We start from the raw sequence: 57,671 nt of genomic DNA, 5'->3' as shown, positions 1-57,671 counted from the left end.
CCGAACTAGGGGGCCATAGAGTAAATTGAGAAGGATCATTGCGGAAAGGATGGTGTAAAAACGTTTGAGTGTCATACGTCTATCTGTTTCCTCCAGGTTTTGTGATCTGGATTTGGGGAAAATAAAATTAATCTTGCATCTTTTAAAAATTGTTGGATAAAAAGAGCAGTTTTTCGTATAGACTATATCAGGTAAGATTATGCAAAACAAAGACCTTTACAACAAGGGTGGCTATTGGACTTTCCTTGTCACACTCGTACTCAACATTCTATTCTTCGTGTACATTTCCTTCATTCATCCGGGAACGCCAGAGAACCCAGGAATGTCGAACCCTAGCTCTCAATCCAAATAGGGGTAACAACCAAATTACGTGAACATCCGTCTTCTCATTTGTTTCTGTATTCTCGTTTCCTTTGGGTCAGTGTCTGCTTATGACCCTCACTCAAATTTAACAAGGGAAAACAAACTCCCTAAAGAATTAGAAAACATTGGATTTTCGGATGTCACGGGCAAAACTCTCAAGCTAGACATTCCCTTTCGTGATGAACAAGGAAAAGAAGTTCTTTTTTCCGATTTTCTTTCACAAGGGAAACCTATCCTTCTCTCTCCTGTTTACTTCAAATGCCCAACTTTGTGTAACTTCCACCTCAACGGAGTTTTCAAAAGTTTAAAGGAACTCGATTGGACTTTGGGAAAAGAATACCAATACATCGCAGTTTCCATTGATCCGAAAGAAAACGAGGCGGTATCGTTTCCCAAAAAAGGTGCTTATTTGAAGGATTACGACAGGGTAGGAGCAGAAACAGGTCTCCACTTACTCACGGGCACACAGGAATCCATTGATACACTCACAAAACAATTGGATTTCCGATACGCGTGGGATGCAGAAGCAAAACAATACATCCATGCCAGTGGTGTCTATGTTTTGACTCCTAATGGGAGAGTGTCTCGTATCTTCCAAGGCATCCAACTTGAACCTAGGGATTTAAAATTTGCCTTTGTTGAGGCATCTTCAGGTAAGATTGGGAGTTTTGTAGATAAGTTTGCTTTATTTTGCTTTCAATTTGATCCTAGAAAAAATAAATATACGATATACGCATACAGGATGATGCAATTCGGGGGGGCGGTCACCTTACTCCTTCTCGGTGCGTTTTTATACATAAACTGGCGAAAAATAACAAATAACAACCGTCAAGGAGTCACATAGATGTCTTGGAGCAGTCTCATTCCAGCGACCTCGTTCATGCCTATCCAGGCCACTGAAATCGCAAAAGAAGTCGATCTTCTCTATGCGTTTCTGATCATTGCAAGCCTTGTTTCGTTTGTCATCTTGATTGGTGGAATGACATGGTTCCTCATCAAGTTCAAACGTACAAGCTTAGACCAGAAATCCGCATATATTACTCACAATAATTTTGCAGAGTTTCTTTGGTCTTTTATCCCTCTCGTCATCATGATGGGAATTTTCTACTGGGGGATGGTGATTTTCGAAAAATTGAGAACCCCACCAGAAGACATTGCGGCCGAGATTCATGTGACTGCAGAGCAGTGGGCATGGACTTACCGTTATGCAAATGGAAAAGAGTTCTACAGCTCTGGAAACGATCCAATGATTGTGCCAGCTGGCAAAGCAACCAAACTCATCCTCACTTCAAAAGATGTGATCCATAGTTTTTATGTTCCAGCATTCCGAACCAAACAAGATGCGGTTCCAGGAAAACTCACACAACTATGGTTTGAACCAAAACAACCAGGGGAATACATCGTGTTCTGTACAGAATACTGTGGAACCAAACACTCCGGTATGATGATCAAAATCAAAGCAATTCCATCTGAAGAATATGCGGCATGGTACCACGCTGAGAAAAAAGGCGCTGACACTCCTGCTGATCTCGGTAAGGTTTTGTTTGCACAAAAAGCTTGTGCTTCTTGCCATTCCCTTGACGGATCAAGAATTGTCGGACCGACAATGAAAGGTCTTTTTGGATCCAACAGAAAGTTTGCTGATGGAAGCCAAACAAAGGCTGATGAAAATTACCTTCGTGAATCCATCCTTGTATCATCTGCAAAGATTGTAGAAGGGTATCCACCAGCGATGCCGGTATTCCAAGGCCAATTGTCTGATGCAGACGTTGCCAACTTAATTGAATATATCAAATCCATTAAATAAGGAAGAGAGATGAGTTCAGCACATACAAAAACCGAACATGGTCACACTGACCATAATTATCTGAACCACGGATCTGGAATCTGGTCTTGGATGACCACTCTAGACCACAAACGCATTGGACTGATGTACTTTGCAACGGTTGCTACCCTTTTCTTAATTGGTGGTTTCTTTGCATTGGGAATTCGTCTGCACTTAGCAAAGTTTGGTGCAGAACCACTTTTGTCTCCAGATACTTATAACAAGTTTATGACCTTCCATGGTGCCATTATGGTATTTATGGTGATCATTCCTGGAATTCCTGCTTTCCTTGGAAACTTTGTCCTTCCAATCCAATTGGGTGCAAAAGACGTTGCTTTTCCTAGGCTGAACCTTGCATCCTACTACATCTTCATCGCAGGAGCGGCACTTGCAGCTTCTTCCATGATCTTCAACCAAGTAGATACAGGATGGACATTTTACACTCCTTACTCGACTGCAAAAACATCAAATGGTGTGATTTTGTTAGTGATGGGAGCGTTTACTATGGGATTTTCTTCCATCTTAACGGGATTAAACTTCATCGTAACCACTCATAAACTCCGAGCACCTGGAATGACTATGGACCGCATCCCACTCATGATTTGGGCTCTGTATTCCACTTCCATCATCCAAATCTTGGCAACTCCAATCCTTGCGATCACTCTTCTCCTCATTGGAGCTGAGAAAACGCTAGGTGTGGGAATTTTTGATCCAGATCTCGGTGGAGACCCTGTTCTTTTCCAACACTTCTTCTGGTTCTACTCCCATCCTGCGGTGTACATCATGATTCTTCCTGCGATGGGTGTGATTTCTGAACTCATCACTGCGTTCTCCAAAAAAACAATTTTTGGTTACCGAGCGATTGCTTATTCATCAGTAGCGATTGCAGCAGTATCCTTCCTTGTTTGGGGACACCATATGTTTGTGTCTGGTCAGTCAACACTTGCTGGTATCATTTTCTCCATCATCACAATGTTTGTTGGGGTTCCAACTGCCATCAAACTCTTCAACTGGATTTCTACAATGTATCGCGGAACGGTTACCTTTGAAGCACCAATGCTTTTTGCTTTAGGGTTTATGTTCCTCTTTACCATCGGTGGATTAACAGGGGTATTCCTTGCATCAACTGGTATGGATGTTCACTTCCATGACACATACTTTGTTGTGGCTCACTTCCACTATGTAATGGTAGGGGGAACTCTTATGGCTCTTATGGGCGGTATCTACTACTGGTTCCCAAAAATGTTTGGTAGGATGACTTCTGATCTTGGTGGAAGGATCTCTTGGGTGCTTATCTTCACTGGCTTTAACGTAACCTTCTTCCCACAATTTGTACTAGGTGCTATGGGAATGCCAAGACGTTATTTTGACTACCTCCCTGAATACACAAACCTCAATCAAATCTCTACCGTGGGATCTTGGCTGATAGGTCTTGGATTTTTGGTAGGACTCATCACCATCATTCATGGAATTTTCAAAGGGGAAAAAGCGTCTGATAACCCTTGGGGTGCAAAAACACTCGAATGGCAAACGTCTTCTCCACCTCCACACGAAAACTTTACTACAACTCCAACTGTAACTGCAGGGCCATATGACTTCCGTTAGTTCTTCAAGTGAATTTCATCACCAACACCATTTTAAGAGTGCAGAACACCAGTATGCCTCTTCCAAACAAGGAATTTGGTTATTCCTTTGCACAGAGATTCTTATGTTCGGTGGCCTATTCGTAGGTTACCTGATCTACCATTCTTTGTATCCTACCGTCTTTAAAAACGGTTCCGAAACATTAGATTGGAAAATGGGTGCAGTTAACACAGTTGTATTACTTGTGAGTTCGTTCACAATGGCTGCTGCTATTAACTATGTGCAACGTGGTCTTCATAAAATTGCTGCGATAATGCTTGCGTTAACAATTGCATGTGCAGCGGCATTTATGGTCATCAAATACTTCGAATATAGCCACAAGTTCCATGTTGGAACTGTTCCCGGCAAATTTTCGTTAGTTGACCCTTCTTGTGCAGCGGGTGGAAAACGAGCAACTTGTGAATCAAAAATTGCCGCTCTCCTCAAAAACCCAGCTGAACTTGAAAAAAACCATGTAAGTGCGGAAGAAGTCTCTCGCTTAAAAGCTGTGATCTCCCAACCAAAATGGGAAATGTTCTACGGTTTTTACTTTGTGATGACTGGTCTTCACGGGATCCACGTGGTTGCTGGTGCACTTATGATCTTCTGGATTTTCATCAAAACTCTCCGAAGAAAAGTTGGACCTGAATATTACACTCCTGTTGAAGGTGTAGGTCTATTTTGGCACGTAGTGGACTTGGTATGGATCTACCTCTTTCCACTTCTTTACTTGGTAGGATAAAAGGGATTATAAAATGGAATACGTAATCAATTACGGACTATACTTCATTGCACTTGCGGCTGTTTTTACACCTGTTTTAGGGTTTGGAATTTTTGCTCCAGGGATTGCAACTGCAACGATTCTTGGATTTATTGTAAACTGGTTTGGTCAATTTTTCCAAACTGATCGTTTTGCAAAATTCACATCCGAAAACAAAGACAACAAACTGTTGAAGTTTGTTATGGGTGATGAAGATCATAAAGAAGATCACGCTTCTGCATCTATGTGGGTAGAGGATGGTGAAGAGGAAGAAGAACATGACCACCATGTGATTTCCATCAAAACATATGTGTTTGTGCTACTTGCTCTTTTCTTTGGAACCTTTATCACTGTTTGGGTTGCTCAATACGACTTAGGAAAATGGAATATGATTGTGGCAATGGCTGTTGCAACATGTAAAGCATTCTTCGTATTGGCTTACTTCATGCATTTAAAGTATGACAATATGCTTAACCGAGTGATTTTCCTTTCAGCGTTTGCTTTCCTTGCGTTGTTATTCGCTTTCTCTTTTGGAGATATCATCTCGAGAATTGCACCAACAACTGAAACCCCAGTAAAAACTTTTTTCTAAAAAAAAATAGAAAGTAGATTTTGGAGAAACCCGCCTTCGAGCGGGTTTTTTCGTCTAATTAGGCATCGTGTTTCAACATTTCCAGACGATCGTTTCTAGATTTTTTGATTTAATCCCCGAAAGGAAAATTTATAATTTAGAATATTGTAAAGAGTTAGATCGCCAAACAAGAATCATCCAATTCCCTGGAAGTTTAATTGGAAGCATTGCATTACTTGGTTTTGCCTTTGATACTGATGCAAAACTCCACCCAGAATTTCCGGAGATGTTTTACTTTCGGATTGGGTTTACCATCCTCTGTGTTTTTTATATATTCCTAAACTTATTCAATCAATCACGGAACATTCAATCTAGATTAGAGGGATTAACTTGGGGTTATGTTGTATATGGTTATGTGCTGTTTACAACATCGTTTTTTACGGGAAGAATTGCCGACGATGCTCCTTATGTATCCGGCTTACAAATGGTTGTCATCATTCTTTCCTTTTTGCCACTTCCCAGAAAAACACTTTTTATTTATTATCCCATTTCAATTTTTCTGTTTTTAACAACCGTTATTATATATAAACCAAATTTGAATACACCTGCCACTGATTATTCCATGCAAAACTTAATCTTAAGTTATATCTTGGGTGTTTTTAGTGGACTTATCATTGAGAGGTACAGATTCCATTCATTTTTAAACCACTTTCGTATCACAAAGAAAAATGAAGAAGTAACAAAAGCGGCAGAAGCTTTGCAGGCATTAAAGTCACAACAAGATGGAGATTATTTTCTAACCACATTATTATTTGAACCTCTAATCGGTAAAGAGTTGGATGGCAATGCTGTAACCATTGATACATTCTTAAATCAATATAAAAAATTTTACTTTCGTAACAAGGAATACCAGTTAGGTGGTGATTATCTTTCCGTATATAATTTGATCTTGCAGGGCAAACGATACAAAGCATTTTTGAATGGCGACGCAATGGGAAAATCCATACAAGGCGCCGGTGGTGCCATTGTGCTAGGAGCGGTTTACAATTCTATCATCATTCGTTCCAAAATGGATCCAACTTCCTCAAACCGCTCTCCAGAAAGATGGTTACATGATTGTTACCTAGACCTTCAAAAAATATTCGAAACATTTGATGGAGCAATGCTCGTGTCAGCCGTAATCGGATTATTGGAAGAATCAACCGGCACACTTTATTTCATAAACTTGGAACATCCTTGGGTGATTTTATATCGAGATGGAAAAGCATCATTCATTGAAGAAGAAATTCATTACTATAAATTGGGTGTAATGGAAGTTCCATCCAATCGATTTATTTCTGTTTTTCAAATGAAAAAGGGAGATAAAATTTTCTGCGGTTCTGATGGGAAAGATGATTTGGTCATCTCTAATTCTGGAAAATACCGCGATATTAACGAAGACCAAAACTTAATTTTAGACTGTATTGAAAATTCAAATGGTGAACTCCACAACTTGGTATCTGTTCTCGAAACAAAGGGAAAGTATTCAGACGATCTGAGTCTAATTTCATTGGAATATAACTTAGAATCATTAAGTAAACCTGGGAAGTTTTGGAAAGAAGCTAAAAAATTAATTAAAGAAAGGCAATATTCCCAAGCATTGGATTTACTATTGTCTTATCCTTCCGCTTTAGATACATCCATTTTGGAACTAAAATTCATAACAAAATTGTATGAAAAAGAGGGTGATCTTTTGAAAGCAATGGAATATGCAAGTTTAGCTTTAGAAAACTTTCCATCGGATACAAGTTGGATGTTCCATACATCGGTTTTGTATAAAAGACTTTATTCCATTTATAAATCCCAATCATTTTTGTTTGAATCACAAGAGTTAAGTGAGAGAGTGCGCCTTCGACAACCAAATAACATACGGAACTTAATTCATTTAGCAGATGTTTGTAGGTTGTTGGAAGATAAAGACCGCACAAGTTTCCTGGTTCAGATACTAAAGAAACTATCGCCTGAGAATAAAAAACTAGTAGAATTGATTCGTTTGTTATAATTAAAGTTATTTTTGTAACATAATGATTCTGTTCTCGATTTCCATTCGTTTGAATCCATAAAATTCCTTGATCCATTCAAATGCCTCATTTGTGTAAAAGAAGGTATGTGTTTGGTCATTTTTATAATACCAACGATCAAATGAAATGGAGTCTTCATACGGGTGTGTTAGGATATATAACATTCCATTTTTTTTGAGTAGTGACCAAAGTTTCTGAAATTCTAAATTTGGATGATGGAAATGTTCCACAACTTCTGTTAAAATGATATAATCGTATGGTTGCGTTAGATTTTCTGGATAAGGGTGGAAAAAAGGATCAAATAAATTGATCTGATATCCTTTTTCTTTGAGTAAATATTCAACAACTGGTCCTGGGCCAGCACCATAATCCAAACCAAAATCCTCTGACTTTTGATGTGTAAGGACTTTTTCTACAATTGGCTTTAAAAAATTTTGGTACTGAATATCGTGGATATCATTGTTATGCTCTAGATATCTTTTTTTTTCGTCATCAACTGTAGGTAAAAAAATTTTATCCATAAAGATAGACAAACAATTTATGCATCGATGGTATGCCCTGAATTTGTTTTGATAAAAGGGAGTCGATGGAGAGTTACAAAGAGGACAATTCATAAGAAACTAATTCCAGTTTCTTATGAATCATGTATCTTTCAATGAATATTCCCATTGAAAAATAGTGATCTTTAAAGATAGGTAAATTGAAGATCGTATCCGAATGAATTACACGTCGAATTGTTTCATGAATTCTGATCTCGGGCAATACCGTGTCATATCGAAAGCTTTTAAAACAGAATCAGCTGCCAAAAATGGATTTGGTTTACCAGAAGAAATGATTGTATGAGTCGTAGTATTTTTTGTTTTATCAAAATCTGAACACACAGCAGTAACACCTGCTGATTGTAGAGTCAGTTTGCTTTTAACAACCGTTTTTGCAGTATATGTATGTTGATAACTTCCTTTTTTAAATGAAGTATAAAATCTTGATTGTACTTCAAAATTGCCAGGCGAAAACAAAAATGGTTCTGACTTAATTTCATATTGGTTACCATCTCCATCCTTAACCAAAACATTGATTGCAAATTCATTAAACAGAATGATGCCTTTGTTGTTTTTTAACTTTGCTCTCTCTGTCTCAAATTGTTTATAAGTTATTGTATCTGTTTTTTCTCTATAATTCTGATTTGTTTCTAATTTGATTGTTTCGTCAGGTGAATGGTAAACAAAAAGTGCATCATTGGAATGATCGATTAAAAACAAAATTGGAGAAAATAGAAATGTTAGAAGGTTTAGATAAGCGTATTTGTTAAATTTTTTCTCAATTACAATGGACTTTGGTTCAAATCCATTTTTTTCAATTCGGTAGTTGAATTTTTTATCCGATTTTTCTGGATAATCAATTTGGTGGAATGTTTCACTAACTTTCTCATCATCTAAATAAATGCTCGATTCGATTTGTTCTGTATAAACTGTGATCGGCACGTGAGTTGTCGGTTTAAACATGGTTGCACAACCTATGGTGAGTAAGGTTGTAGTGAATAATGCTAGTTTGGTGAAGGTTTTTAAGGATTTTTTCATTTCAACCGATTTCATTAGCGAATAGTAATATTGTAACTCTTTTTTTAGTTTTACTTCGATAGAAATCCAGATCTTACGCAAACTGGCAGGTCCGATTTTGTTTTTCTCCAATGAATGGAATCCCAAAAAACCAGTCTATTTTTTGGGTTCTCCTTCCGATAATTGTGGTAATAGAGAAATCGGAACGCCCATGCAAAATATAGATTATTCCAGAAAGCTTCGGTCCGGCCGACCCTACGAAGGGGAGAATGCAAACCATTCTCCTTTCCCAACTCCTTCTTATTCTCAAGTCAGTGCCAAACCAAAATCTGCGTTCATCCTCCTCATTGGTGGCATTTTACTTTTTACCTCAGGAATGGTGGTTGGCATCCAATTGGGCCAAAAAGAAAGTAAATTTAAGGAAAACGCTGAAACTTCATTTTCGAATGTAGGCACAAAATCACAGGTTTCCTCTATTCCATCTCCTAACAAAAGGGAAATGGAAGAAACAAACGAAACAGAAAAATCACCTTCCGAACAGAATGGATCTTCTCCTTTTCCTGCTACATTAAAATTCCCACCAAAAAATGACCAAATCAATTATATGGTGCAAATTGGAGATTTTAGCCCAGAAGAGGCCGTATCAATCGGCAAACAGCTGATAGAATCACAGCCAAATTTAAGAGGTAGGATTTTTCGCACTTCAACTGGGAAATTATTTGCTGGTTATTTTTACCGACTGGAAGATGCAAAGGAAACTTTGGACATCGTAAAAGGTAAATTGCCCCAATTGACTGGTGCAGAAGTAAAAACCATTCGATTCTGAACTATTTTTGCCAACTTCCTTGACATTGGCCATTTTTCAGGTATACTCTAGTTAAGAGTATTTACGGAAGTTATTATACTTACTTGGCTACAAAAAAACTAAACGAAAAAACTAAAGAGCCTAAATTCAAGGTTGGGGATTACGTTGTATACCCTATCCATGGAGTAGGTGAAGTCACAGAAGTTGCTAAAAAGCTGATTCTGGGAAAGAAAAAAGACTGTTACAGTTTGGAAATTCAAGGTTCCAAAATGAAGGTCTCTATCCCTGTGGATCGCGCAATGGATGTGGGTATCCGGTCGATCATTGATAAAAAAGAGATCAAAAAAGTTCTCACTCTCCTAAAAAAGGATGAGGTCGACACGGAAGAGGACTGGAAAGTCCGTTACCAGAACAATATGAACAAGATCAAATCTGGTTCTATTTTCGAAGTGGCTGATGTGTGCCGTAATCTTTACAGACGTGCCTATGGCAAAGAACTCTCTATTATGGAGAGAAAGCTCTATGAGAGCGCCTATAATTTAGTAAAGATGGAAATTGCATTGAGTAAGGGTGTACCCCAAGAAGAAGCAGGAAACATTGTTTCCGACGTGCTGGCAGCTTCAGTGCAAGGTATGGCTCCACCACCACCTCCAAAAGAATTGGATGATGATCTAGACTTAGAATAAACTTCCGTTTTTGCTCAAACTCTTTTACAAGGATTGAGTTATGAAACATTTACTTTCAACCATTGGGACACTAATTGTCACTTCGGTATCGTTTTTCTTTATACATTCAGAATCGCAAAACATCGTTTTGGCGGGGGTTCTTGCTAGCGTTGTTCTGGTTTATTCTTTGGTTTTAATTCTCGGTGAGAGAAAATTATTCCCAGAAATTAAAGCAGATGTGGTTCTCTGTGCGAGTGTTGGTGCACTACTTGGACTCTCTATAGCTGCGTTTCCTGTCAGTTTGCTTAATGATTATGGATACAAATCGGTTTCCATTTTTGTCGCTGTGCTTTTTTTCCTTACAGGGATAAAAGCAGGTGTCTCGTTTTCCAAAAAACCTGGCCTTTCCATTTTTGGTGGTGGCAGTGGTGCTCCTGGTTCGAGTTTTTCCATTCCAGGCCTGGAAGGTGGAACATCACAAATCAAAGACAAAATTCTAGATACTTCCGTTGTGATCGATGGAAGAATTTTGGACATTGCTGACACACACTTCCTAGATGGTCCGCTCATCCTTCCTAACTTTGTGTTACGTGAAATCCAATTGATATCCGATTCTTCTGATCCGATCAAACGTGCTCGCGGTCGTCGTGGTCTTGAGATGTTAAACAAACTACAAAGAAAAGGATCGATCGAAGTTAAAATCACTTATACTGATTATTCTGATACTCGAGAAGTCGATGCGAAGTTAGTCAAACTTGCTCGTGATACTGGCGGTGCAGTAGTAACCAACGACTTTAACCTAAACAAAGTTGCTGAATTACAAGGGGTTCGAGTATTAAATCTTAACAATCTTGCAAATGCATTAAAACCCGTTGTGTTACCCGGTGAAGAGTTTCAAATTTCCGTCATCAAAGAAGGAAAAGATGAAAACCAAGGGATTGGTTACTTGGAAGATGGAACCATGGTTGTGATAGAAAATGGTGGCCATTTAGTTGGGAAAGATGTACGTGTAGTCGTTACAAGTATCATCCAAACTGCTGCTGGTAAAATGATTTTCACAAAAGTACAAAACGGTAATAATAACTACAACAAATCGTAATCTATTTTTTGTAGTCTAACGGATATGAAACTAGCTCGTTTTTTAATGTCACACGAAGGGTTCATATCCGTTCTTTGTTATACGGTAACAGCCGTATTTTCTTTCCTCTCATTTGCTCCTCTTAATTTGCCTATCTTTGTTTGGTTTGCTCCTTTTGGACTTTTTCTAATAGAAAAAAGAAACAGAGGTGAATGGAAAAAACTCATCTACCATGGATTTGGTTTTGCCATATTGTTTTATTTGGTGTCCTTCCATTGGGTCTACCATATGACAACTGTTTTTGGGGGATTTGATTGGTATTTGGCAGTTCCTATTTTTATTGGATCTGCTATTTTATTAAATTTTAAATTCCCAGTATATTTACTCCTTTTCTCTTTTTTAGCAAAAAAAGTGGGAAAATTTTTTCCATTGATAGCATCGTTTTCGATTTTGTTCGCTGAATTTTTTACTCCTCAAGTTTTCCCTTGGTATTTCGGTAACGTTGTAGCAGAAAATCAAATTTTAGCACAAAACGCTGAGTATACGAGTGCTTATGGATTATCTGGCTTTTTGTTTTTTGTTTCTTATTATTTATTTTACCTTAAAAATCCCAAAAAAGTCCTCCATTTTCTGTTTTTGATTCCTTCTCTGAGAACAAAACACGAAAAAATTTCCAAACAGCTGTTAGTTGGCTTAATCTCTCTTTTGATAGTTTTAGGATTGTTTTTCGGGAATGGTTTTTATTTGTTCCATAAATGGGAAAATGTCCAACCAATCGCTGAACGCGAGGTTCTCATTGTCCAACCGAATGCTCCTTTGGAGTTTCGAGACGGGAGAAACCCAGCAGAAGAAATTCGAAATTTAATGACTCGCATTGACCGAATGGTGGAAACTGAATTAAAAGAGAAACCAGTGGATTTGGTAGTTTTACCAGAATCTGGAGTTCCATTCTTTACCACCCATGATTCAGAAGTAACTAGATCGATTCGGATCTATTGGCACCAATTTGAGTCTTTAATGGCCATCATCAGTTTGCGACATGGAGCCAATTTGTTTTTTAATGAATTGGATGCAGACATTCCAGGAAACCCAGAGTCTGCACGGATCATTCGTAATAACATTCGCATGTACAATTCGTCCGTACTCATGAATCCAAATGGGGATAGGAAAAACAGTTACCAAAAAGTATTTTTACTCATTTTTGGGGAATATATGCCATTTGAATGGATGTATGCCTTGTCTGGTCAAACAGGACAATTTGCACCAGGAACAAAAATGGATCTTATCCCTTATTATGAACGTCGCAAAACTCCTTCCAATGTAACGAAGGATTTACATTGGGAAGATACATTCGGGTTAAGTCCGGATTCCGTAAGAGAACATTATCGTCCTAACCAAATTGAAGAAAAAAAAATTGGGTCCTTCTTACCTTTGATTTGTTATGAAGTGATTATCTCTGAATTTGTTCGTCAATTTCAGGGAGATCCAGATTTTATCGTGAATGTAACAAACGATAAATGGTATGGAAATTCAGTTGAATCCTACCAACACCATACCTTGGGTCGTTTGCGTGCGATTGAATTTCGAAAGTGGATCGTTCGTTCTACAAATTCCGGAACGTCAGTTTTTACGGATCATTTAGGCCGTAATATTGATAACGAATTCACGCCAATTGAAACTACGGCAACCATCCGTAAAAAGGTATCGGTTATTCCAGGCAAAATGACATTTTATCGACTTTATGGAAACTTACTTTCTTATTTGTTTATGGGAATTGTAGGACTTGTGTTTTTTGTTTATGCTAAAAGGAATTCGTAATGTTCTATTTGAGAATCGTTTCTACATAGCATTCTATGTTTCCGTTGTCTCTCACATAACATTCATTATATATTCATTTAATCATTCAGACTCCATTTACCAAAAAACTCTTTGTGGTCCCGCTTGGATTTATGCAACCGAAGATGAGAAAGAACTCTCTTTCGAAATGAGTTTTGGTAAAAATATGGGTGAATCAGGTAATTCTGAATCAAATGAAGACCCTGGTGAGGGCCAAGAGGAAGGGGAGGGTGAAGGCAAAGAAGGTTTTTCGAAAGGAAAATATAAGGGAAGCCAATGGGAAGATTTAGTTCAAAATTTAGAGGGAACCTCAAACTTAAGAAAACAGTTCCGAAATGATTATGATCAAATCAATGAAAATTCAGGTGTTGCTGATTCTTATATCAAAAGACATCGAGATTTTGAAGACATTATTGTTAAAGATGTTCTTCCCACTTTAAAAAATATCAGAGATCCCTTTAAAATAGATATCGATTCCGCTGAAGACAATTTATACTTACACAAAGAAAGAAACCGTATCATAGAAGAATTCCGTAAAGGTGAGGAATCAACTTCACCAATTACAATGAAATTATCTAAAGATGGGGAACTTCCACCTAAATCTCCTTTGTCGATGCCAAAAGAGGATCGAACCAAATACTTGGATCGGACATTAAAACAAAAAAAAGAAAAACAGTTGGATGAATTTATTTCAAGGTTTATGGGATATGACCCCAATAAAGGAGATTTGAATTTATTTGTAAGAGATCTGTATTATGAAAACTTACAAAGGTTAGCATACCCTTTTAGTAACGATATGAGTTATTTTGCTATCGATTACTTCCAAGAAAATCTAAATAAAGAAGATTTTTTGAGACAAATGATGGCGGCTTTGTCAGCCCAATTAGGAACAAATACTGGAACAGAAATTTTATTTACGATTGAAAATATCTATTACATCCAAGGAAAAGCTCTCGAACAATACTTCCGAGTGAAAGATTATTTAAAAAACTCTTCACCCGAACAAAAACAAACTCTTAGGTATGAAACTCTCCGGCAGGTGGAAGCTAAGTATAAAAATCTTTTGAAAGAAAAAAAGATTCTGAATGTGATGGATGCCGAAGAAGCTTATGTGAAAAAAAGAATCGATATTCTCGATACTCTTCTCACTCACACTCCAAATTTTTACCGAACAAAGGATGGAATGTTTGAAAAAGCTAAAGTCCTATGGGAACATGGGCAGTGGAAACAAGATTCCAAACTCCAATCGGATGCTCTGAAAATTTGGTACCAAATCCCAAAAATTCCAAAGAATGGAGATTTTTTAAACCAGGAAACTTTTGATACCATTCAACTGTTGTTACGTGACGTTGGAGATCCAGCTGATGCAAATGTGTTATCGCAACAAACAAAAAGCCAAATCGAATATGCTTTGCGAACAAGACTTGATGATGCGATGTCTAAGAAAAAATTGAGAGAAGATCGACTTCTTTGGCCAAAAACCAAATAGATCCGATTGTAATGACTCGTTTTTAAGTTTTAATATTTTCTAATCCATTTTCATGGAATTCGGTTGCCCATTGGTCATGGAAAGGAGTTTCTTTTTCGATTCGTTCTTCAATGGCCATTTGGGAAATCGCAGTTTCACCATAGTGGCGGAGGAAATCACGGTGGGCCAAACGTTCTATGAGAGCTTGCCAAAATACTTCGTCTTCATAGTCTTCCAAAATATCAACAAGACCACTTTCTTCTTCAAACTCACGAGTCAGGTATGGTTCTCCATTGTTTTGGTCAATTTGGACAATATTACCTAATCCCGCATGTTCCGCTTGTGAGAAAACATGGCGAACAACGTCTGCAAATCGAGAGTCAGAATCTGGTTCATCCTCCGATCTGTCTTTGGCTTGTAATGTGGAAATGACCCAATCTCCCATATAAACTAATTTGAGTAGGGTTTCGTATTGTTCTAAGGAGAGTTCCATTTCCATTTAGGATCAGGATTGGTTACTAGGTTGGGAAGAAAAGAGTTTTTTTCAGAGACTTCCGAGGAGAAAACCTGGAAAAAGCCATAAAAACTCAATCCTCTAATAGGATTTCTTTGTTTCGGAGAGGTCTATATTTATCTCGCACAATAGCAGTTATATCATCAATCGCGATTAGCACTTCCTGGTTAGGGTCGTTGTTTTCATACGGTAAATAAAAGAATCCTAAAATACGAATGGAACTTTTTTGTAGAAATACTCGATCGTTTTGGTCAAAATTTTTTGAAATGGAAACAGTGATGGTTTTCCAACCACGGTAGTTTAGTGAGGTTAAGTTTAATTGTCTCACTTCTGCGTCTTGTGTTTCTATGATCAGTGTTAGGTTCCCACTCGATAAAGAAGAGTAAATCGGGATGGAGATCTCTTTAATGAAAGCATTCACCTCAATGGGTTTGGGAAAGTACAATGAAAACGGTAAATTGGCATCTTTTGGAATCCGAAGTACAAGCGCTTGTTTGGATCCAGGAATGGGCGCTGTAAAATTGTTTGATAGGCTGATTTCGGGAAGTTTTGTTCCTTTTTCTAATTTTGTGCGCAGATGGCTCGCATTGAAATTTGAAAGTTCAAAATTTTCGAGAAGGATTTCTCTCCAAATGCCACTCTCGCCAATGATTTCGGAATGGAATGGAGAAATGAGAAAAAGTGTTAGGATTATGGTGTTTCTTAAAGCAATCATGTTGACAATATTTCCTTACAAAGAGGATATATATGTTTTATCTGTAAAAAGGAGACATATACTAATGCAGGCGCACAAATACCTTTTGGCCATTTTGACAATTTTTTTCGCAGGCCATATCTCAGCACAGGTTGCTGACCCAAAAGCCACTACTTCCACCAAAGACAAGGCAATTCAAAAAACTGAAACCACATCTACACAAGCCAAAGATGGTGTGAACAAAGTTGAGACAACTGTAAAAGACATTTTGGGAGACAAAAAAGAAGCTGGAGCTTCTACAAGTGATGCACCCGCTCTTTTTATCACTAGTAAAACATCGTTTTCTTTAGACGCAAAAGATGATTCTTCTATGATTGATTTCATCGAATGGAAACCAAAAAATGGTGAGTATAGAAGATTTACGCAACCAATCCGTATTTCGGAAGAAGGACTAACTGAGATTTACTACCGTTCCGTTGATAAAGTTGGGAACGCAGAAACTCCAAAAATCCTTGTTGTGAATGTAGACAATACTGCTCCACGTGTGAGCCTTGTTCCACAAGAACAACTGTTTGTTTTAGACGGAGTTCCTTTTGCTTCTAAAAACAACACATACACAATTGTAGCGGAAGACCGCCAAACAGGAGTAGAAAAAGTTCAATTCAGTATCAACCAAGAAGCTTCTAAAGTTTATGCCGATCCAATCAAATTGGAAGTTGGTGGTGCAAATACAATTAAGTATTCTGCAACTGATAAGTCTGGAAACTCTTCTCCAGAATCTTCTATGATCATCACTGTTGACGATGTCAAACCTACAATTGAAATCGTTCCTTCTTTCCCATTAGTGGACATCAATGGAAAAAATTTCCAAAGAAAAGGAAACGTATTCTATGTAAACGCAACTGACAAAGAATCTGGCGTGAAAAAAATCTTAGTTAAAATTGACGAAGAAGAATTCAAACCTTATGTGGAAGCAATTGCAATTGAAACACAAGGGGATCACGTGATCAAAGCTATGGCTGTTGATAATGTTGGAAACCAATCGGATGTAGTCGAAGTAAAACTTACTGTTGACTTAACTCCTCCAACTTCAACAATCCAAAAAGCAAGTGAAGAGCCAAAAGTAGAAGCGGCACCTGCTCCGCAATCTACAACTCCTGCTAAATAATTTTTTAAAAAAGTAAGACCAAACTCTTACTAAAAAACCCCTTTCATTATGAGAGGGGTTTTTTTTTCACTACTGTCATTTATATTTCCAAAGTACTGTATCCGCTGTGGGCAACACGATCTATTCTCAGACATTTTCGGTTTGTGTAAAGTTTGCACCAAAAATTGTGCCCTATCTCAAGACAGATGGAAATCACCTTATACCATTCCGAAACCAGTGGATCGCTTTGTATTTTATGAGGAAGCTTACTCTTTGCAAAAGAGAGATCTGATCGCCAAAGAACTTTTCCTTTCCTTAAAATTCCAAAATGAAAAACAAATCTCCAACTACTTCTGTATAGGTTGGAGGCAGTTGGCAAAATTTTGGAAAATCGACCCTCCCGATTGTTTTGTCATGGTTCCTTCCAAACCCAAACCTGGACCAAAACCTTACCATGTTGCCTGTTCTTTACGAAATCGGCTGATACGAGGCCTAAAAATAAGGGAAGATACGAGTCTTCGTAAGGTTTCAAAGGACAAACAGTCGGAGAAACGATTTGAAGAGAGATTTTTTCATGCAAAAAAGGCATTCGAATTCACAAAAAGTGATAGAATCATAGAAGGACTTCATGTTCTACTCATAGATGATATATTTACGACAGGTGCCTCACTCAATGAAATCGCTCGGTTGTACAAACTGAGAGGGGTAAGAAAGGTAACTTGCGTAGTTTTCTTGTTAAGCGGGGTGTTTGAATCGAATGGATGTTCAAGTCAAGGATGACATAAGGATTATCAAATTTTCTGGAGCCATATTGAAAGTGGATTCTGATGAAATTGAAAAAGAATTGTCAAAACTCACCCAAGGTTCTGTTAAAAAAATCATTTTAGATTTAACGAAAGTTCATCATATATGTTCAACTGCTTTAGGAATTTTTGTCGCCACAAAACGTAAGTTAAAGCCTATGAATGGTGATATTAAAGTAATTGTGGTTGATGAAGATTTAATCCAGTTATTCGAAATCACAATGTTAGATAAAGTTTTTGAAATTTTTCCTGACTTACCTTCTGCAATGGAAGGTTTCCAGTTAGACGAGGAAGATTCCCACTGACAAAAAAAGCGTTAGCATTTGCATCTGGAAGTGATCACAAACGAAAAGAAATGCAAATGTTACTCTCACCTTTGGGTTATGAGGTAGTCACACCAAAAACTTTAGGAATCAACTTCGAACCAGTAGAATCAGAATCCACTTTTGTTGGTAATTCATTTATCAAATCAAAGGAACTCTTTCGCCTAACGGGCCTTCCGTCATTCGCTGATGATTCTGGAATTTGTGTGGATGCTCTTTTTGGGGAACCAGGAGTGTATTCCGCAAGATTTGGTGGTCCTGGACTCACCGATAAGGAACGTGCTCTCTATTTACTCAAAAAATTAGGAGAGAATCCGAATCGAAAGGCACATTACAGCTGTGTTGTGAGTTACGTAGATACAATTCACCAAGTTTCCTTTGAAGGAAAGGTTGAAGGGGTCATCACCCCCGATTATGATGAAATTGGAACATATGGATTTGGGTATGATCCTATTTTTTATTATCCAAATTTCGGAAAACGGTTTTCAGAAGTCCCAGAAGAAGAAAAAAACAAAGTTTCACACCGAAAAAAAGCGATGGAACTATTTTTGGATTGGTTTCAAAATATCCTGTAACGGAAGTTAATTTAAATTTACTTACTATTTTTTAACGAATGGATTCCGTGTTATCCTCATGAAACCAATTTCCCTTTTTGATTTAGAATGTTGAAGTATGAAACTCTCAATGATTCGCACCACCCTCCAATTTTTTGCAGTATTATTGTTCTTTCTCATTTTATTTGGAAAAAGTTTTCAATTAGAAGCACAAGTCATTTGCGGAGGGGCAGAATGTTCAAACATTCCTTCCGAATACCAACTCCTCGGAAATTTTGCGGGCCCCGCTTTAGATCGAATTTATACGAATGGTTTTCTTCGATCCATGGGAGAAAACGCAGTATTACAAAATCTGAATGCAAACCAATCAGGTGGCCAGAATGTTCCCTCTTACCGTTTGGGTTTAGGTTACACGATTGCAAAAGGACAAGCTAAAGCACGTGATTTGTATTATGAAAACTCTGAACTTAGAAATTTGCCAAAAGAAGGTGTCGCTGCGTCTCCTTCCTTCAGTTTTACAGCCAATCTGAGTCAATTGTTTCAAACTCCTTATGCCAGTCGTTGGAATGTCACAACTCATTTTTTCCCTTATGAATTTACGGAAGCAAATATTCCATTCGTAAAAATTCGTAATACGGACGTTAGGGGGAAGATCCAGAATTATGGAATTATGTTTCGTTATTTCCCAGAATCTTCTGGTTTTTCTTTTGGATTTGGATTTTTTCAAACAAACCAAGACTTATATTTAAGTTCGTATGATCGTAGAACCACTCAGTTCCGAATCGATGGCGAAAAACGAAGGTGGTTGGGAATCAATGATTTGTATTACCAATCTAGGATCTCTTCCTTTTCTTTTGATGTAAAATACAATTGGACAATTGGAATTTTATCTATCACACCTGGTTTGGGATGTGTATACAATGAAGGATATACTTCGATACAAGTGAGTCGGTATGCAGTGATTTCCACTCGATCCAATCCAGATGATTTTTCGACCTATCCGAGTGTGATTGGAATCCGACTCGCAACACGTTATGATCATGTTTCCAGTTTTGGATATGGAAGTTTAGGCTTACGATTTGGACAGGGAAGTTTTAGTGTGACTACGGAAGTGATGGCAGGGAGAGAAATGCAATCAGCAAATCTCTCCTTAAATTACCAATTTTAAGGGGTAAGGATTGCTCCCCCAGTAAGTCGTTTGTAAAAATCGTTTCCTTCTCTTTCCAAAAATTCTTCGTAATTTCCTTTGAAGTCTTTGATTCCTTCTGGAGTTACTTCAATAATTCTAGTACAAAGTGAGGAAATAAACTCCCTATCATGCGAAACCAATATCACTGTTCCATCAAACAAAGATAAGGCGTAGTTGAGTGCTTCGATCGTTTCTAAGTCTAAGTGGTTAGTTGGTTCGTCAAGAGCGATTACGTTGTCACCAGCAAGGATCATTTTTCCAATGATCATACGAGATTTTTCACCACCCGATAACACAGTTGTGGATTTGTTGGCCATATCACCTGAAAAAAGCATCCTACCTAAAATTGCACGAATCTCTTGTACTTCTGTGCCTTGAGGTGAATTGCGAAGTAACCATTCAACCAGAGTATCTGCATCTGGTTCCATTGCTTCTCTATGGTCCTGCGGGAAAAAAGATGTTTCTACCGAATCACCCCATTTCACTTGGCCAGAATCTGGTTCCAATTTTTTTAATAACATTTTAAGAAGTGTGGTTTTACCTACACCGTTTGTTCCAACAATCCCCACTTTCTCACCTTTCGTAATGGAAATGCTAAAGTCTTTGATGACTGGTTTTCCATCATATGACTTTGTGATATTGATTGCTTCGAAGACATCTTTTCCTAACACACGTTTTGCTTTGAAACGAATGTAAGGAGCTACCCTTGAAGAAGGTTTCACTTCTACCATATCAGATTTGATTTTTTCGATCATCTTTTGACGAGACGTAGCTTGTTTTGATTTACTAGCGTTAGCTGAGAATCTTGAAACAAACTCCTGTAAGTCGGCAATTTTTTCTTTTGCTCTTTTGCTGTCATTCATGAGTTGTTCGCGGGATTGTTCAGCAGCAATCATAAAGTCGTCGTAGTTCCCTGGGAAAACTCGAATGGTGTTATAGTCAAGGTCAGCGATATGAGTGGCAACTGAGTTGATAAAGTGACGGTCGTGGGAAATCACGATGACCACACCTTCATAATTGATGAGAAGTTCTTCTAACCAGTGGATGGTTTTGATATCTAAGTGGTTCGTTGGTTCGTCTAGGAGAAGGACATCTGGTTTTAAAAATAACACTTGGGCAAGTAGAACTCGTAATTTGAACCCACCTGTTAAAAAGTTAAGCGGACGGTTGTGAGCAGTGGTAGGAATTCCAAGACCTTCTAAAAGTTCCCCCGCAACCGATTCGGCTTCGTATCCGCCCATATCGGCAAATAATTCTTCAATTTCGGAAATCCGGATCCCTTCTTCGTCCGTCATGTCCTCTTTGGCATAAATAGCGTCACGTTCTGCCATTAGGTTCCAAAGTTCAGGATTCCCTCGTAAAACAGTGCCTAGGACGGTCTCATTTTCGTATTCATAGTGGTCCTGCTTCAAATACCCAACTTTTACGTCCTTGTCGAGGACCACAGAGCCTGCAGAGGGCTGTAGAATGCCCGCCAGGACCTTCATGAAGGTCGATTTTCCCGAACCATTGGCTCCGATTAGACCATAACGGCACTCCGGTTTGAATTTAATGGAAACGTTTTCAAAAAGGGGTTTTTTCCCGAAGGAGACTGTAATGCCGCTAGCTTGGATCATAGGTCAATTTTCTAAGGGAATCAGAGGTTTCAACCGACATTTCGTATGGTATGGCACGGATTCTACTCATCATTCTCTTCCTTTTTGGGAGCGGACTCACCAGTTCGCAAAGTATAAAAAATGGAATCCAGGTTTTGGAGGGAGACCTCATCAATACAGGCCATCTCTTGCGAACTGAAAAACAAGTATTCCGAATCACGAGTACAACCTTACAAGAAGAACTCGCTTATCTAAGTGGGAAGAAAGTACGGATGTTATGCGATGTGCAAGGGGATGGATGTTCGCCCATTCGATATGAAATTGAACCATTTGAAACGGGAAAAACTCCTGATTGGACCTTAAAAAAAATCCCAAGGTATGTAACACAAGGGTTATTCTCCTTTAATCCACAATGTACTCCTGATGGGAAAATACTATTTTGGACTGCCCTTGTGAGAGAAGGGGGCAGGTCCACTCAGAAAATTTGGGCATCAAAACGAGACCAATTTGGGTTTTGGATGGCAGGTGAACAATTGCCATCTCCATTAAACAACCGTTATCCTTCGGCCGTGATTTCTGCTTTGCCAGGTGGGAATGAACTTTTTGTATTTGGAAACTTTGGTGAAGATGAGTTACTCGATCAACTCAAACGTGAGATGACACAAAAATCACAACTGGCTACAAGAGAAGCAGCCAATGCCAAAGAATTCCATATTGTTCTCACTAAATTAGAAAACGAATACAAAGAAAGATCAGAAAAAATCCAAAATAGAGCACCTTTGTATAAAACACGGAAAACCGAAACAGGTTGGTCGTTACCAAGTCCAATCCCTTTTCCAAGTTTTTATAATTGGTATAAAAAGGCAGATAATCCCAACCAACAAGTGTTTGGTGGATCTGCCTTGTCTTCTAGTGGTAGAACTCTGATTTATTCAGCACAACAAAAGAAAAATTTTGGAAAACTCGATTTATATGTAAGTTTACAAAATGAAGCGGGAATTTTTGAAGATGGAATTAACCTAGGAAATACCTTAAACACAGGAGAAGAGGAAATGGCTCCTTTTCTTGCACCTGATGATCGTACCTTGTATTTCTCTTCCTCTGGAAGAAAAGAAGGAATTTCCATTTTTATTGCAAGGAGAAATGGTGATTCTTGGACATCCTGGTCGGAACCACAAGAATTATCACCTAACCTAAGAGGTGTTAACTTTTTTAGTATCCCAGCTGTTGGGAACTGGGCCTATGTATCAAGAGAGGGTGAGTTGTTTATGGCAGCAATCCCACAACATTTCCAACCAGATCCTGTAATGGTGATCAAAGGAAAAGTGGTTGATGAAGAAGGAAAACCACTATCTGCATTTGTCCAATACGAGTCCCTCTTAAAGAAAAAAACCATTGGATCTACTATTAGTGATCCAACCACTGGTGAATTTAGTCTGATTTTACCTTATGATGAAAATTATGGATTTTACGGTGAAAAAGAAGGTTATTTACCTGTCTCACAAAACCTTAATTTGCTGGGAAAAGAAAAGGAAGATAAAGAGAAAACCGTATTACTTGTTTTACCTAAAGTAAGGAAAGGAAATCAAATTGTGATGAACAATTTGTTTTTTGCCTTTCGGTCTGCTGACTTTGCCAAAGAGTCTGAACCGGAACTTGACAGATTGGCAGGAATTTTGAAAAAAACCTCTAATTTAAAGGTACTCATCGAGGGCCATACGGATAATGTTGGTACAAAAGTCGCTAACCAAAAGTTATCCTTGGGACGTGCAAATTCAGTTGCAGTTTATTTAAAGTCTAAACATAAAATAGAAGAGGCGAGGATTTCTGTGGTTGGTCTCGGGCCAAGTACCCCCATTGCAGACAATGCGACGGAAGAAGGCCGAGCGGTGAACCGACGGGTAGTTTTTAAAATTTTGGAAGAGTGAATCTGTGGACATTAAGAATATCAATATACCCAAAGTCAATGTAGACACACAAAAAATGATGGGGGCTGTCGATGGTCTCGTGGATAAAATCCCCCCGCAAGTCCAAGATTTACTCAAAAAAATCGCCATCGCTCTTTTTGTTTTTTTTCTGATTATGGCGATTTACATTGGATGGTCCCACGGATGGGAAAATGCCAAACCACAAGGGCAACAGTTAGCACAAGATACACGCAGTTTATTCATCATGGAAATTGAAAGGGATTACAATCGTAAACGGAAAGATGTTCGAATGTCTGACCCTGAAGATTTAAAATATGAATCCAATCGCCGGATGCAATTTGATTTCCTCAGTGAAAGAGAATCAAATGGATACACACACGATACAATCCCCGAAGAACAAGAGTTTTTGGGAAAAGAATATGATTTTAGAAATCGAAAATCAGAAGATACATCTGTACCTCCCATTTACACTCCGTCAGGTGATGGTTTAATCCCTTCTCCTATTGATGTACAACCTGTATCTCCAAAAGATAATTTGGAACCTTCGCAAGCATCTGATGATGAACTTAGGATGCAAAAAATGTTAACTCGTGTATCTGAATTGGAAAAAAAAGTGAAGGAAAAAAACGAAGAGAAAAATTTAGAAACTTTAAAACTGCCTAAACCTACTGAATCAAAAGAGGGTTTTGGAAAACCAAGAAGTTTAGAACGGATTCCAAAAGACCTCCGATGAATTGTCTAACCAAATGTTTGTACTGGTTTGAAAAACAATGGTTAGTTTTAACCATTACCTTCTTCCTTTTTCCTTTTTGTATTTTTCATCCGATTACTGCTGAACCTACTGAGATTTTTTTACCTTTCCCTGAAACTTGGAAAGAAGCAAATCCAAATGTTGATGAATTCAAAACCCCACCTTCTACTGCTAACATCCAAACAAAACCAAAGGAATCTTCGACTGTTTCCAATCAAACTGGAAACAATACACAAACACCCACAAACTCGAGAGAAGTTCTTTCCAATCCTAAAGACCAAATTTCCATTAACACTTCTTTACCAACTTCGGGACCATCTCAAGAACCAAAGGTTCAAGACAAAAAGAAAAAAAAGAAGGAAGTGATCGATCCTTCCAAAGCTTCCTTTCAAAAAGGGAAGGCATATCTTTCCAGAGACCAAAAAAAATCAGCTGAACAAGAATTCGCTGATTCTTATAATAAAGAAGGTGATTCTGCAAAATACTCTCGCACTGAGAACACCAACTTATTTGGGTTAGATGGAAAGGATAAAGAATCTTCAGGTTTAGTTGAAAAACAAGAAGATCCTGATCTTAAGATTAAAACTCAATTTGAGTTAGCAAGATCTTTGGATCGGATTGGGAATCCAGAATCGGAAGAAAAAGCTTACAAAGAATATCTGAAGTTGGTCACTGAATTTCCAAAACACCCAGAACTCACACCTAGGGCACATTATGCGATGGCGATTTTATTAATTCGCAAAAAAGAATTCCGATCGGCGGCCCACCAATTGGTGAATGTGATCAAAAACTTCAAAGAGTCTGAAGAATTTTTACCAGCCCATTATTATTTAGGTAAAATTTACGAGAGCAGTTGGGATGAAAGAGATTTGGAACGTTCCTTAAAGTACTACCAATTGTATTTAAATGGGATTGATGGAAAAAATCCGAAACCTGGTTATGACTTTCGAAAGGAAACCCGAGAGAGATTACGGGTCCTAGGTTCATCTATTTAATTTGAGTTTTATTTAAGAAAGAAGGTTAAAAACAAATTGCCATCATGCGATGGCAACATTCACTTCGATCCTTCCAAACTTGGAGTATAAGTTGATGGAAAGAGTTGGTTTTTTATTGAATCGGACAGAAGTACTTTGTGATTCTTGGATATTTGGTGTTGTGATTTCCACCGATTGACCAGCTGAAGTAAAGATATTCATCGCATTCCCTGTTGTCATGTTGGCAATCTCACCGAGGATGTCTTTGTATTCATTTTTAACATCTTCATCCGATAAACCTGGCACAAGTTTGCGAGAAATTTTATAAGCCGCATCGTAATTCATACTATAAACGACTTCACCACTGAAGGATCCAACAACTCCAATCACAATGGCGATTTCGTGGCTAGGAGCAGGGGAATCTTTGATCCCAATTTTTCCTCGGATTAGGTCCTGTTGTAAAACATCGCGGAATACGATGGTCGCAGCTTCCAGGAATGGGTTGATGAAGTCGGCTTTGATTTGCATTATTCTAAAGAGAGAAGGCCTTTTTTCTCTACGTTGTATTCTGCTGCTAAGGACTGGTTTATTTCAAGAAAAAAGCTTAGAAGTTGTCTTTGTTTCAAAAAATCTGCTGCCTGGTCTTTGGCGGGAGACGCTGTGGGTTGTCCGTAGGTTAAGGCACTAAATTCCACATACACTTGTTTGTCATTGTCAGAAAAAGGTCCAACGACTGTCTTTTTGCTGAATGGATCGTTTGCTAGAGATTCCCAAAATTTACTTGAGTTTGCCAATCGGTAACTGTTCCCACGGTTTGATGTGACCAGTTTTAAATCAGACAATGAGACGGCCGTCACTGTTTCGATGGGTTGCCCTGATTCACTCGCAATTGCATCAAGTGCATTTGGTTCAGAAATTTTTTGACTGATACGGGTTTTCCAGACTTCTGCTTCTTTTCGTTTGCGGTCAAATTTGAGTTTGGAAAGGAGGAGGGGTTTTCTCACTTCGAAGCTAACAAAATTCCCAGAAGGGTCTTTGGAAAGAGTTCCTTCTTTTTTTTCCTTCTCATATTCTTTTTGTAATTCCGCATCAGTGATATTGATTTTAGATTCAACTGCATTGAGCAAATTGACTTCAGAAATCGCCACCAAACGGAACGAAATTTTGGCACGTTTGGCTTCACTTTCAATCTCAGTTTCGTTTTCGGAAGGAGTGAGAGGTTGGTCCAAAAAGTTAGGAAACAAAGCAAAACCGGTTGCCGAATCAATTCGGTAATTCATCGGTGCGGAGCGGTAAATTTGTTGGTAAATTTCAGTGAGGGAGCGAGAATCCTCTTCTCCGTAACCAGCTTGGCTTACCGATTCCTTATGGATTTCTCGGGCTTGTTTGGACATTTCCCGTTTGATGCTAATTTCTGAAACTTGGAACCCAACGGCAGATGCAATGTCATTGGCTATGTAAATTTCACGAACAGTGGAATAAGCACAGGAATTGAGAAGTTCTGGATTTTGGGCAGTTTCCCTTCCGTATTGTTGGTAACGGTAATAACAATCACGTTTTGCCGCATTGAAGTAATCCACAGGGATACTGCGTCCGGCAATTGAGCCAGCTTTTGTGGAATTTTGACCTGTTATGGCTCCGATGAGGCTTTGTTCTGCATCACCTGGTAAAAAAGTGATGATAAGAGTTCCTACCAATACGAATAAAAAGAGAGCAATGATGGTACGATAAATTTTTTCTTTGAGAGTAGAGGGTTCATCTTCGAACATAAAGGAAAGGTTTCCGTTTCTAAAACCCTTGTAAAGAAAAAATGTAATCAAGGGATTTGTACTTTGGCAAGATAATATAGGTAGTATGTTGTTTGCCGCATTCGCAATGATTCTCGTGGGAGTTCTGTGCTTTATTTACGTAGCCCTTTCTCCTGGGAAAACGAAACAAACAACCTACCAACCTCGAAAACCGCAAAACCAAGGGCAATTTCGGATGCCCGAGAGGCCACAGGTCCCCCCTCAACTTGACGAACGAATCCGAAGGGAACGTATGATTTCGGAAGACAGACATCTTTCTTATGCACAAACGGAAGAACAAACTCCATCCGTCGTACAAAAATCAGAGGTTCTTCGGCCAAACGATTTAGGAAACCTAGAATCGGAGCCCATTCCACCAAAAGAGAGTCTTTTTGCGATTGAAGGTACATTGTATTTGGATCATTCAGGCAAACTGTCGTTTGGTGAGGATTCAATTGATTTGGATGTGATGGAAGATGGACTTCGAAACTTCAAACGAGTGGGAAGTGGGAATTTAAGGGAAGAAAATGGAAAGTTTTTGTTCCACTCAGGCAACGTAACTTATACTTACACACCGGAAGAACTTGACCAAGTGGTCCTACACAACCAGGGGATTGTTTTCATTTTAAAAGAACCAAAAACGCCAAGGCCTGTCTTTTTTACCAAAGAAATTGATACTTTTAAAGAGTTCCTAAAACAAGCTGCCCTCACGTAACTCATCTTACGATTCGCTTTACTCGTTTTATCCTTAATTTCTGGATTTACTTCTCAAGAGCAAGTCTTGTGATCAGTTCCATTTCTTTTTCCCCAGAACGTAATTGGATGTACGCTTTTATTTTTTCCATTTCTTCTTTTGATGGGAGTTTTTTCCATTCAGAATCAAAAAGGTTTGTATCCTTGTATACATTTTCATTCATATCAAACTTTTTAGTTTTGGCGAAACTTGCGGTAATCAAATTTGGAAAAAATATTTTTAATTCTTTTGCAATTTTCTCTGTATTTACATTGCCGATGTCCATTTGGTTTTGGTAAATTTCGGAGAGGATTTCGAATTTTAATTTATCCATTCCTGTTGTAGAAAGATCTTGTAGTAACACAAGTTCTGTGCCTTCCAGTGAATAGTATTTTAATTTGTTTTTGAGTTCGTCTTCTTGGGTTTGATCAATTTTGGAACCGAGTAATGTGATTTCAATTTTGGATTGATTGCCGTATACAATGTTCTTTTCTAAAACCCTTCTTCCATTTGTAATGATTTCCTTTCGGATGAACTCTTCTGCTTTGCCTTTAAAAAACGAGGAACGAACAATTTGATAGGCAGTGAAGACCGATGGTATGATCACAATAAAAGAAAAAATGGATAAATACAGTTTTACTTTGGTTTCTTTTTCTTTGTACAATCCCCAATCCACTTTTGGGAACTCCATATAACGAACGAAAATGAAGGTTGCGATTGTTATGAAGATAGAATTGATGAGAAATAAATAAATGGCTCCAAAAAAATACTGCCAATTACCTTGGGAAAGTCCAAACCCTGCGGTACAAAGTGGTGGCATGAGGGCGGTCGCAATAGCAACTCCTGCAATGGCAGTTCCTTTTTCTTTCCTCGTATTGGCAATGATGCCAGTCGCACCTCCAAAAAGAGCAATCAGGGCATCGTAAATGGTAGGACTTGTGCGTGCTAAAAGTTCCGACTGTGCTTCGCTAATCGGTGATAAGGAAAAATAAATAAAGGAAGTGATGATACTAACAACAGTAGCCACAGTCAGTGTTCGTAAAAATCGTTTTAATTGGTTGAAGTCATTGGTAGCGGCAGCAAATCCAATTCCTACAATGGGTCCCATGAGCGGCGAGATGAGCATGGCTCCTATGATGACAGCTGTGGAATTGACATTGAGCCCAATACTTGCAATTAAGATGGCAAAGATGAGTGTCCAAAGATTGGAGCCAACGAGTTCCGCACCTTTTTGGATGGATTCGATCGTACCTGGTTTGTCAAGGTCATCAAGGAGGTGGAAACGAGGAGTTAGCCATTGGAAAAAAGAAATAATTTGGTTTTCTTTGGATGCCATGGTCTATTAGACATCCAAAGAATTATCTTTTGTAAATGAGTTTTTAGACTCCTCCTACCATCACATGTTTTGTGATGAGGTAATCACCAACAGATTCAATTGATAGATCTTTACCAAATCCTGATTGTTTGAAACCACCATGTGGTGTTTCAGATGAAAGAGGTAAGTGGTCATTCACCCATACGGTACCAAACTCTAATTGTTTTGCAACTCGCATAGCGCGTGCTACATCTTTTGTCCAAATCGAAGAAGCAAGGCCATAATTGACATCATTTGCAAGTTTGATTGCTTCCTCTTCTTTGTCATAAGATTGGATGGTAAGGACTGGTCCAAAAATTTCATTTTGTACGATATCAAAGTTTTGTTTTACATCTGTTATTACCGTTGGTTCAAAAAAGTATCCTTTTTCTAAACCTTTGGGAATCCCACCACCTGTTAGGATTTTCGCACCTTGTTTTTTCGCCCTGTCCATAAATCCCATCACACGTTCTCTATGGATAAGAGAGATGAGAGGTCCCATTTCTGTTTTATCGTTGAATGGATCTCCCACTTTCACTGATTTCATTGCATCTACGACTGCATCGGTGATCTTTTTTTGGAGGGTTTTGGGAACGATGATTCTTGTGGCAGCCGTACAGTCTTGGCCTGAGTTACATGTGGCACCGAAGGCCGCTTTCTGTGCAAAAAGATTCACATCCACATCGTCAAACACAACAAGTGGTGCCTTCCCCCCGAGTTCTAAATGCACTCGTTTTAAAGAATCCGAAGCCGACTTCATGATATTTTTTCCAGTGCCAGTTGATCCCGTAAGAGATACCATTCGAACAAGAGGGTGGTCTACAATGGCTTGTCCTGTGGCATTCCCACCAGTGACAATATTGAAGACACCATCAGGGATTCCTGCTTTTTTGGTTAGCTCAGCTAACATGAGTGTGGTGATTGGAGTTCCAGGTGCTGGTTTTAAGATGAGGGTACAACCTGCAGCAAGAGCTGGTCCAAACTTCCAAACGGCCATAAGCAGTGGGTAATTCCAAGGAGCAATTTGGCCAACAACTCCAACAGGTTCTCTACGTAAGATGGAAGTGTATCCAGGTTGGTATTCATTCGCACGGCTTCCGTGAACATCTCGTGCTGCAGTTGCAAAAAAACGAATGTTATCAATGGCAAAAGGAATGTCTCCCGCCAAACTTAAGTTTTTATATGGTTTCCCAGCGTTGAGGGATTCCCATTTCGCAAACTCTTTTGTTTTTTCTTCCAAAAGGTCTGCCAATTTCCAAATCGCTTTGGAACGTTCACTCGGTGTGAGGCCAGACCATCTTCCATCATAAAAGGCTTTGTGTGCTGCCTTAACTGCTTTGTCTACATCGGACACACTTGCATCAATTACAGTTGCTATTTTTTTTCCAGTGGCTGGGTCTTCAATGTCCATTGGTTTTCCGCCAGTAGAGTTTGCCCATTTCCCATCAATCCAAAGTTTATACTGTTTCATACCTGGGTTAGATTTCCTTTAATGATTTTGCTATGATGTTTAGACCTTCTTTTACGACTGATTCTTCTGCTGTGATAGGAACTAAAATTCGGATTACGTTTCCATACACTCCACAAGAAAGAAGAATAAGACCATGTTCTAAGGCTTTTGTTGTTAATTTTTTTGCCATATCAGCAGAAGGTTTATTGGCATCACCATTTTCAACGAGTTCAAAGGCAACCATCCCACCTAATCCGCGTATTTCGCCAATGATTGTGTTGGATTTTTTAATTTCGTTTAGTTCCTTCACTAACATGGTTCCCAATTGTGTTGATTTTTCTAAAATTCCTTCTTCTTCGATGAGATCCATCACTGCAATCCCCGCAGCACAAGCGACCGGGTTTCCCGCATAGGTTCCACCAAGTCCACCTGGTTCTACAGAATCCATAATGGATGTTTTTCCAATCACTGCAGAAAGTGGCATCCCCGCTGCAAGGGATTTTGCAGTTGTGATGAGGTCTGGTTTGACACCCGAATGTTCGATGGCAAAAAGTTTTCCTGTTCTTGCAAAACCGGACTGCACTTCATCGGCGATGAGTAAAATTCCATGTTCATCACAAATTGCCCTTAGTTTTTTTAAAAAACTTGGAGAAGCAATGTAAAATCCACCTTCACCTTGCACTGGTTCGATGGCAATAGCTGCCACACGAGTTGGGTCAATGTCTGCTTTGAATAAATTGTTTAGGGCTTTGATAGAATCATCTTCTGTAACCCCATGGTATTCCATGGGAAACGGAATATGGTACACATCACTCGAGAAAGGTCCGAATCCTTTTTTGTAAGGAACTACCTTTCCTGTTAAGGCAAGAGCCATCATCGTTCTTCCGTGGAATCCACCTAGAAAACTGATAATCCCTGGTCTTCCTGTGGCAGCTCTTGCAATTTTCACCGCATTTTCCAATGCTTCGGCACCAGATGAAAACAAAATGGTTTTGGCTTCTCCATCAATTGGAGCTTTCGCATTTAATTTTTCTGCGAGAACAATGTATGGTTCATATGGCATGATTTGAAATGCAGTGTGGAGTACCTGGTCCACTTGTTTGTGGATGGCAGCCACCACTTTTGGATGGCAATGTCCTGTATTTTGAACACCAATCCCACCACCAAAATCAATGAATCGTTTCCCTTCAATATCCCAAATTTCTGCATTTTTTGCTTTCTCGGCAAACACAGGGTAGGCGGTGGTCACTCCACGTGGAACGTTTTTTAATCTTCTTTCCCATAGAGTTTTGTTTGTTTGTTTTTGATTGCCCGTCATTTGATTCCTCCGAGGCAGAGATATTTGGTTACTGTATAATCATCTAGACCGTATTTGGAGCCTTCTCGTCCCATACCTGAAAATTTGACTCCCCCAAATGGGACTTGTTCTGAAGAAATGATCCCTTCGTTAATGCCTACCATTCCATATTCTAGCTGTTCGGCGACCCTAAAAATACGAGCCATGTCTTTCGTGTAAAAATAGGATGCGAGGCCAAAGTCGGTATCGTTTGCGAGTTTAATGGCTTCTTCCTCTGTTTGGAAGGTTTGGATACAAGATACTGGTCCAAAGGTTTCTTCCTTTGTTACCATCATAGAAGAGTTCACAGGATACAAAACGGTTGGCTCAAAAAAGTTTCCACCTAATGCATGTGTGTTCCCGCCAATTAAAACCTTCGCCCCTTTTGAAACAGCATCTTGGATATGATTCTTTACTTTCTCCACAGCAGCTTCATTGATAAGTGGGCCTTGGCTGGCACTTGGTTCCATTCCGTTGGCAACAACCAACTCTTTTGTTTTTTCAGCTAGTTTTTTGGAAAAGGTTTCTGCAACAGATGAATGCACTAAAAAACGATTCACACAAACACAAGTTTGTCCTGTGTTTCTATACTTGGATAACATCGCACCTTTTACAGCTTCGTCTAAATCTGCATCTTCAAATACGATAAAGGGAGCATTCCCTCCTAACTCAAGTGAGAGTTTTTTTAATGTGGCGGCCGATTTTTCCATCAAATAAATCCCTGTTTTTGTGGATCCAGTAAAACTGAGTTTGCGAACCTCTTTACTTTCTAAAATCGTTTTGCCAATGAGGATTGGATCCCCAACTAACACATTCCAAACTCCTTTTGGGAGTCCTGCTCGTTCTGCAAGTACAGCCATTGCAAGGGCTGAATGGGGAGTGAGTTCGGATGGTTTTGAGACAACCGTACAACCTGCGGCTAGAGCTGGAGCCACTTTCCTTGCAAGCATTGCCGCTGGAAAATTCCAAGGAGTGATGGTTCCGACAACTCCAATGGGTTCTTTGAATACAAGAATCCTTGTATCTTTTCTATGTGAGGGGATCACATCTCCATAAGAACGTTTTGCTTCTTCACCGAACCATTCAATGTAAGATGCTGCGTAGGCGATTTCTCCTCTAGCTTCCGTTAAAGGTTTTCCTTGTTCTTGTGTCATGATGAGAGCTAAGTCTTCTTGGTGGTCCATCATGAGTTGGAACCATTTGCGGAGGATTCCTGCCCGTTCTTTGGCAGGTCTCGATTTCCAATCCACAAACGCATCTTTGGCTGAACGTATAGCAACTAACGTGTCCTTTTCTGTTGCATGCGGGATGTTCCCTATGGTTTCCCCTGTGGCAGGGTTATGTACTAAAATTTCTTTTTTATTTTCTGCAGGGCACCAAACCCCACCTATAAAATTTTCCTGGCGAAAAAGGTCTTTGTCTTTGATGTATTTCATAGCAAACCTACGCTTTCACAGAAACCGTGCCTCATAAAAATTCCTACCTTTTTTTTGAAAACTTTAGAATTGGTTGCTTAATTTTGAATTTTTGGTATCTAATGCCTGACATACGTAAAACCAGGAGCACATAGGTTTATGAAATTCGATTCATACAAACGAGTGGTTTTTTTTACAGCAGTTCTTTCGATCGCTTTTGCGGTAACCTGCGGTAAAAAAGAAACAAAGGTTTCAGAAATTGGACAAGGTGAGGGAGAAGTTTCCATCGTTGCTTGGCCAGGTTACATTGAACGTGGTGAAACAGACAAGGGATATGACTGGGTCACTGAATTTGAAAAAAATACAGGCTGTAAAGTAAATGTAAAAACTGCCGCTACATCTGATGAGATGGTAGCACTTATGAATGAAGGTGGATTTGACTTGGTAACTGCTTCAGGTGACGCATCACTTCGATTAGTTGCAGGTGGAAAAGTCCAAGAGATTAACATTGATTTGATTCCAAGTTGGAAAAACGTAGACTCTCGTTTACAAAATGCTCCTTGGCATACTGTAGATGGTAAACATTTCGGAGTTCCTTACCAATGGGGACCAAACGTACTTATGTACAACACAAAAGTTTTTAAAAAAGCTCCAACAAGTTGGAATGTTGTATTTGAAGAACAAGTTTTACCAGATGGAAAATCTAACAAAGGTAGAGTGCAAGCATTTGATGGTCCAATTTACATCGCTGACGCTGCCCTTTATCTAAAAGTTGCAAAACCAGAACTTGGAATCCAAGATCCTTACGAATTGGATGAAAAACAATACACGGCTGTGATTGAGTTATTAAAAAAACAAAGACAACTCGTTCCAAAATACTGGCATGATGCAATGGTCCAAGTTGACGATTTCAAAAAAGAAGGTTTAGTTGCTTCTTCAACATGGCCATTCCAAGTAAATTTACTTGTGAGTGAAAAACAACCTGTATCATCTATCGTTCCTGTGGAAGGAGCAACTGGTTGGGCAGATAGTACAATGTTACACAAAGATTCTAAACACGTTAACTGTGCTTACAAATGGATGGAACATTCTCTTTCTCCAAAAGTACAAGGTGATTTAGCTTCTTGGTTTGGATCTGTTCCTTCTGTTCCTGCTGCTTGTAAAGGAAATGCATTACTCGGAGATACTGGTTGTGCAGTGAACGGATTCAACAACTTTGAAAAAATCTCTTTCTGGAGAACTCCAAAAGAAGATTGTTCCGGTGGAAGAAAATGTGTGCCTTATAAAAAATGGGCAGAAGATTATATTTCCATTATTGGAAGTAAATAAAATCCTAACATCATAAGAGTTCTAAAGGAGATAGAATGGACCAAGTTTACGATGTTGAATTTCAAAATGTAACCAGGAAATTCGACCAATTCATAGCGGTAGATGATGTCTCCTTTGGGATTAAAAAAGGTGAGTTTTTTTCGATGTTAGGCCCTTCTGGGTCTGGTAAAACTACCTGCCTCCGAATGGTGGCGGGTTTTCAAGATACTAGTTCAGGAAGGGTTCTTTTGGAAGGAGTTGATGTCACGGGCATCCCTCCTTACAAAAGAAATGTCAATACAGTCTTCCAAGATTATGCTTTGTTCCCACATATGTCTGTTGCGGAAAATGTGGGGTATGGTTTAAAAATTAAAAAACTTCCAAGTGCCGAAATTTCAAAACGTGTTTCTGAAATGCTTGCGATGGTTCGCCTTCCCGATGTGGGAAATCGAAAACCATCCGAACTATCAGGTGGTCAGAGGCAGCGGATTGCACTCGCAAGGGCACTCATCAATCGTCCAGGTGTACTTTTGTTAGATGAGCCATTGGGAGCCCTTGATTTAAAACTTCGCGAAGAAATGCAATTAGAGCTTAAAGCCATTCAAAAAGAAGTAGGGATCACATTTATTTTTGTGACCCACGACCAAGAAGAGGCACTTTCGATGTCTGATCGAATTGCTATCTTTAACAAAGGTAAGGTCGAACAAATTGCAACTCCAGAAGAGTTGTACAATCGCCCCAAAACAGAGTTTGTTGCCAACTTTGTAGGAACTTCCAATATCTTATCTGTTGAGGAAACAAAACGGCTCACAGGCCATGATGGTAAGATGATGATCCGCCCGGAACGAGTCCATGTTTTTGCAAATGCAAAAGAGGACAACCATTCATCTGGGTATAGAACATTCAAAGCAATTTTAAAAAGCCAAGTGTACTCAGGTGCAACATCCAAAATGCATTTTGAAACTCCTAGTGGATCTCGGATCATTGCCTCCACTCAAAACTTAAAAATTTCTGCAGACCATATCGCAGTTGGTTCCGAAGTTTTAGTGGGTTGGAAAGATTCCGACATGCATTTGTTATAAGGGAATCATTATGACGAATGTTATGGATAGATTCATCACGTTTTTATTTTACAGGAAAAGTTTGGCACTTTTTTTATTATTATCACCTCTGCTTGTTTGGCTTGGTGTTGTTTACTTAGGATCTTTATTTACTCTTCTCATCCAAAGTTTTTTCTCTGTTGATTCCTTTTCGGGTGTCATCAAACGAGAATTCACATTTGAATCCTATTATGATTTATTCCGGCAGAGTACCAATTGGGATATTATCATTCGTACAACTACAATGGCATTTACAGTCACTGTTGTGAGTGCGATCATTGCGTTTCCAATTGCTTACTACATGGCAATGAATGCTGGACCCAAACTAAAACCAATTTTGTATTTGGGTGTTATGTTGCCTTTATGGTCCAGTTACCTCGTAAAAGTGTATTCTTGGAAACTCATTATGGCCAAAGAAGGAATCCTTACCTGGTGTTTGGACCAACTAGGATTATTACACTTGTTAGATGTTGTACTTTCCATCCCTGTCATTGGTGGCACTTCTTTATCTTTTTCCTACATCGGTATGTTTTTGGTATTCGTTTACATATGGTTACCTTACATGATTTTACCCATCCAGGCATCTTTAGAAAGAATTCCAAAAACACTTTTAGAAGCTTCCTCTGATTTGGGAGGAGGGCCGGCTCAAACCTTTCGCAAAGTCATTTTACCTTTAGCGTTTCCTGGTGTTGTTGCAGGTTCTATTTTTACATTTTCCTTAACACTCGGTGATTATATCATTCCTACAATTATCGGGAATTCGAGTTATTTTATCGGAATGGCTGTTTACACACACCAAGGAACTGCGGGGAACATCCCACTTGCTGCTGCATTTTCTGTGGTTCCCATTGTCATTATGATGGTGTATTTAACAATCGCTAAACGATTAGGAGCATTTGATGCGCTCTAAATGGAACTTAGGATCTATTGGATTAAAAACGGCAACACTCTTTGGTTTTTTATTCATCCATATACCCATACTCATCATCATCATGTATGCATTTTCTACGGATGAAAAAACGTTTCAATTCCCTCTACCGGGATTCACTACGAAATGGTTTGGAGTCGCATGGGAACGAAATGATATCTGGGAAGCGATCATACTCTCTTCCCAAGTTGCATTCATTTCTACATTCATTGCAATCCTACTAGGAACACTGGCAAGCCTTGCGGTGTACCGAAGCCAATTTTTTGGAAAAGAAATCATTTCCTTTCTTGTGATTTTACCCATTGCTCTCCCAGGGATTGTAACAGGTATTTCCCTTCGGTCTGCCATGTCTCTGTTTGGAATTCCATTTAGCACTTGGACCATTGTCATTGCACATGCTACCTTTTGTATCGTGACTGTTTATAATAATGTTCTGGCGAGGTTACGAAGGAGTTCTCATTCCATGGTGGAAGCATCAATGGATTTAGGTGCAAACCCATGGCAAACGTTTCGTTTTGTGATTCTACCAAATATTGCAACCGCATTACTAGCAGGAGGAATGTTATCCTTTGCTTTGTCATTTGATGAGGTAATTGTGACAACGTTTACAGCAGGCCAACAATCAACTGTTCCCATCTGGATGTTAACAGAGTTCATTCGCCCAAGGCAAAGGCCAGTAACCAATGTGGTAGCAGTTTTTGTGATTTTAGTCACAACCATTCCAATCCTTGTCGCCTATTATCTCACAAAAGAAGATGATGGTCGGAAAAAATAATTTCCTTCCTTGGCTCGTGGATGGCTATGCGATACGATTCTCAAGTTTTATAGGAGTCATACATACCAATATGATAAATATCAAAGGAAATTCACTTTCTTATCTCCAAGGATCATGCTAGGATTATCATATGGAAAAATTAATACAAAAACTGATCATCCCCATTGATGGTTCACCAAGTTCGACAAAGGCCTTAGAATTTGGATTGGCATTAGCCAAGGCAAGTAATGCAGTTTGTTATGTTGTAGAAGTGATCGAGGATTTTGGACCACTCCCTGGGTATTACGATGCAGCACCTCCCGGGAAGGATCGAGTCAAATGGATCTCGGAACAACGATTTGAAAAAATCCATCCGATATTAGATGAGACAACTGTAAAGTGGAATCGTGTGGTATTAGAAGGATATCCAGCAGAAGAAATTTGTAAACTAGCAGAAAAAGAAAAAGTCGATTTGATTGTGATTGGAAGTCGTGGTCATGGAATCTTAGGCAGATTCATCATGGGAAGTGTCTCTGATCGAGTTGTACATTATGCGCCATGTTCCGTAACTGTTGTTAGGTGAATTCGCCACAATTTTGACAAATCAATGTTAAATTACTTGCCTTGAAAGGTATCCCATTGGAATCTACGGACTAATCCTAAAGTAGATTCCTGGTTGATACAAATGAAGGTTTCCGAAAAAGAAGAACTCCCCACTGTTTTACCTCTCGATAAACGATACACTCGCACATATTTCCAAGAAGATAGTTTTGTTTCCAATATAAGAAGAGCTTTACCTCGGATGATTTTGGCAGACATTATGGAACATGATGTTTTACCAAAATTAAACGAAGAAGAAAAACAATTTCTTTTATTCTATTATATTAAAAGAACTGATGCGTCGGGAAGTTATTATCAATTAAAAACGATACCTTCAAGGATACGCAAAGAATCAGCAGATCGTATTTTAAATGAAGCGAATATTGACGCTTCAGGTCGGGAATTCTTAAGCCAATTTTATCATTTTGATACAGAAATCGAACAATATGTACTCAATGACCAAGTGACAGAAGCTGATGAGATTAAAATCTTACAACTTGTCAAACGCCGAGATTATTATGTAGGCAATGTAGAAAAATCGATGATCTCTGCAATTTTTGAAAGATTCCCTGAGATTCCAAAACGGGACACATTTTTTGCAAATTTGTATGTCCCTCCAACTCATAAATACTATTCTCCTCCTAATTTAAAACACATATCAGGTATGCAAATTGTGGAAGCGGCGAGGCAATTGGGAATTGCATGTAATCACATGTTTGGGAAAGTCCCTTTTGAAGATGTCACCTTCTTATTGTTATATTTAAATTCAGAATTTTTGCAATATGCAAAAATGAATATGCCCATTAAACTTAGAGTCAAAGCTAAAGAAGTTAAATATAGCAAATCTGGGTATTGGAATTACTCTAAACTCGCCATTACTGCCTACCAAGAGAACCAAGAAATTACAAAAATTGAAATGGCTGCGAGTATTTTGCCTCTAAAGGTATACAAACGCTTAAAAAGCACGCAGGAAGAAGTGTATGAAATTGATCCAAGGTTTCGGATTTTGGATCGTTTTAAGAACAACATTTCCATCCGAGAAAATGGAAGGAATATTGTCTCAACAATCGAAAATATATCAAATTCTGGATTTATGGTGCGCTGCTCAGGAATCCACCCCGGAACATTGTCCACTGAGCAACAATTAGAATTTTTTATGCATTTTGATATTGTTGGTTTCGTACACGGAACTTGTATTTTATTATGGGTAAAAGAAGACGATAATAATGAAGATATGTTTTTTGCTGGATTTCGTTTTGAAGAAATATCTGATCTAGACAGGGCAAATGTAAAGGAAGCAATCAATCGGTATGGAAGATTGATAGAAGATAGGGAAATCCAATGAAAAAGAAAAAAGTAGCCTTAGTCACTGGTGGAACTTCCGGATTAGGTAGAGCGATTGTTTTAGAATATGCAAACGCAGGTTATACGGTTGGATTTTGTGGTCGCAGAAAACAAGAAGGGGAAGACACTCTCGCTTTACTTGAAAAACAAGGTGGGGAAGGTATCTTTTTCAAATGTGATGTCACACAATCGGAAGCAGTTCGTAATTTTGTAGAAACCATCGTAGAAAAATATGGCCAAATAGATGTAGCAGTCAATAACGCTGGAATCTCAGGAGTCCTTAAAACGACTGCTGATTATCCATTAGATATTTTTGATTCTGTTATGGATGTAAATCTAAAAGGTACTTTTTTATCAATGCAATTTGAATTAAAGCAGTTTATCAAACAAACAAATGGTGGTGTGATCATCAATGTTTCTTCTGCATTAGGTTTACGTGGAAAAGAAAAAGCAGGACCTTATTCAATGTCAAAACATGGAATCATAGGACTGACTAAATCGGCAGCTTTAGAATATGGCGCACAAGGGATTCGAGTTATTGCACTTTGTCCTGGTGGAATTCAAACCGAAATGGACGATGTTTTTTATGCAAATGTACCGAATCCAGAAGAAGTTAAAAAAGAAAGAATGAAATCTTATGCCTTGGGTCGAATGGCAACTCCTGAAGAAGTAGCAAAAACTTGTGTATGGTTGTCTGGTGATGGAGCTGCCTTCATTACTGGTGCTGTTATCCCTGTGGATGGCGGGAAAACTGCTAGATAAGGATTTTATTTGTTTACGATAGGAAAATACAAAGTAATAAAAGAACTCCATTTGGGAAAAAGGAGTTCTGTCTACATTGGAGAAGATGAAAAAAAATCTCCAGTAGTTGTGAAATTATTAAACAGAGATTATCCTGATAATCACGAAATCACAAAGTTCAAAAATGAATTCGAAATTCTAAAATCAATTGATTCAAATTACACTTTAAAACCATTAAGTTTTGAATCTTACCAAAACACAGTTGCAATTGTTTTTCCTCATATAGAATACACAGATCTCGCTAAACTTCAATTAAGCGGAAAATATAGCAATCTCCAGACCTTTTTAAATATCTCAATTGAGATTTGTAGGGCACTTGCAGACATCCATAAAGCGAAAGTAGTCCATAATGATATCAAAGCTCAGAATATCATTTATCATTCTGAAACAGGTAAATTGAAGATAATTGATTTTGGTTCCGCAACTATGTTAACTCATAGAAGTTTTTATCTTCCGATGAACCAAAATTTAACAGGGACATTGGCACATATTTCTCCAGAACAAACTGGTAGAATGAATCGCACTGTTGACTATCGAACTGACTTTTATTCGTTAGGTGTGACTTTATACCAACTCATCACAGGAGAACTTCCATTTTTATACACTGATAGTTTGGAAATGGTTCACGCACATTTAGCAAGAATCCCATTACCTCCAAAGGAAAGGAGTAATGCTCCGAAAATTTTATCAGATTTGATTATGAAACTTTTGGAAAAAAATCCAGAAGATAGATACCAAACGGCAACAGGACTACTTTCTGATTTGCTTACCATTCAATCTGTATTAATTGAAAATGGAAAAGAAGATCTAGATTCCTTTCAAATGGAGTTGGCAAAAAACGATAAATCATCCCGTTTCCAAATTCCGAAAAAGTTATACGGTAGAGAATTACAACTTAAAACATTCGAAGAAAAATTTCTAAATGCAACGGAAGGTAAAATAGAAACCTTCTTAATTTCAGGACGTTCTGGTATAGGGAAGTCAGCTTTAATTAACGAAATTCAAAAACCAGTTACAATTGAACGGGCATACTTTACTTCGGGTAAATTTGATTTATATAAAAAATCAATCCCTTATCGTGCTATCAATCTTGCATTACAAGGATTAGTGAAGCAGTTGTTATCTGAAAATGAGACTTCTGTTAAAGAATGGAAAAAAATCCTTACACAAACATTGGGTGCAAATGCAAAACTGATCATCGATGTTGTGCCTGAACTTGCTCAATTATTGGGAGATGTAGAAACACCTCCAGAATTGGATACAGTAGAAACAGAAAATCGTTTTCATCTAGTTTTTAGAAAATTTTTGCGAACAGTGTGTACGAAAGAACATCCTGTGGTAATGTTTTTAGATGATTTGCAGTGGGCAGATTCTTCAAGTATTCTTTTGTTAAAAGAAGCGATTACCGATCCAGAAATTTCCTATTTTTTTATCATCCTATCTTACAGAGATAATGAAGTAATTCCAACGGATCCATTTTTTAGGATGTTGGAGGAACTTCGTGAAACAAAAACATCTATTACAGAAATTCGATTAGAACCATTAACAGAAAGTGATATTTCGTTACTTGTATCTGATACCTTGTCATTACCTGATTCAGAAATCAAAGGAATTTCGGAAATCATTTGGAAAAAAACAAAGGGAAATCCTTTCCATGTAAATGAGATGTTTAAGAATCTTTATGAAAGATCTTATATACAGTTTTCTGAAAATCGATGGGTTTGGGATAAGGAAAAAATCAATACAGTTAATATTTCCGAAAATGTAATTGATTTGATCATCGATAAAATTTACCTGCAACCCCCGGAATTAATCGAAGCATTAAAATTAACTGCATGCATAGGGAACTGGTTTCGTCACGATATTTATGCAACGATTGCAGAGAGGCCTTTTCACTTAGCATCTATGGATTTGGTAGCGTTGGCAAACGAAGAATTTTTGATTTTAGGATTAGATGATGCCAATTTTACTCATGATAAAATCCGTGAGGCAATTTATAAGATCATTTCTCCTGAAGAAAAATCGAAGTTACATTATAAAATTGGAAAAACATACCTATCGATCCTTTATAAATTCAAATTAGATGATCATATATTCACGATTGTAAACCAACTCAATTTAGGTGCTTCAGAAATTACGCAAGACCAGGAATTGGTCCAATTGCGTACCTTAAATGAAAGAGCAGGTTTTAAAGCACTCAATTCATCAGCATATGATGCAGCATTCAGTTTTTTTGAACGCATGGCTGGATTGATGTTAGATGAAGAGTGGAATACTCATTATGAAAACACACTCAAACTTCATTTAGCTTATGCAAGATCGGCTTATCTGTCCAAAAATTTTGAAAAAGCTGAGAAAAGTTTCAATCATATTTTGAAACATGCAAAAACTGATTTAGATAAGATTTTAGTTTATGAGTTACAAACCTCGATGCTTGTGACTCAAAATAAAATGAAAGAAGTTTTGGTTACTTTGAAACAAGCGCTAAGGTTACTGGGTGTTAGGTTGCCAAAAAATGCATCTGCTCTGTCACCATTAAAGGAAATTGTAAAATTTAAGTTTCGACTAGGGAGAAAACCAATTGAAGAATTGGAATTTTTACCGATTGCAACAGACCCAAAGTATTTGGCAATTATGCGGTTACTCAATGCTTGTATTGCGCCATCTTTTTTAGCTGATCCAAACTTATTTCCAGTGATCGTTCTCAAAATGGTCAATTATACTTTGTTATATGGCCTTTGTGAGCTGAGTGCCTTTGGTTTTTCCGCAATGGGTATGATCCAAGGATCTGGCCTTGGAGATTATGATTCCGGAGATAAGTTTGGTAAGTTGGGAATCAAGCTAATTGATGTTTTGGATGCCAAATCATTCAAATGTAGAACTTTATTCATGTATGCTTGTATGATTCTACCTTGGAAAAATCATGCAAAAGAAGGTAAAAATATTTTTTGGGATAGTTTCCTTGCAGGTATGGAAACTGGTGATTTACAATATGCATCCTATTCTTTAAATAACATCCATTTCCAGGGATTATTGTATCGAGAAAACTTGGATGATTTATACAAGAGCCAACTTCGTTATGATGCTTCACTTCTTAGTTTGAGACAACACCATGCTTACCAAGTTCACCGTTTGAATATGCAAATTGTTGGAAATATGAGAGGGGAAACTTCTGATCCTTTAAGTTTGGAAGGTCGCTATTTCTCTGAGTCAGAAAATGTTAAAGAATGGGAAGCATATGGGAATGCAAATGCTCTATTTGATTATTATTTATGTAAACTTAGGCTCGAATATTTTCTAGGAGATATACAAAAGGCTTATCAATTTTCACTCAAATTAGATGGTTTAGAGGGTGGAGTTTTTGCGATGATGTTTGTTCCTGAACATGTTTTTTTTGGAGCACTCGTCGTTTTCGAATTATTATCAAATCCAAAGTACGCAGAGTCAATCAATCGAAATGATTTATTAAAACGACTAAAAACATTTTCAAAACGATTGAATGTTTGGGCTAAAAATTCTCCAGATAACTTTGGTCATAAATATGAAATTATTTCTGCAATTGAATTATATTTAAGCAATAAAAAATCGGAAGCTGTCGTAGCTTGTAAAGCTGCGATTACTTCTGCAAGAGAATCTGCATATATCTTAGAAGAAGCAATTGCAAATGAGATACTAGTTCGAATGTGGCGAGAGACAGGTTTTGATCAGTATAGTAATTTACATTTAGTGGAAGCACATTATCGTTACGGCAAATACGGTTTTATCTCCAAGGTCAAACAATTAGAAGCAGATCATATTTCTTTAAAAAAATACATCGGTAGGAACTTTAGAACCGATTCAACAGATAATGTATCCTTATTTAGTACAACGAAGGATATATTTGGAGATGTTGGATCAAATTTAGATATCAATACCGTCATCAAAGCATCTCAAACGATTTCAAGTGAAATACAACTCAATCGTTTATTGGAAAAAATGATGAAGATTATCCTTGAGAATGCTGGGGCAGAACGTGGGTATTTTATATTGAATTTTGATACAAAATGGCAAGTAATTGCAGAGACCAATTTAGAGACAGAATCTGTTTCTGTTTATTCGGATTCTCCATTTGAATTGGATTTTTCTCAAGGGATTACTACAATTCATCAAAATAAAATTCCAACACAAATTATTGGTTATGTGGTCCGAACGGGAGTTGTTGTCATTTGTGGTGATGCAGCAAGAGAAGGCGAGTTTAAAAACGATCCATATGTGAAATCCTATTTACCAAAATCTTTATTATGTTATCCAATTTTGAGCCATGGCACTGTAGTCGGAATTGTATATTTGGAAAATAATTTAACCACGGATGCATTTACACCTGGAAGAGTTGAAATTCTAAAAATTCTTTCTTCTCAAATCGCTGTTTCGATTGAGAACTCTTTACTTTACACCAATTTGGAACAAAAAGTTGATGAAAGGACTAAAGAGTTAAACTCTGCATTAACGGAAGTCAAAGGTTTAAAAGAACAACAGGATGGTGATTATTTTCTTGCTTCCTTGTTGATTGAACCGTTAACACAAAATCATGCCGAATCATCAAATATGAATATCCAGTTTTTAACTGAACAAAAGAAAAAGTTTAGTTATAAACAATGGAATTCTGAAATTGGAGGGGATTTATGTGTTTCTTCTTCCATTCAATTGCAAAATAAAAAATACATTGTCGTTTTGAATGGTGATGCAATGGGCAAGTCTATGCAAGGAGCAAGTGGTGCCCTTGTCATTGGTTCGGTATTTGAAGCTATTATCAAACGTAATGGGCAATCTGAAGAATCGAAGGATATGACTCCGGAAAAGTGGGTAAGTAGCACTTATTCGGAATTGCACAACACCTTAGTTACTTTTGATGGTTCTATGTTGATCTCTATGTTTCTTTGTTTGATAGATGATGAAACAGGTTTTTTCTATTTTTTGAATGCGGAACATCCACGTCCTGTAATCTATCGAAATCATAAAACATTTTTCCTCCCACATAACTATGTATGTGCGAAACTTGGTCTACTCGCTTCTAAGAAAAATCTTCAAATTAATACCTTCCAAATGGAAAAGGGCGACATCCTACTTATAGGTTCAGATGGTCGAGATGATATTTTAATTGGCTCTGAACAAGAGATGGAAGTGAATGAAGATGATGAATTATTTTTAAAAACTTCAAAGGAAGGAATGGGCGATTTACAATTAATTCGAGATGCAATCAAAAAACAAGGGGAGTTAATCGACGACCTTTCTTTGATACGTGTTGAATACACTGGTGTCGGTTCGGAAATCAACATTCCTAAATCTCATCCAAAACACATTGTTTATTTACGGGCACTTACATTGTACAAACAAAAACTTTGGGTCGATGTTGAAAAAATGATTTCATCTCATTATCCAAATATCCACGAAGCTCCTCTCTCCTTTCAAAAAATTTATCTATACACTGAGCATAGGATGTCTGTTTTCCCATTACAATTTGCGGTAACTTACATCCAAAAAAATCCATCTGACAGTTTGACTTTGTTTTATATTGCTGAGGCCTTATTTGCCAATGGAGATTTTGGGGCTGCATTTGATTATTCGGAGCGAGTGAAGTTGAGACGGCCTTACCACAAAGAAAACAATCGATTATTTGCTCGACTCATAGAACTTCGGCATAAATAAATCTACTTATGTTATCAGTCGGGAACGACATTGTCGAAAACGAACGAATTCGAGAATTATTACAAAAACATGGGGATCGGTTTCTGAAACGAGTTTTCACCGATGATGAGGTCGAATACTGTCACAAACACAAAGACCCTGTGCCTTTTTTAGCAGGAAGATTTGCTTGTAAAGAGGCGGTCATCAAAGCACTCAACTTGGAACCTGGTGAGGTTGCCGATATGCGCGAGATTGAGCTGGCGGGAACCAATTTTGGGAAAAAAACGCTAGTCATCCATGGGAAAACTGAGAAGTTTTTCCGTGAGAAAGGATTTACGGGTAGTTCGGTGTCCATTAGCCATGCTGACCACTATTCAACCGCCGTTGTCGTATTCTATAAGGAGCTCAAATGATCGTTAGTGATAAAATGAAGTCAGTGCTTGTGCATTACAACCAAGGACTTACTTTGTACAAATCTCGTAAATTTGCAGAAGCAAAAGAAGAATTCAAAAAAGCATTAGCGATCCATCCTGGAGACGGTCCATCCAAACTTTATATTGAACGTTGTGATGATTACATCGCAGAACCTCCTCCTGAAGATTGGGATGGAGTTTATAACATGAAAACAAAATAGGAACTATGTCAAAAAAAGAAATGCAACCTACCATAACAGAACACGGAGTCATTGCCACCATCTTAGGAAAGGAAACTGCTTTTAGTGGAACCTTAGCTTTTAAAAAACCACTTCAAATCTCTGGAGATTTCACAGGTGAAATCATATCAGATGGTTATTTGGTAATCAGCGAAGGTGCTCGTGTTAAGGCAAATATCAAAGCGGGAACCGTTGTGGTTGGTGGTACCATCATTGGAAATGTGACTGCCACTCAAAGATTAGAGATGTTATCAACAGGAAAAGTCCAAGGGAACATTCGCACTGCAAAATTACAAATTGCAGATGGAGTTATTTTTGATGGTAACTGCGAAATGTTGAGTAACGACGAGACTTAGTTTGTGGCAATTCCATCCATATAGTGTACTTCTTTTCCTAGCATTTAGCTTCAATCTTGGATTGGGGCTATTTGTTTTAAAATCCTTTCGACTCGACTTAGTTAAATATTTATTAATCTTAGTATTTGGTTCCATGATTTGGACTGGATTCTATGGACTTGATTTTGTTTACATCAGTACAAACTTACATCGTACCTTTATAGGTATTTTGTATATGGGCGTTGCCATTGCCAATGTTGGTATGGTATTAGTCTCGATTGAGTTTACAAACAACCAACATTTACTTACAAAACGTTTCTGGGTACTTTTATTGCTTCAGCCATTATTTACGGTGGCAGTATGTGTACTCGATCCTATCTTTAAGACATTAACACTCGATACTTATCTCATCAATGTAGATGGGCGTACCCAGTGGATCCAAGAAACAAACTTAGGCGGTTTTATTGCCTCTTACTTGCTTTCTTTTTTTTGGTCTGTATTTGTCGCTATACTCCTAGTCAAAGGAATTGTTCAATCAAAGTCAACAGAACGAAACCGTTATCTTTTGATTCTGATTTCTTTTCTATTTATTTGGATCGCTGCAGCATTACATAAAATCGGAATTCGCCCGTTACCCGGGATGAATATAACGGCAGTTATGTGTACAATGCAGGCAATTATGATATTTTTTGCGATTGGATACTATCGAATGTTCGATTTAGTACCGCTAGTAAGAAGTGAAATTGTCGACGAACTTGATGAAGCAGTAGTGATTTTGGATTTTAATCATCGAGTCGTAGATTGGAATAGTTCAGCTGAAAACTTATTTTGTGTAAAAGATAAAAATGTAGCCTTACTCCCTCACCAAGCTTTTTTCCAAAATACTCCAGAACTCATTACAAAATTGGACAATTTGTCCATTAAAAAAACTATCACCAAGTGGATATGGGAAAAAGAATCTAAGTATTGGGAAATCACAGCAAAACAAATTCGAGATGTAAATCGGAAGAAAATTGGTATGGTTCTTGTTTTCAGAGATAATACTGAACAAAGAAATTTAGAAAAACAAATGGCAAACGTAAACCGTGAGCTTCTTGTTGCTAATGGAACCAAAGATCGATTTTTATCTATCATTTCACATGATCTACGTGGTCCTCTTGCTGGTATTAAAATGTTACTCAAAGTTTTAAATGAAGATATGAAGAAAAAAGAAGATGCGTTGGTAGGTATGACACAGTCTTTACTTGATGCTACTGAATCTGTTTTTTCTCTCTTAGAAAATCTATTAGAATGGTCTAAGTTACAACGTGGCCAAGAGGAATTTCGGCCTAATTTTTATCGATTGGATTCTATCGTTATGGAATGTCTTGATTTGTTTGCATTAAGTGCTAAAAATAAAGACATTCATTTTGAGACAAAAATTCCAAATCATGCGATGGTGTATTGTGATGATCGAATGATCATTACTGTAATGCGTAATTTATTATCCAATGCTTTGAAGTTTAGCCACCAAAATGGGAATATTGAAATTTCTGCAATTGATACAGGATACCACTGGATGGTTTCTGTCAAAGATTTCGGTGTTGGTATGTCTAAGACTACGATTGATAAATTGTTTAAACCTGGGGAAGTGATCAAATCAGTTGGTACCCAAGGTGAAACTGGGAATGGCATTGGGCTTCTTTTGTGTTCGGAATTTGTAACTGTTAATGGTGGTACATTAACAGCTGATAGTGATGGAATGTCAGGGTCTATTTTTCAATTTAGTCTCCCAAAAAAGGAAAACGAGGAAATTCTTGTATGAGTCAAATTATCTTAGTAACAGGTGCAACAGATGGAATTGGTAGAGTTTGTGCACATTCATTTGCAAAATCTCAAAATGAATTGATATTAGTTGGACGAAATCCAGAAAAATTATCTGCACTAGTATATAGTTTACAAGTTCACGGTGTAAAGGTTCATTCCTATGTTTGTGATTTATCCCTTGCAAAAGAAACATTTGCCTTAACAGAAACTATACGAAACAATCATCCTAAAATAGATGTTTTGCTCAATAATGCGGGAGCATATTTTGACAAACGAACTCTTACAAATGAAGGATTAGAATCCACATTTGCTTTAAACCACTTAAACTACTTTATCATGGCTCTTGGGTTATTGCCTTCGCTAAAGAATGCAAATCAAGCACGTATTATCAATGTTGCATCTCGTGCTCATGAAGGTGTATCCTTGGATTTTAATGATCTATTTGGTGAATCAAATTATTCTGGATGGAAACAATACCAAAGATCAAAATTGATGAATATTTATTTCACATATGAACTAGCCGAAAGACTAAACCAAACAAAAATTACGGTGAACTGTTTGCACCCTGGTTTTGTGAAAACTAAATTTGGACAAAATAATGAAGGGCTTGCAAAAGTACTGATTACCTTTGCACAGAATATTTTTGCCATTTCGGAAAACAAAGGTGCTGAAACTTCTATTTACCTTGCAACAGAACCAAGCTTAAGTACTGTTTCGGGCAAATACTTTGTAAAAAAGAAAACAAAGAATAGTTCTCCTGTTTCCTATGATAAAACAGTGAGAAGGAATTTATGGACTTATACTGAGGACCTGCTGAAACATAAATTTTCGTTTAGGTTTCCTGGAAATTAGTATGGGTTATTTTCATCAAAAAAATCCAACGATTATTCCTGTCCCTGGAAATAAAACAATAGAGGAACATTTCGGAATCCCTTCTACAAATTCCAAGGAAGTATCAATTGCACATATGATTGCACCTCCAGGTTGGGGTGAACCTTTTCAGACACCTAACTTTGATGAGTGGACACTGATGGTGAGGGGTAAAAAACAAATTGAAGTTGATGGGGAAGTTATAATTTTATCCGCTGGGGAATCAATCTTAATCCAAAAAGGATCTAGAGTTCGTTATTCAAATCCGTTTTTGGAAGATGCTGAGTATTGGTCGCTTTGTAAACCTGCCTTTACGATAGAAGCAGTTAATCGAGAAGAAGAATAAAACTCTAATTGTATGAGTACTGAAGATAAACCAAATGTTGATTTAAGTTTCCTAAAAAAGGAAATGAAAAAAGTAGAGTTTGGTCCTGATACTTTGGTAATCGAACAATATTCGTTAGGTGATTCCTTTTATTTTATCGAATCTGGTCGAGTAGAGGTATGGAAATACTTAGACGAAACGAAACAGGAAATTTTGGTAATCGGGGATTTAATTGCTGGTGATTATTTTGGAGAGATTTCTCTCATCGATTCTGCTCCAAGAACAGTGAACATTACGACAAAAGAAAAATCTACTCTTTACACATTGACTCGTGTTGATTTTCACAGACTTATCCAAACAAGTCCGGAAATGACTTTAACTCTTTTAAAGTTATTAACTGCCAGGATTCGTAATGCAGAACAAAGGGAAAACCAAGTCCTCATACAGAAAAATAAAGAGTTACGTTTGCAAAATGAAACATTGGAAATGATGGTTAAGGAAAGAACTGCAAAGCTCACCCAATCATTAAAAATCATCCAAGAAGATTTGGAAACTGCCAAAACTATACAGAGAAATATCTTACCACTTGGCTTAAAACACATTGCTCATTTAGATTTTGCCTCCAAGTTTGAGCCGATGGCTGAGGTAGGTGGTGATATATTTGATGTCATTCGATTAGAAAAATCCAAAATTCGATTGTTTTTGGCTGATGCAATTGGGCATGGAGTGCAAGCAGCACTCATCACTATGGCAATCAAAGCTGAGTATGATCATATCAAACACAGTGTTACCAATCCATCGGATGTGTTGTATGCATTGAACCAGATTTTCATCGATCGTTATGGAAAAAAATCGAATCAATTTACTGCTGTCATTGTTGATTTGAATTTGGAAGAAAATAAACTCGTTTATTCCTCAGCCGGTCATAATGAACCATATGTACTCAGCCAATCAGAGATATTGGCTTTAAGTGAATCTGGTTTGATGTTAGGTCTCGAAAAGGATGTAGAATATACAGATAATACGGTCCCATTTCGGCTTGGAGATCGATTGTTTATGATATCTGATGGTTATTTGGAACAAGAAAATGAAGATGGAAATTTTCTAGGGGAATCCAAATTGCTTTCCAGTTTTTTGTCTGCTAGGAGTTTGGGATTAAGTTTAGCTGACACTGTAAATTTGCTAATGGAACATTTTCATAACTTTAGGGGAAAAATCTCTATGATGGATGATGTTACCATTTTGGGAATCGGCACTTCGTATCATTTAGGAGTTTAAATTGGGATTAATCATTGCATATATTTTGTTTCTATTGAATTTACTTTGGATCATTCCTACGATGTATCCACTTTATATTTGGAAACTGTTAACGTCTGGTTCCGTAAGAAGATTAGGAGATCGTCTGCTCGTGAAAGTAGGAGAGGCTTGGATCGAAAATAATTACCGAATCTCTCGATTTTTATATGGTGTTCAATTTGAAGTAGTGGGTGAAAATTTTAAAAATCTAAAACCAAATGGAAGTTATATGATTATTTGTAACCACCAATCTTGGTCTGATATTTATATCATCCAATCAGTTTTAAATAGAAAAATACCCCTCATACGATTTTTCATCAAAGATTCTTTGAAATATGTTCCTGTACTCGGACATGCTTGGCTTGCATTAGATTTTCCTTTTGTAAAAAGAAGTAGTCGTGAACAACTGAAAAAAAATCCAGAACTTGCTACAAAGGATTTGGAGAATGTTAAAAAGGTTTGTGAAAAGTTCAATGGTATGCCTTTTTCGATTTTGAACTTTTTGGAGGGACACAGACGAACACCAGAGCGTGTGGCGAAGTTATTAAAGAAAAATCCTTACAAACATCTACTTCGCCCACATAGTGGAGGGATTTCCGTTGTTTCCACTTCCTTAAGAAATTCGCTTGATGCTTTTATTGATTTAACTATTGTTTATCCTACTGAAAACCCAAGTTTTTTGGATTTAATGTCTGGTAAAATTCGAAAATTAAAAGTTTTCATTGATGTGATTCCAAGAGAACAAGTTCCCATCGAGGAAAACGAACAATTTGCCCCGATGTCTAAAAAAATGAAACGATGGGTGGATGAACGTTGGACCGCAAAGGATGCTTTGATTGAAAAGGAGATGAGTTCTAAATGAGACTATTACAAATCAAACTTATATTTTTGTTAGGATTTATATCCTGTCGTACTTTTTCTCCTGTTGCTTATGAACCTCCCATCAAACCAGAACCAGTTGGGATTTATGAGCCAAATACAGAATTACAAAAAGCAATTTTACTTGCCATTGGTAAAGTGAAAGGACTTGAGTCACTTGATGTTGATTCCGACGGCAACATCTATGGTGGTGATAAAGATGGTCGCATCATCAAAATAACACTCAAAGGGGAAATCAAAACTATTGCGAAAACTTCAGGAAGACCTCTCGGAGTACAATTTGATAAGTCAGGTAACTTAATCATAGCTGATGCTTATAAAGGATTATTATCTATGGATAAGTCCGGCAAAATTACCACTTTAGTTTCTGAATACAAAGGTGAACCATTCAAGTTCACAGACGATTTGGATATTGCTCAAGATGGAAAAATCTATTTTACGGATGCATCAGTTTACGAACAAAAAGAATATCTATATGATTTATTAGAAGCAAGGCCTTATGGTCGTGTTTTCGTTTACGATCCAAAAACTAAGGAAACACAGTTATTACTCCAAGATTTGTATTTTGCAAATGGAATCACTTTGTCAAAAAATGAAGATTTCCTTTTGGTGAATGAAACATATCGATATCGTATCACTAAACTTTGGTTAAAGGGACCGAGAAAAGGCACTTCAGAAGTATTAATTGAAAATTTACCTGGTTTTCCAGATAACATCACTCGAAATGAAAACGGAGAATTCTGGGTTGCATTGTTTACGGTTAGAAATGACAGAATGGACAACATGCATCCGTCTCCCGTTGTGAAAAAAATGATTTATTTTTTACCTAAGTTTTTATGGCCCAAAGCCCAACCATACGGTTACGCAATGAAGATTGATGGGAATGGTAAAGTTTTAATGACTGTACAAGATCCTACAGGTGATCATTTAAAAGATGTAACCAGTGCCATTGAAAAGAAACGCCAATTGTATATTGGAAGTTTGTACAATGATCGAGTCGGTATTTATGTACTACCTTAGTGAAAAACTAAGGCGCACAAGTTGAATTGTATTCGATTGCACCAAGGGAGACCGCGCCGTCTCCTCCTGGCCTTGTTCCAACTCCATTATAACTATCAGCAATAATATTATTGGTAGACTTCGTAATGAAGCAGGATGTGGCAGTTGTTGGGCTATAATTCGCAACAACACCAAAATTGGCACCTAATTTTGGGTCCAAGTTCAAATTGTTCCCAAAATTAGAACTCAATCCTAATGGAGTGATACAACCCAAACTTCCAGGCACTCCTCCTGCACACAAATCTGTAAAAATCAGTAATGGGGTTTTGTAAACAAGGTTTGAACAATTATGGAATACATTGAATCGAATAGAAGTTTGTGGGCCCGCAAGGTCTACGATGCATGCATTATTTCCCACATTATCATTTAGCAAAAATATGTTGTTTTCAACTAACACGGATGAGTTTGAGTTAATTTGTAGTACAGCTTCATTCCCAGAAACTGAAGATGTTCCGCTGCTCACAGTATTATGGTAAATCTTAAGAGGACTAAAAACTCCCGTGATATCGATTCCTCTTGCATATACATTGCTCGAACCATTTTGGATCCAATTATTCGCTACTAAAAAGCCATTCGGGGATTGGAGGTAAATTCCAGAAACCATCGTTGCTCCTGTTCCATTGGCAGTTCCCAATCGAATATAATTTCCAGAAATAGAAGAAGTAGCTGTAATCGATGTTGCATTGATTCCAAACAAGGTTGCCTTTGCACTGCTAGTTGAATTTCCACCTACAATTGTATTTCGTTCAATGATCGCTGTGGCACCTCCTGAAGAAATTTCAATTCCGTTTGTTGCTGTCGCAAAACTAGGATTTGTTGATGATCCTAGGTAGATGTAATTATTACGAATTGTATGTCCTGAATTTAATAACATACCATTAGATTTAAAGGAAGCTGCCGTACCTGTAGTGATACTATTTCCCTGGAGAGTAGAGCCAATTTGAATTCCGGTAGGAGATTGGATTCGAATTCCAATCGAAGTATTTGCTGTACCAGCAACCAATTGATTCCCAGCGAAAACTCCCGTGGACGAATTACTTAACGATGAAATGTCAAAAGCGATGGATAAAGTCGTAACTCCAGGAATGGTATTTTCCAATGGTAAAGATGTAATCTGGTTGAGTCGGATATTGGTGACATCTAAACCTACACTTCCATTATAAGAGAGAGCACGAGAAGTAACTTGTGTGCCTGCACCTTTTCCACTATCAATTGTATTCCCAACAATAAATGGAGTGATTAAGGCAGCAGATGACATATAAACACCTGAAGAGTTACAGTTATTTGCTGTACAAATCCCACCTTCAATTTGATTACGAATTAAAATAGGTGTACTATTGATCGCATAGACACCAACAACTGTATTGGTGCCAATGCCTCCATTAATGGTGTTATCGATGATCCGTACGCTGTTTGTCGAATCCAGGTACACTCCTGTCATAAAAGGAGCATTGTCTCCCGATAATATTTTAAAGCCAGATATGGTCACTGTCCCTGTCACCGAAGAATCTGCAGCGATCGAAGCGCAAGGATTAAGACTAGTTGCACTAGCACAAATAGCAGGAACCAAATCCATCAGGATCGTTGAATCTTTGTCAGTTGGTCTCCATTGCGTAAATCCCGGTTCATAACTTCCAAAGAGAGAAATACCTGAGACTAATTGGATTCTTGCACCAACAGCTGAAGGGTCATAGGAACCTTGTGTGACAAGTACGGCGCAATCATTTGTAGGACACCCTCCAAAACTATCAATGGCTGGTTGTATATTCCTTTTGGGTGTTGCTATTGTTAATCCATCGTTTAAATCGTTTCCAGTAGCATCAGAAACATAACGTAATGTGGATGGAACTAAGTAAGTTAGGGTTACACTTGTTGAGAGTGGATGGGAACCTATATTTGATAGGCAACTTAAGGTCAATGACCGATTGCCTGTCACCCAACTATCTGTTGGTGCTGGAGACACTACGAGGGTATCATTTGTAAAATTGGTGGTTGCCAATGCAAAATTGATGGGAAGAGCCAGGTTGGTGTTTAAGGTTCCAGAAGAGCCTGCACAACTTCCCGTATTCACCTCAGCAGAAAAAACCAATCGTAAAGATTCAGTTGTCTGTAAGATACCACCATTCCTAGGGGTATAATCTAATACGCTAAAACAATTTGCTTGGATGGAAACGGTACCTGCAACGGTACCTGATGTTGAAGATAGGACACATTGGTGGTTTGTCGGAAGAGATACAATTTGTACATTGTATGTACTAGTTAGAGGTAAATCGGTTGCAAATCGATTTAATCCATTGGTTGTAATGGAAATGGTCTCACTACCATTATTACTTAGAATCAATGTTCCAGAACCAATGCCAAAGGAAGTGATTTCGATTGGGTAAGCTGTAGATGTGCAACTGATGGCAATATTTGTGATATTTGCAGAAGCGATGGTACCTGAAGGATTGGTAACAACACAATTTTGTACTGGATGGATTGGTTGCGTTGTGACTGAAACATTATAAGTACTTCCACTAACGTATGTTTGAGTAAAGGCAAATGTACCAGAAGCAACTGCAACAGACAATGTGGATCCATCAAATGAATTCGTGAGAATTAAACCTGTGGCTCCATCAAGACCAGAGATAGTTCCCCCTATACTGTAACGGAGCGGATCACAATTGACAATGATAGAATTGATATTCCCAAAACCAACAACACCCGATCCACCATTTACCGTACAAGTTTGATTTGGTAATATTGGCTGGTTTGAGATAGTGACATTAAAATTTTCTCCAGTGAGTAATTTCGGTTCAAACTGGTAATCACCATCCGCACCGACAGTGATCGTTGCTTGTCCTGAATTGAGAGAAAGTGTAAGACCTGAACCTAGAAGTCCCGATACTTTGACAGAGATGGTGAAGGGTCCAGTATTTAGAATGCTTTTGAGTTGCAAATAGTCAGAGACTGATTGCATGATATTCTTGGAAATTGTGGGGATACAAGCTTGGAAAAGGAAAAATACAATGAAAACAGATTTCCTCATGAATTTGCTGATCATAGAACGAACACTCTATATATCATAACAATTGAGGGCGTTATCGATTGTCATTTTATTTCCGTCTAAATTGAGAAAATTAGATTATTTATATGGATTTTAGCTTTTCTTATTACATTGGACTTGCGGGTATCATGGTTTTTGCGATATCAGGAGCGGTTGCGGCCTTGGAACATAAAGAACACCATCATGATGTTTTTAGTGTTTTTTTTACTGGTTTTATCACTGCAATTGGAGGTGGGACATTACGTGATATCACACTTGGAAACTATCCCGTTTCTTGGGTAAAAGATGAAAACATTTTGTGGGCAATTTTTTTAGGTTTTTTACTCGTTATCTTTTTTCCAAAACGATTGACCAAACTCCGAAGTGAACTCTTTTTATTTGATACTTTAGGAATTGGAATTTATACTGTGCTTGGAACAAGAATCGCTCTCGACCATGGTGTGAATTTTTTTGCCTCCGCTTTACTCGGAATGATATCAGCAATTTTTGGTGGAGTGATTCGAGACACACTCATGAACGAGGTACCATTCATATTCCGAAAAGAAATATATGCTACTGCTTGTTTGGCGGGAGCCATCTTATATCTTATCTTACATTCCTTACAATTTGATGGTAATCTTAACTTAATCCTTTCTGCAAGTGTAGTAGTGATCATCCGAATCACTGCGGTGAAATATAATTTAGGTTTACCGAAGATTAAAATTTTCTGAAGCCATGCCTAAAAATGTAGCAATTTTAGTGAAGGAACGAATCCTTTTTTCAGTACTTGCCGCAAAAAAGCGAACCCCATCTTTTTCCTGTTAAACGCTTGCTTTTCTAAAATCATTGCGTTCGATGGAGAGGGAACGTATACAGTTCTGAGAGGATTAGGGGATTCCCCACATCCCTGTTTCAAGAGGTTTTATGGCTAGTCCAAAAGCTGTTTCATTAGAATTTAAACGTGAATTGGGCCTTCATACCAATATTGAAGATATCAATCATCCAATTGTAGAGAACACTCCGTTCCATTTTAAGTTTTTTCAAATCACAGATGAAGTAGAAAATACATTATACCAAACTCTTGATCGATTTTTATTACAATTGGACCTAATTATTGTTAGAGATTCTGTTCTCGCAGCAATGAAAGAAACTGTTACGAACGCAATCAAAGCCAATGCCAAACGTGTATTTTTTAAAAATAATTCAACAGACATTACCGACGAAAAAGAGTACGAATCTATTATTAATGAATTCAAATCTACTTATATTCAAAACAGAGACGAAATAGAAGAATCCCTTCAAAAGAATAACTACGGTGTATTCGTATCCTTCATTCATAATAGAAGTTTAATGCGAATTCGAATTATGAATAATGTCCAGTTGACACCTATCGAAGCTGAGAGAATCAAAGAAAGAATATCTAAGGCTAAAACATACAATGATTTAGCGGATGCTTTTATGGATATGTCAAATGATCAGGAAGGTGCAGGCCTTGGTCTTATCATGACTCTTATGATGTTAAAAAATGATGGTCTTGGTGAATCAGCTTTTAAGTTTGAATCTGGCGAAAACAAGACAGTATTTATGATTGATATTCCTGCAAAAGTTTCTAAGGAAAATCAACAGTTAGAAAAAATAGATCATATAGTTTCTCAAATCGACAATCTCCCTACGTTCCCAAAATCGATCAAAGATATTCAAGACGCAATTGATAAACCAAATTCTAGTATTGGAACAATTGCTGAAATGATCAAACGTGATATCGCTT

At 37.9% G+C, this 57,671-nt stretch carries 52 protein-coding genes (2 of these 52 running past the window's edge); 39 read left to right on the top strand and 13 right to left on the bottom strand.

Annotated elements, in window-relative coordinates; translation table 11 throughout:
• Positions 1-75 carry the beginning of a COX15/CtaA family protein gene (locus tag ND812_RS15960; protein WP_265376354.1) on the bottom strand. It extends 807 nt beyond the left edge of the window, so 75 of the gene's 882 nt are visible here — the first part of the coding sequence; its start codon is at positions 73-75; its stop codon lies off the left edge, out of view.
• Between the two features lie 295 nt (positions 76-370).
• Between ND812_RS15960 and ND812_RS15955 the strand changes: the two genes are divergently transcribed.
• From ND812_RS15955 to ND812_RS15930, 6 genes are all read left to right on the top strand, one after another.
• Positions 371-1,207, top strand: coding sequence for an SCO family protein (locus ND812_RS15955; RefSeq protein ID WP_265376353.1), 837 nt, complete (start codon positions 371-373; stop codon positions 1,205-1,207).
• The gene (coxB, locus tag ND812_RS15950; protein ID WP_100721111.1) at positions 1,208-2,170 is read left to right on the top strand and encodes a cytochrome c oxidase subunit II; all 963 of its coding nucleotides are present in this window, start codon (positions 1,208-1,210) and stop codon (positions 2,168-2,170) included.
• A 9-nt stretch (positions 2,171-2,179) separates the two neighbouring features.
• On the top strand, positions 2,180-3,793 hold the full coding sequence (gene ctaD, locus ND812_RS15945; RefSeq protein WP_238761556.1) for a cytochrome c oxidase subunit I: 1,614 nt from the start codon (positions 2,180-2,182) through the stop codon (positions 3,791-3,793).
• Complete coding sequence (locus tag ND812_RS15940; RefSeq protein WP_265376352.1) at positions 3,780-4,553, top strand: cytochrome c oxidase subunit 3 family protein; 774 nt, start codon at positions 3,780-3,782, stop codon at positions 4,551-4,553. Before ctaD ends, ND812_RS15940 begins: the two co-directional genes overlap by 14 nt.
• Before the next feature lie 13 nt (positions 4,554-4,566).
• Positions 4,567-5,163 (top strand): cytochrome C oxidase subunit IV family protein, encoded by a 597-nt coding sequence (locus ND812_RS15935; RefSeq protein ID WP_265376351.1) that lies wholly within the window; start codon positions 4,567-4,569, stop codon positions 5,161-5,163.
• 67 nt (positions 5,164-5,230) lie between these two features.
• Positions 5,231-7,183: a PP2C family protein-serine/threonine phosphatase gene (locus ND812_RS15930; RefSeq protein ID WP_265376350.1), complete on the top strand. Its 1,953-nt coding sequence runs from the start codon at positions 5,231-5,233 to the stop codon at positions 7,181-7,183.
• 6 nt (positions 7,184-7,189) lie between these two features.
• Here ND812_RS15930 and ND812_RS15925 read toward each other — a convergent pair whose 3' ends face one another.
• The gene (locus ND812_RS15925; RefSeq protein ID WP_265376349.1) at positions 7,190-7,723 is read right to left on the bottom strand and encodes a class I SAM-dependent methyltransferase; all 534 of its coding nucleotides are present in this window, start codon (positions 7,721-7,723) and stop codon (positions 7,190-7,192) included.
• Positions 7,724-7,924: 201 nt separating this feature from the next.
• The gene (locus ND812_RS15920) at positions 7,925-8,890 is read right to left on the bottom strand and encodes an LEPBI_I2678 family protein (protein ID WP_265376348.1); all 966 of its coding nucleotides are present in this window, start codon (positions 8,888-8,890) and stop codon (positions 7,925-7,927) included.
• Between the two features lie 79 nt (positions 8,891-8,969).
• Between ND812_RS15920 and ND812_RS15915 the strand changes: the two genes are divergently transcribed.
• From ND812_RS15915 to ND812_RS15895, 5 genes are all read left to right on the top strand, one after another.
• Positions 8,970-9,584, top strand: a complete 615-nt coding sequence (locus ND812_RS15915) for a hypothetical protein (RefSeq protein ID WP_265376347.1) — start codon at positions 8,970-8,972, stop codon at positions 9,582-9,584.
• Between the two features lie 83 nt (positions 9,585-9,667).
• Positions 9,668-10,249: a CarD family transcriptional regulator gene (locus ND812_RS15910; protein WP_004785733.1), complete on the top strand. Its 582-nt coding sequence runs from the start codon at positions 9,668-9,670 to the stop codon at positions 10,247-10,249.
• Between the two features lie 40 nt (positions 10,250-10,289).
• A complete protein-coding gene (locus ND812_RS15905; RefSeq protein ID WP_265376346.1) occupies positions 10,290-11,327 on the top strand; it encodes a PIN/TRAM domain-containing protein in 1,038 nt (345 codons plus the stop codon).
• A gap of 24 nt (positions 11,328-11,351) precedes the next feature.
• A complete protein-coding gene (gene lnt, locus ND812_RS15900; protein WP_265376345.1) occupies positions 11,352-13,124 on the top strand; it encodes an apolipoprotein N-acyltransferase in 1,773 nt (590 codons plus the stop codon).
• Positions 13,105-14,631: a hypothetical protein gene (locus tag ND812_RS15895; protein WP_265376344.1), complete on the top strand. Its 1,527-nt coding sequence runs from the start codon at positions 13,105-13,107 to the stop codon at positions 14,629-14,631. The genes lnt and ND812_RS15895 overlap by 20 nt, the downstream gene beginning before the upstream one ends.
• A 22-nt stretch (positions 14,632-14,653) precedes the next feature.
• On the opposite strand, the gene ND812_RS15890 is transcribed toward ND812_RS15895, so the two are convergent.
• Both ND812_RS15890 and ND812_RS15885 read right to left on the bottom strand, forming a co-directional pair.
• Positions 14,654-15,103: a hypothetical protein gene (locus ND812_RS15890; RefSeq protein ID WP_245918333.1), complete on the bottom strand. Its 450-nt coding sequence runs from the start codon at positions 15,101-15,103 to the stop codon at positions 14,654-14,656.
• A 94-nt stretch (positions 15,104-15,197) separates the two neighbouring features.
• The gene (locus tag ND812_RS15885; RefSeq protein WP_265376343.1) at positions 15,198-15,839 is read right to left on the bottom strand and encodes a flagellar assembly protein FlaA; all 642 of its coding nucleotides are present in this window, start codon (positions 15,837-15,839) and stop codon (positions 15,198-15,200) included.
• Between the two features lie 64 nt (positions 15,840-15,903).
• On the opposite strand from ND812_RS15885, the gene ompL47 reads away from it, so the two are divergent.
• From ompL47 to ND812_RS15860, 5 genes are all read left to right on the top strand, one after another.
• Complete coding sequence (gene ompL47, locus ND812_RS15880) at positions 15,904-16,986, top strand: multi-beta-barrel domain surface protein OmpL47 (RefSeq protein WP_265376342.1); 1,083 nt, start codon at positions 15,904-15,906, stop codon at positions 16,984-16,986.
• Positions 16,987-17,238: 252 nt separating this feature from the next.
• Positions 17,239-17,745: a ComF family protein gene (locus ND812_RS15875; RefSeq protein ID WP_265376341.1), complete on the top strand. Its 507-nt coding sequence runs from the start codon at positions 17,239-17,241 to the stop codon at positions 17,743-17,745.
• Positions 17,723-18,073, top strand: coding sequence for an STAS domain-containing protein (locus ND812_RS15870; RefSeq protein ID WP_265376340.1), 351 nt, complete (start codon positions 17,723-17,725; stop codon positions 18,071-18,073). Before ND812_RS15875 ends, ND812_RS15870 begins: the two co-directional genes overlap by 23 nt.
• Positions 18,070-18,666, top strand: a complete 597-nt coding sequence (gene rdgB / locus ND812_RS15865; protein ID WP_265376473.1) for an RdgB/HAM1 family non-canonical purine NTP pyrophosphatase — start codon at positions 18,070-18,072, stop codon at positions 18,664-18,666. Before ND812_RS15870 ends, rdgB begins: the two co-directional genes overlap by 4 nt.
• Before the next feature lie 97 nt (positions 18,667-18,763).
• Positions 18,764-19,813 (top strand): Lsa36 family surface (lipo)protein, encoded by a 1,050-nt coding sequence (locus ND812_RS15860; protein WP_265376339.1) that lies wholly within the window; start codon positions 18,764-18,766, stop codon positions 19,811-19,813.
• Here ND812_RS15860 and ND812_RS15855 read toward each other — a convergent pair.
• Positions 19,810-21,450, bottom strand: a complete 1,641-nt coding sequence (locus ND812_RS15855; protein ID WP_108959391.1) for an ATP-binding cassette domain-containing protein — start codon at positions 21,448-21,450, stop codon at positions 19,810-19,812. The two genes, ND812_RS15860 and ND812_RS15855, sit on opposite strands and share 4 nt — an antisense overlap.
• Before the next feature lie 50 nt (positions 21,451-21,500).
• On the opposite strand from ND812_RS15855, the gene ND812_RS15850 reads away from it, so the two are divergent.
• Genes ND812_RS15850 through ND812_RS15840 form a run of 3 tightly spaced genes read left to right on the top strand, consistent with a single transcriptional unit; the run spans position 21,501 to position 25,103 of the window.
• Positions 21,501-23,357, top strand: a complete 1,857-nt coding sequence (locus ND812_RS15850) for an OmpA family protein (RefSeq protein ID WP_265376338.1) — start codon at positions 21,501-21,503, stop codon at positions 23,355-23,357.
• A 4-nt stretch (positions 23,358-23,361) separates the two neighbouring features.
• A complete protein-coding gene (locus ND812_RS15845) occupies positions 23,362-24,090 on the top strand; it encodes an LIC_11485 family protein (RefSeq protein WP_265376337.1) in 729 nt (242 codons plus the stop codon).
• Positions 24,087-25,103, top strand: a complete 1,017-nt coding sequence (locus tag ND812_RS15840) for a tetratricopeptide repeat protein (protein ID WP_265376336.1) — start codon at positions 24,087-24,089, stop codon at positions 25,101-25,103. The genes ND812_RS15845 and ND812_RS15840 overlap by 4 nt, the downstream gene beginning before the upstream one ends.
• 42 nt (positions 25,104-25,145) lie before the next feature.
• Here the strand turns inward: ND812_RS15840 and ND812_RS15835 are convergent, their stop codons facing one another.
• Both ND812_RS15835 and ND812_RS15830 read right to left on the bottom strand, forming a co-directional pair.
• Entirely contained in the window at positions 25,146-25,610 is a 465-nt protein-coding gene (locus ND812_RS15835) for a chemotaxis protein CheX (RefSeq protein ID WP_108959388.1), read from the bottom strand.
• Positions 25,610-26,851: a hypothetical protein gene (locus ND812_RS15830; protein WP_265376335.1), complete on the bottom strand. Its 1,242-nt coding sequence runs from the start codon at positions 26,849-26,851 to the stop codon at positions 25,610-25,612. The genes ND812_RS15835 and ND812_RS15830 overlap by 1 nt, the downstream gene beginning before the upstream one ends.
• Before the next feature lie 85 nt (positions 26,852-26,936).
• Here ND812_RS15830 and ND812_RS15825 point away from each other — a divergent pair, with 85 nt between their 5' ends.
• The gene (locus ND812_RS15825) at positions 26,937-27,584 is read left to right on the top strand and encodes an LIC_11490 family protein (RefSeq protein ID WP_407658577.1); all 648 of its coding nucleotides are present in this window, start codon (positions 26,937-26,939) and stop codon (positions 27,582-27,584) included.
• Positions 27,585-27,630: 46 nt separating this feature from the next.
• Here ND812_RS15825 and ND812_RS15820 read toward each other — a convergent pair whose 3' ends face one another.
• The 4 genes from ND812_RS15820 to ND812_RS15805 are packed head-to-tail and all read right to left on the bottom strand — an operon-like array spanning position 27,631 to position 33,178.
• Entirely contained in the window at positions 27,631-28,938 is a 1,308-nt protein-coding gene (locus ND812_RS15820; RefSeq protein WP_265376333.1) for a DUF389 domain-containing protein, read from the bottom strand.
• 43 nt (positions 28,939-28,981) lie between these two features.
• Positions 28,982-30,427 (bottom strand): gamma-aminobutyraldehyde dehydrogenase, encoded by a 1,446-nt coding sequence (locus ND812_RS15815; protein ID WP_265376332.1) that lies wholly within the window; start codon positions 30,425-30,427, stop codon positions 28,982-28,984.
• Between the two features lie 7 nt (positions 30,428-30,434).
• Positions 30,435-31,724 carry a 4-aminobutyrate--2-oxoglutarate transaminase gene (gabT, locus tag ND812_RS15810; RefSeq protein ID WP_265376331.1) on the bottom strand — a complete coding sequence of 430 codons (1,290 nt, stop codon included), beginning with the start codon at positions 31,722-31,724 and terminating at the stop codon, positions 30,435-30,437.
• Positions 31,721-33,178 (bottom strand): NAD-dependent succinate-semialdehyde dehydrogenase, encoded by a 1,458-nt coding sequence (locus tag ND812_RS15805; RefSeq protein WP_265376330.1) that lies wholly within the window; start codon positions 33,176-33,178, stop codon positions 31,721-31,723. Before ND812_RS15805 ends, gabT begins: the two co-directional genes overlap by 4 nt.
• Positions 33,179-33,316: 138 nt before the next feature.
• Between ND812_RS15805 and ND812_RS15800 the strand changes: the two genes are divergently transcribed.
• The 17 genes from ND812_RS15800 to ND812_RS15720 all read left to right on the top strand — a co-directional run bounded on the left by ND812_RS15800 (position 33,317) and on the right by ND812_RS15720 (position 52,839).
• Positions 33,317-34,486: an ABC transporter substrate-binding protein gene (locus ND812_RS15800; RefSeq protein WP_108959382.1), complete on the top strand. Its 1,170-nt coding sequence runs from the start codon at positions 33,317-33,319 to the stop codon at positions 34,484-34,486.
• A 35-nt stretch (positions 34,487-34,521) separates the two neighbouring features.
• Positions 34,522-35,547 carry an ABC transporter ATP-binding protein gene (locus tag ND812_RS15795; RefSeq protein WP_265376329.1) on the top strand — a complete coding sequence of 342 codons (1,026 nt, stop codon included), beginning with the start codon at positions 34,522-34,524 and terminating at the stop codon, positions 35,545-35,547.
• A gap of 10 nt (positions 35,548-35,557) precedes the next feature.
• Positions 35,558-36,475, top strand: coding sequence for an ABC transporter permease (locus ND812_RS15790; RefSeq protein ID WP_108959380.1), 918 nt, complete (start codon positions 35,558-35,560; stop codon positions 36,473-36,475).
• Entirely contained in the window at positions 36,465-37,268 is an 804-nt protein-coding gene (locus ND812_RS15785) for an ABC transporter permease (protein ID WP_265376327.1), read from the top strand. The genes ND812_RS15790 and ND812_RS15785 overlap by 11 nt, the downstream gene beginning before the upstream one ends.
• Positions 37,269-37,398: 130 nt before the next feature.
• Entirely contained in the window at positions 37,399-37,830 is a 432-nt protein-coding gene (locus ND812_RS15780; RefSeq protein WP_265376326.1) for a universal stress protein, read from the top strand.
• A gap of 102 nt (positions 37,831-37,932) precedes the next feature.
• Entirely contained in the window at positions 37,933-39,192 is a 1,260-nt protein-coding gene (locus tag ND812_RS15775) for an AfsA-related hotdog domain-containing protein (protein WP_265376325.1), read from the top strand.
• Positions 39,189-39,953 carry an SDR family NAD(P)-dependent oxidoreductase gene (locus ND812_RS15770; RefSeq protein WP_265376324.1) on the top strand — a complete coding sequence of 255 codons (765 nt, stop codon included), beginning with the start codon at positions 39,189-39,191 and terminating at the stop codon, positions 39,951-39,953. Before ND812_RS15775 ends, ND812_RS15770 begins: the two co-directional genes overlap by 4 nt.
• Before the next feature lie 9 nt (positions 39,954-39,962).
• A complete protein-coding gene (locus ND812_RS15765; RefSeq protein WP_265376323.1) occupies positions 39,963-45,677 on the top strand; it encodes a protein kinase domain-containing protein in 5,715 nt (1,904 codons plus the stop codon).
• An 8-nt stretch (positions 45,678-45,685) separates the two neighbouring features.
• Positions 45,686-46,069, top strand: a complete 384-nt coding sequence (gene acpS, locus ND812_RS15760) for a holo-ACP synthase (protein ID WP_100717660.1) — start codon at positions 45,686-45,688, stop codon at positions 46,067-46,069.
• A complete protein-coding gene (locus ND812_RS15755) occupies positions 46,069-46,290 on the top strand; it encodes a tetratricopeptide repeat protein (RefSeq protein ID WP_265376472.1) in 222 nt (73 codons plus the stop codon). Before acpS ends, ND812_RS15755 begins: the two co-directional genes overlap by 1 nt.
• A gap of 5 nt (positions 46,291-46,295) precedes the next feature.
• A complete protein-coding gene (locus tag ND812_RS15750; RefSeq protein ID WP_100717662.1) occupies positions 46,296-46,664 on the top strand; it encodes a bactofilin family protein in 369 nt (122 codons plus the stop codon).
• Position 46,665: 1 nt separating this feature from the next.
• Entirely contained in the window at positions 46,666-48,447 is a 1,782-nt protein-coding gene (locus tag ND812_RS15745) for a sensor histidine kinase (protein ID WP_265376322.1), read from the top strand.
• Complete coding sequence (locus ND812_RS15740; RefSeq protein ID WP_265376321.1) at positions 48,444-49,301, top strand: SDR family NAD(P)-dependent oxidoreductase; 858 nt, start codon at positions 48,444-48,446, stop codon at positions 49,299-49,301. Before ND812_RS15745 ends, ND812_RS15740 begins: the two co-directional genes overlap by 4 nt.
• Before the next feature lies 1 nt (position 49,302).
• The gene (locus tag ND812_RS15735; protein WP_265376320.1) at positions 49,303-49,665 is read left to right on the top strand and encodes a cupin domain-containing protein; all 363 of its coding nucleotides are present in this window, start codon (positions 49,303-49,305) and stop codon (positions 49,663-49,665) included.
• A gap of 12 nt (positions 49,666-49,677) precedes the next feature.
• Entirely contained in the window at positions 49,678-50,922 is a 1,245-nt protein-coding gene (locus ND812_RS15730; protein ID WP_265376319.1) for a PP2C family protein-serine/threonine phosphatase, read from the top strand.
• 1 nt (position 50,923) lies between these two features.
• On the top strand, positions 50,924-51,802 hold the full coding sequence (locus ND812_RS15725; protein ID WP_265376318.1) for an acyltransferase: 879 nt from the start codon (positions 50,924-50,926) through the stop codon (positions 51,800-51,802).
• On the top strand, positions 51,799-52,839 hold the full coding sequence (locus ND812_RS15720; RefSeq protein ID WP_265376317.1) for an SMP-30/gluconolactonase/LRE family protein: 1,041 nt from the start codon (positions 51,799-51,801) through the stop codon (positions 52,837-52,839). The genes ND812_RS15725 and ND812_RS15720 overlap by 4 nt, the downstream gene beginning before the upstream one ends.
• Before the next feature lie 7 nt (positions 52,840-52,846).
• Here the strand turns inward: ND812_RS15720 and ND812_RS15715 are convergent, their stop codons facing one another.
• Positions 52,847-55,906, bottom strand: a complete 3,060-nt coding sequence (locus ND812_RS15715) for a hypothetical protein (RefSeq protein ID WP_265376316.1) — start codon at positions 55,904-55,906, stop codon at positions 52,847-52,849.
• A 104-nt stretch (positions 55,907-56,010) separates the two neighbouring features.
• Here ND812_RS15715 and ND812_RS15710 point away from each other — a divergent pair, with 104 nt between their 5' ends.
• Complete coding sequence (locus tag ND812_RS15710) at positions 56,011-56,634, top strand: trimeric intracellular cation channel family protein (RefSeq protein WP_265376315.1); 624 nt, start codon at positions 56,011-56,013, stop codon at positions 56,632-56,634.
• Positions 56,635-56,827: 193 nt separating this feature from the next.
• Positions 56,828-57,671 carry the 5' portion of an HDOD domain-containing protein gene (locus tag ND812_RS15705; RefSeq protein ID WP_265376314.1) on the top strand. Its footprint extends 677 nt past the window's final position, so only the first 844 of its 1,521 coding nucleotides appear in the window; its start codon is at positions 56,828-56,830; the stop codon falls past the right edge of the window.

Source organism: Leptospira limi (assembly GCF_026151395.1).
In the GTDB taxonomy this organism is placed as follows: domain Bacteria; phylum Spirochaetota; class Leptospiria; order Leptospirales; family Leptospiraceae; genus Leptospira_A; species Leptospira_A limi.
This window is presented reverse-complemented; position numbering and strand designations above follow the sequence as displayed.

Coding starts and splice junctions, on each gene's coding strand:
- coxB (WP_100721111.1), top strand. CDS start 1,208: ATGTCTTGGAGCAGTCTCATTCCAGCGACCTCGTTCATGCCTATCCAG.
- ctaD (WP_238761556.1), top strand. CDS start 2,180: ATGAGTTCAGCACATACAAAAACCGAACATGGTCACACTGACCATAAT.
- ND812_RS15940 (WP_265376352.1), top strand. CDS start 3,780: ATGACTTCCGTTAGTTCTTCAAGTGAATTTCATCACCAACACCATTTT.
- ND812_RS15935 (WP_265376351.1), top strand. CDS start 4,567: ATGGAATACGTAATCAATTACGGACTATACTTCATTGCACTTGCGGCT.
- ND812_RS15925 (WP_265376349.1), bottom strand. CDS start 7,723: ATGGATAAAATTTTTTTACCTACAGTTGATGACGAAAAAAAAAGATAT.
- ND812_RS15915 (WP_265376347.1), top strand. CDS start 8,970: ATGCAAAATATAGATTATTCCAGAAAGCTTCGGTCCGGCCGACCCTAC.
- ND812_RS15905 (WP_265376346.1), top strand. CDS start 10,290: ATGAAACATTTACTTTCAACCATTGGGACACTAATTGTCACTTCGGTA.
- lnt (WP_265376345.1), top strand. CDS start 11,352: ATGAAACTAGCTCGTTTTTTAATGTCACACGAAGGGTTCATATCCGTT.
- ND812_RS15895 (WP_265376344.1), top strand. CDS start 13,105: ATGCTAAAAGGAATTCGTAATGTTCTATTTGAGAATCGTTTCTACATA.
- ND812_RS15890 (WP_245918333.1), bottom strand. CDS start 15,103: ATGGAACTCTCCTTAGAACAATACGAAACCCTACTCAAATTAGTTTAT.
- ND812_RS15885 (WP_265376343.1), bottom strand. CDS start 15,839: ATGATTGCTTTAAGAAACACCATAATCCTAACACTTTTTCTCATTTCT.
- ompL47 (WP_265376342.1), top strand. CDS start 15,904: ATGCAGGCGCACAAATACCTTTTGGCCATTTTGACAATTTTTTTCGCA.
- ND812_RS15870 (WP_265376340.1), top strand. CDS start 17,723: ATGGATGTTCAAGTCAAGGATGACATAAGGATTATCAAATTTTCTGGA.
- ND812_RS15860 (WP_265376339.1), top strand. CDS start 18,764: ATGAAACTCTCAATGATTCGCACCACCCTCCAATTTTTTGCAGTATTA.
- ND812_RS15855 (WP_108959391.1), bottom strand. CDS start 21,450: ATGATCCAAGCTAGCGGCATTACAGTCTCCTTCGGGAAAAAACCCCTT.
- ND812_RS15850 (WP_265376338.1), top strand. CDS start 21,501: ATGGCACGGATTCTACTCATCATTCTCTTCCTTTTTGGGAGCGGACTC.
- ND812_RS15840 (WP_265376336.1), top strand. CDS start 24,087: ATGAATTGTCTAACCAAATGTTTGTACTGGTTTGAAAAACAATGGTTA.
- ND812_RS15835 (WP_108959388.1), bottom strand. CDS start 25,610: ATGCAAATCAAAGCCGACTTCATCAACCCATTCCTGGAAGCTGCGACC.
- ND812_RS15830 (WP_265376335.1), bottom strand. CDS start 26,851: ATGTTCGAAGATGAACCCTCTACTCTCAAAGAAAAAATTTATCGTACC.
- ND812_RS15825 (WP_407658577.1), top strand. CDS start 26,937: ATGTTGTTTGCCGCATTCGCAATGATTCTCGTGGGAGTTCTGTGCTTT.
- ND812_RS15820 (WP_265376333.1), bottom strand. CDS start 28,938: ATGGCATCCAAAGAAAACCAAATTATTTCTTTTTTCCAATGGCTAACT.
- ND812_RS15815 (WP_265376332.1), bottom strand. CDS start 30,427: ATGAAACAGTATAAACTTTGGATTGATGGGAAATGGGCAAACTCTACT.
- gabT (WP_265376331.1), bottom strand. CDS start 31,724: ATGACGGGCAATCAAAAACAAACAAACAAAACTCTATGGGAAAGAAGA.
- ND812_RS15805 (WP_265376330.1), bottom strand. CDS start 33,178: ATGAAATACATCAAAGACAAAGACCTTTTTCGCCAGGAAAATTTTATA.
- ND812_RS15800 (WP_108959382.1), top strand. CDS start 33,317: ATGAAATTCGATTCATACAAACGAGTGGTTTTTTTTACAGCAGTTCTT.
- ND812_RS15795 (WP_265376329.1), top strand. CDS start 34,522: ATGGACCAAGTTTACGATGTTGAATTTCAAAATGTAACCAGGAAATTC.
- ND812_RS15790 (WP_108959380.1), top strand. CDS start 35,558: ATGACGAATGTTATGGATAGATTCATCACGTTTTTATTTTACAGGAAA.
- ND812_RS15785 (WP_265376327.1), top strand. CDS start 36,465: ATGCGCTCTAAATGGAACTTAGGATCTATTGGATTAAAAACGGCAACA.
- ND812_RS15780 (WP_265376326.1), top strand. CDS start 37,399: ATGGAAAAATTAATACAAAAACTGATCATCCCCATTGATGGTTCACCA.
- ND812_RS15775 (WP_265376325.1), top strand. CDS start 37,933: ATGAAGGTTTCCGAAAAAGAAGAACTCCCCACTGTTTTACCTCTCGAT.
- ND812_RS15770 (WP_265376324.1), top strand. CDS start 39,189: ATGAAAAAGAAAAAAGTAGCCTTAGTCACTGGTGGAACTTCCGGATTA.
- acpS (WP_100717660.1), top strand. CDS start 45,686: ATGTTATCAGTCGGGAACGACATTGTCGAAAACGAACGAATTCGAGAA.
- ND812_RS15750 (WP_100717662.1), top strand. CDS start 46,296: ATGTCAAAAAAAGAAATGCAACCTACCATAACAGAACACGGAGTCATT.
- ND812_RS15740 (WP_265376321.1), top strand. CDS start 48,444: ATGAGTCAAATTATCTTAGTAACAGGTGCAACAGATGGAATTGGTAGA.
- ND812_RS15735 (WP_265376320.1), top strand. CDS start 49,303: ATGGGTTATTTTCATCAAAAAAATCCAACGATTATTCCTGTCCCTGGA.
- ND812_RS15730 (WP_265376319.1), top strand. CDS start 49,678: ATGAGTACTGAAGATAAACCAAATGTTGATTTAAGTTTCCTAAAAAAG.
- ND812_RS15720 (WP_265376317.1), top strand. CDS start 51,799: ATGAGACTATTACAAATCAAACTTATATTTTTGTTAGGATTTATATCC.
- ND812_RS15715 (WP_265376316.1), bottom strand. CDS start 55,906: ATGAGGAAATCTGTTTTCATTGTATTTTTCCTTTTCCAAGCTTGTATC.
- ND812_RS15710 (WP_265376315.1), top strand. CDS start 56,011: ATGGATTTTAGCTTTTCTTATTACATTGGACTTGCGGGTATCATGGTT.